This is a genomic window from Paenibacillus sp. Y301 (genome assembly GCF_059445505.1).
The window spans coordinates 115,344-173,014 of the sequence record NZ_JCAIUL010000008.1 but is presented as its reverse complement, the minus strand read 5'-3'; the positions used below and the strand labels follow the sequence as shown (position 1 = coordinate 173,014).

Here is a 57,671-nt window from a genome sequence, read left to right as displayed (position 1 = left end):
AATGACGACCACAATAACTCCGTATTGCACCTTGCTCAGTCTTTCTTTGAGGAATATTCGCGAGAGTATGATGGAGAATATGCTATATGAAGCAATGAGAGGTGCTGCTATAATAGCGTTACTAGACATAGCGAACACATAGAAGAACTGTCCGGTTGTCTCCAAAATAGCCGCGCAACCTTTGTCTCTTTCTTTGAATACGTTGAACGGCTCTTTCTTGATGAACTTGAGGTATATAAATGTAAATACGGCACAGATAAAAAAGGTAAATTCATAAGCCAGTAAGGCCGAGTCTTCGCTGATCAGACTAAGTTCATCTAAATAGATCGCGTCAGCGAAAGTTCCAAGTCCATCGATTATACAATATAGAATTGGGAACATTATGGCCATGAAGCCAATCTGATATTTCTTATCGATTTGTGTGGAGCTATCTCGGAGGGCAGCATGTTCTGCACGCTTCTCTAATACAGCAATTCCGACAACGCCCAGGGTGATAATAGCCACACCTAATAGTTCAACAATACCCAACTCATGCGTGAAAAAGATGAACAATAGTACAGTTGTTACAGCTCCAGAAGAATTCTGTACGGGAGATGCAATGGAGAGGTCAATATATCGGAGACCAATATAGCCTATTGCCATGGATATGATATACAGTGCAGATACAGGGAAGTATCGGATTAAGTCTATGGGATCGAAGGTAATTCCCTGGATAAACATATATGCTGTGCCATGAATACCCATGACCAGACCAACGATGATGACGATTTTAATATGGCTGAATCTATCGTTGCTATCAGTCCCTTTCTTATAAAAAAGGTCAGCACCTCCCCAAGCAAGAGCAGTTATTAAAGCAAATATAAACCACATGATCATAACTCCTTGTTATCAATTATCTTTAATTTAAAATGTTGTATGATTGTTCACAAAGCTTCACTATTATAATCAATGTACGAGGGATGTCAAGCGGGTGTCAGGTTTGAGAATGATTTTATAGAAATGACGGTGTACTTATGAAAATTGAAATTGGAAAAAATATAATAGAATATCAGGTTCAATATGGTCTTAGAACTAAAATATCTTTGCATATCGATTCGTTAGGACTCATAACGGTTAAAGTTCCAAGAGATACAAATGAAGAGACGATTATAAGAGCGATCAAACAGCAAAGTAAGTGGATCCAAGAGAGATTACATCTTATAGCAGCGGTTCAAGAAACCCATAAGCCCAAAGAATATCAGGATGAGGGTAAGTTTCTATATCTGGGTAAAGAATGTCTTCTTCATGAATTGATAGATACGAATGGTTTAGGGGAAGAGGAACTCAAGAAGAATCTCAAGAAATTTTATTTCTCTAGTTGTAAGAAAATTGTAGGGGAAAGAATAAAAAGCTACCAAAATCAACTAGGAGTTAAGCCCAAAACGATTGAAATTGTAGAGTCTTTAACGAAATGGGGAAGTTGTAGTTCAGACAAGAAATTGACTTTTAATTATCTTCTAGCCATGGCTCCACTTGAAGTGATCGATTATGTGATTATCCATGAACTATGTCATCTGACGCATATGAACCACGATCGGTCATTCTGGAGACGACTTGGTAGTGTGATGTCCGATTATAAGGAAAAGGAACAATATTTAGCAAAACATGGACGATCGATGACACTTTAAACATAACGGGGAACGGGTGCATTTTAAATTAAATGTGTTCTTTTTTGTTATTCACTGTACACTTCGGTTAAGAGTGATATAATGAGCGGTGGTTTGATAAACCATGTGTAGCACACAATTCTGACAAAGAAGTGATAAAAGTGAATAAAATGAACCAAAGTATGAACCAAAAGGTAGTTTTTTTACTAAATAAGTATTTTACAGGCGACTCCATTGATTACAAGCAAATTATCGCGATCATCATTCCGATATTTGTGGACCAAGCATTTATCATTCTAATGAGCTTACTGAATACGGCGATGATCAGCTCCTCAGGGGTTGCTGCTGTTAGTGCAGTGAGTATGGTGGATTCGCTGAATATTTTCTTAATTAATGTGTTTGTCGCTGTCGCAACTGGGGGTACCGTCATTGTTGCGCAATATAAAGGCAGTGGGAATCAGAAAATGGTATCCAAGGCGGCTTCGCAAGCTATAACCGCTGTTGCGATGTTATCTGTTCTAATCAGTACTTTCGTTATTGTTTTTCATACACCGACCTTAAACTTGCTATTTGGTAATGCTGATGCTGACGTATTTCACAATGCAAAGATCTTCCTGATCGGTAGTTGTATCTCATATCCCTTCATTGCCATTTTTCAAGCTGTGAGTGGTGTTCTTAGAGGGGTTGCGGAGACGAAAGCCTGTTTGGGATTATCGTTAATTATGAATATTACTTATCTGTGTTTAAATATCCTATTAATTACGGTATTCGACATGGGTGTCATGGGACTAGTGATTTCTATGATTCTGGCAAGAGTATTAGGAATGGTTACATCGTTAATCTATTTAACGAAGTATAATCAGACGTTACAATTTAAATTAAGAAATGCACTGCGTATTGATTTTTCCATTTTTAAAAAAATAATGTTTATTGGGGTTCCATTTGCTGCAGAACAGATGTTTTTTAATGGGGGTAAACTATTAACCCAGACGTTTATTGTGCAGTTGGGAACGATCGCGATGACGGTGAATGCCATTAGTGGTTCCATATCGCTACTGTTTCAAATCGGAGGAAATGCACTTAGCATTTCCATTGTAACGGTCGTTGGTCAATGTATAGGCCGAAGAAATATTCAGGATGCAAGGAAATTCATTAAATCTTTTATTGGACTTTCAACAGCATTTTTCTTGGTCGCAACAGCCATAATACTGCCGCTATTCCCGCTGATTGTAGGAATGTTCTCTCCACCAGCCGATATTATTCCGTCCATCTTTGCACTGACGTTATTAATATCGATTGCTCAACCTTTATTGTGGTCATTTAGCTTTATTATGCCTTCGGCATTACGTGCAGCTGGGGACTCCAAATTCACATCGATCTCTTCTTTACTATCTATGTGGTTGTTCCGCGTCATTCTAGGTTATATTTTAGGAATTACGTTTCATATGGGTATTATGGGTGTATGGGTTGCTATGGTTGCTGAATGGGCTATTCGTGGATTCGTCTTTGCATGGCGATTCAAAGGTGATAAATGGTATGCTCACAAGTTGATCTAGAATAGAAGTAAATAATCTCAATTATTGTAAGATGAATTGCACCCCCATAGAACAGACATTGGAGACCCGTAAGGTGTAGCTGATTGTTCTAGGGGGTGTATTTTTATGGGAAAAGGTTCTTTAATAAGATACATGGATGCTTCAATATATAGTGTAATATGTGTGACGAAAATAAATGGGAAGGAGTTATACATACATGACAAAGGTACTCGTAGTAGATGATGAAGTTAGTATTTCCAGTGCCGTGGCATATGCTCTTCGAAGAGAAGGTTATACGGTGGAAACAGCTGGAGATGGTCAGGAAGCACTGGATTGTGTAGATACATTCAAGCCGGATGTCATGGTGCTTGATGTGATGATGCCACGGCTAAGTGGATATGATGTCTGTCGGAAGTTAGATGACCGACACCGTCCGGCCATTCTTTTGTTAACTGTAAAGAACGATATTGTAGATAAGGTGCTAGGGCTGGAGCTCGGTGCTGATGATTATATGACTAAACCTTTCGATATGCGAGAAATCATCGCCCGAGTAAAGGCGTTATCACGTAGACGTGTGAATCAATCTGTTGAGCATTCCCCACAAGGGCAGTACCAGTTGGCAGGGCTTACGATAGAAATGTTCAGTCGTACCGTTCGTATGGAAGGGCAAGTACTCGACTTAACACCCAAGGAATTTGATCTGCTTGTGTTGTTGGCGCGTAATCCTGAGCGCGTATATTCTAGAGAAGCACTACTAGACCAAGTATGGGATATGGATTTCGCTGGCGGAACCCGAACGGTGGATATTCACGTGCAGCGATTACGCAAGAAGTTAGGGAAGCTCCAAGGTGTGATCCAGACGGTATACGGCATTGGATATAAGAGCACGGAGTCTCCCTATTGATGAAGAGAAAAATACGTATTGGATTGAAGGGAAAGGTAGCTTTACTACTAGCTTTACTCTTAGCGTCCGTTCTAATTGTGCTGAGCACGCTCGTTCTTGCAGGAATACGTGAGGATCAGCGTAGTCGCCTTGAACAATCATTTGCTCATGAAGCAGCAACGGCAAACTTGAGAGTACGACAAGAATTTTTGACAGGAACCCGAGTAACACCAGAATTATTCATGCAACAGAGCGGTCAACGTCTTGCGGTTGATCTGGGTGCGCAGAGCGGCATGGCGATCACTCTCTATCAAGCAAATGGTTCATTCGCGGGCACCTCACTTCCAGTTCAACCTAGAACAGATGTTAGCGATGCCCTGGCATATACGGCGAGAGGACAATCGGCCTACATAACAGAAGGAGATCAAATCCTGTATTTAGCCCCATTATACCAAGCGAATGAGCGACTTGGGACGATACAATTCCATGCTTCACTTGCAGAACAGAATGCCTTTTATTTGCGGATACAGAATCTATTTATCGTAGCGGGGGTAGCCGTTCTCGGAGTTGGATTTCTCATTGGGTACATCTATGTATGGCGTCAGGTGAACGTTATCGCAAGATTAAATCTAGCGGCTAAGCAGATAGGCGAAGGGAAGTATCTCGATACACTCCCAGTTCGTAGGAGGGATGAGCTTGGGGAGCTTGCGGAAGGGATATATGAGATGAGCGGAAGCATCTCTTCTTCTGTTAACCAGCTTACGGAAGAAAGGCTGAAGCTACTGGATGCTATCGCACGGTTGCAGGAGCTGGAACAGCAGCAGAAGCAGTTTATCGGTAATATTAGCCATGAGTTAAAGACACCACTCACTTCGATACTGGCTTACGCTGACCTTCTAGAGATGTACCACGATGATCCGTCTTTATTGGAAGAGGCTAGGATTCAGATCGGAAGAGAGGCGGAACGGCTGTATGAACTTATAGAGAAGGCGCTTCAGTTATCTTCGATGGACATTTATGATTTCGAGACAAAGGTGGATCATGTTCAAATGCGTCCCCTTCTTCAAGAAGCGGCTGACCGTATGCAGGCGAAGGCAGGGAGAAATCAAGTGGCCATAGAGACTCATGTAACAGAAGGAACAGCGTGGGTGGATCCAGAGAATGTGATGCATATGGTGCTTAATTTATTGGATAATGCTATAAAATATAATAAGCCTGGAGGAACGGTGACGCTCTCAAACCATTCGGTGAAGAATGTCAACGGTGACGATCATATGGTCATTGAAGTACTAGATACCGGCATTGGTATTCCAGACGATGTGCAGAGTCGCATATTCGATCCTTTCTATACGGTCAGTGGTGACCGATCTAGAGCGCATGGTGGAACAGGACTGGGATTATCTCTCGTACGCAGTCTGGCAGAGAAGCAACATGGCTCGGTCAGACTCGTTAATTCCAGTATCCATGGCTCGAAGTTTGAGATTACTGTACCCATGAATCCTCTGATAGCTGAACAGCATTTAAAAGAAAGCTCAGACGCTCATTAGTCTGGGCTTCGTTTGTATTATCATGCATGTTAGAACTTAAGATGAATACTCCCGCCACTTACCAACGCTATCGCTTTGGCTGAAGTGGGGGTTTCTGATGTATCATCCAACTTAATTCAGGATGCTTAACACCAGTGGAGTTGACACGTTGATGGTCTGGTTACCATCCAACCCCTCTATCCCATTTGCTACTTTGGCGGATACGTTTGGGAATACTTTTCGCATAATATTGGCTGCGCCGTTTACATCGGCATGTACTAAGCCCTTACAATTCTTATACAGACCGCGATACATCCGTTTGCCTGAGAAGGTCCATGTTCCCTTTTCGCCATAAGTCGGCAATGGGTCTAGATCTTGGAAGCTAGCTTTCGAGGTATACGCCTCTTCGGTCAGGATAACGACTATTCCCTGTTCTTCTGCCTTATACTTGATCATCTTGATGAGCATCTGATGGGGAATATGACTGAAGGACTGATTGTTTCGCCGTCCGATCCCGGGCGCTTGCTTCCATCCATCGTTATGTCCGATGACGATCGTACCGATGTTATGCTCCACTGCCAACGTAACGATATGATGACTCACCTTGTGGAAGATGTCTTTGATCCTACGGTGGCGCTTCAAATGGAGTTGTTCTAATCGTCTGGACGTGTACGCTCCTTCGCGTAGTTCCTTGCCCTGACGAAGAATGCGGGTATAGTACGCCTTCATCTTGTTGTAATACTGATTGATAGCTTTAACGATCTTGCCCTTCACGATGAGCGGTTTCGCTCCGGTCGTCGTGACGATGGTTGCAAGATTGTCGACGCCAAGATCAATGGCTAGCACGTGTTCTTGTACCGCTTCCTTCTTTTCCATAGGATAAGCGAAGATCATTTCAACCACGTATTGTCCATGGCTTGGGACAACACGCACTTGCATCAGTTGTCCGTCAGTATAGCCCAGTTTGCCGATGTTCAGTTGTAGCTTGGTCTTTGGAAACTTGAGACATTTCCGTTCTTTGATCATACAATCCTGATTGGAGAATATGACTTCCTTCACCCTGTTCCGAGCGTACCCTGGAATATGTGGCTTGCCGTTGTACTTCTCAGGATGCTGGCGGTAGTCCTTGATACTGGCAAAGAAGGCATTCCAATTGTGGAACACCACCTTCATGATTCCCTGACTGCACTGCGTTGGGAGCGCCCGATAATCGATTTGATTCATCACTTTGAACAAAGCATCCAAGAAGTTATAGTGAACAAAAGGACTCTCTTGCGAGGGTAGCTTGAACGGATGGGAACGGTTGTTATCTCTTCTTCGTTCGTTCATGACGTCAATATGGGATGCCAGCGTGTCCAGAACTTCCTATTGCAACGGCTGAAGAGGCTCATTCTTCCCAAAAGCGGTAACGATCTGTCGGATGTAAAAGTTGGTTGTGTTATACAGGTTCTTGGCATCCTGACATGCTTGATCGAGGTACGCAAACATGCGATGACCTGGTTTAATCCACACTTGATAGGTTCTGTACATTGACTTTGAATCTGACAAAGCTTCACCCCCTTACAGATACATGATACGAACATATGTTCTAAACCTATTGTACCTCTTAAGATATAAGAAGGGAAGAACATCTTGTGGAATTATTCAGGAGGTCGCCGATTCACCTCACCACTTATAGAAGTGGGAGTCCTCTCGGCGAAAAATGATAGATGATTGATATAAGGGAGATATTGTTTACAAGTTCGTTACAAGACAGATATCTTTTCGAGATATCCAGAAATTATACTGTAGTCAACAGGGATACATGGAGCAAGGAAAACATGATGACTACGGCCTCTAAGTTACATGCTCCCCGAACAAATTCATCATTTAGGAGGCTCTATATGAGACGTAATCACAAGAAACATATCGTAAACTTGATGTCAGTTGTCACGCTTGTGCTTACCTTAGTTGCCTGTCAGTCATCCCCTGAGAAACTTACTCCTGTGTCGCCGGATAGTAGTCAGTCTGGGTCAGATACGCAGACTAGTTCAGGTGGTAGTCCAACAGATGAAAGCGATCGAACGCTTACCGTTGTGAAGGGATCTGGACAGCAAGATAATCAGGAACTGACTATAGAGCGGATTCATCGGTTGGAAGGCTCTAATATTGAAGCTTGGTTATCGGACAATGAGGTTAGAATTAATACAACGAAGATATTGAAAGCTGGAACTAACACAGAAGAACCGAAGTATTCGTACACAACATCCATTGTTGACTTGAGTACTGAGGAGCAGCGAGAAGTTACGGACAATCAGTCAGACCCATTTACGGTTAAGGAGGATATCTCACCGGACGGTTCCTTCATCTTCATCCAGGAGTGGAAGGATAAGTACACAGCAGATAATTTCATTACGAATGTGAGCACAGGTAAACGTATTGCTGTAAAAGGAGATAACTATATGGAAATGGGCGGATGGTTGGATAACGATACGTACATTCTCGCGGCTGGTTCTACGGAAGGACGGGGGGATATCCGCCAGATTGCCACGGATGGTTCTTTTACAGAAATGACACTTGAGGATGATGCTGTTGAACAATTTATTCGATTTCAAGTGGGTAGTGGGCATATATACTATACAGATTCAAAAAATAACTTAAAAAGGGTTGTATCGGGGAAGAGTCAACCTACCTTACTTGCAAAAGGTGTTTGGGATTTCGAAATATCCCCGGATGGTCATCATATCGCAGTCACAACGGCAAGTGAACAAGGGAAGATGGGAACAAAGTTACTCATTTACGATACGACAACAACGGATTCACAAGAATTATTGATTGCGAATGGGGATATGATGTCTTACCTAGCTTGGGCACCCGATTCATCTAAATTAGCTTTTGACGTGTATACGACAGATAAGAAGGGAATGAACGGTGTGTATATCTTCGATTCTACTTCAGGAAAGGTATCGCCCATGGGTCCATCCTACTCACCAATGGGTCTATCTTATAACCCGCAGTACCCATTGACCTGGAGCCCTTCTGGTAAACGGCTTGGCATTACTATTGAAGACAAAGAATCGCTCATTGTCACACAGGTTATTGATTTTAAATAAGAATAGGGGATGAAGAATATGAGTAAAATGAAAAAATCTATCGTGTCGTTAGTTGTGTTAGGAATGACCTTATCTGGTGCTGTAGGTGTCTATGCAGGAACCAATATGCAGAAGATCACAGCCTATCTTAATCATAGTATCGGGTTTAAAGTGAATGGCGTTGCGTATCATCCAACAGATCTTAATGGAAAACCAATAGCTCCAATCACGTATCAAAATACGACCTATCTTCCCGTGCGGGCAGTGGCAGATGCGTTAAATGTTCCTGTGGAATATAACACGAAGAGTGGACAGGTGCTGATCGGAACCAGTCCATCGACATCAGGGATAGAGGTATCAGAGGTCAAGTATAGCGACGCACAGGTTAAAGAGATTACGAAGGCTTATGCTAATTTTGAATCCTTTGAGACCGTGTATGTTCCCAAACAAATGACTAAGGGAGATGCTTTCCAGAAGGTTAGTGGTGCAGGGGATGGCGTAGTTTTCTTATTTAACCACATGAAGGTTAATGTTTCACCACGTGATTACTCTGATGGTTACGATAGCAAATCAGTTAAGCTCGCTAATGGCATCGAAGCGCAATGGTATACACCTGATGATACGTCAATGTTAGGCTTCAAGCTGGATGATCGAATCGTGACGATCAGCTCACCAGATGATACCTTGAATCAGGCACAAATCGAGAAGGTTGCGGTAAGCGTAGCGAAGCTGAAATAATAACATATTATAAAAGTACCCATTATAGCCAATTAACAGTAATATACCGAAAATCAATAGTGAAATAATAATTAGGAGACATTTATGGAAATGAAATCACGGAAACTCATCTTTACAGGAACCATCTTATACACAATTGTTGTCTTATATTTTATTTTCTTTGCTTTTAATAGAGTGGATCATACAGCCGGAGTAAATGGATACACATTTATGCTTGTCCCAGAGAGAGTTCCGCTTCAATTCCCAGAACTAACCTCCTCATGGATATTTGACCTTGGAAATATTGTTGCTTTTATTCCTTTTGGTGTACTCATTCCCCTATTGTATCGAATCCGCTTTGGGAAGTTTATAACCTTCTTTATCTTGGCGATTCTCGTTCTGGAAACGCTGCAGGCTTTAACTTATCTTGGCAGCTTTGATGTAGTTGATGTGATATCCAATACTCTAGGTGCAGCAATAGGATATATCGCCTATAGAGTCGGATTTTCTTCAAACATTTCTTATAAAAAGCTTATTGCTTCGGTCCTATCTATTGGTGTTCTTCTAGTTGGAATAATCGTGATTTCGGAAACCATTAATTATGTTGTAGCCAAAAGAGAAGGCCCGATTCAATCATTACACGAGGTGAAAGAAATAAATGGATCTATGCCTATGACTGAAGATCTTCCTAGTTTGACCATATCAGGCAAGAAAATAGAACCCAAAATGAACGTGTATAACAGTGATGGTGCTAAAAGCAAGTCATACACCTACATTTTAGGGAATAAGACAGATGTGAAGTTTTATTCATATTATGGCATTCCAGACAAGGGAGATCTCAAGGGAGAAGTCACTGTACTTGCGGATGGAGGAAACTTTGGAACCTTAAAAGTTCAGTACAATCAAAAAGGTGCAGAACCTTTAAACATACCCTTGGACAAGGTAAACGAACTTACGATTATCGTATCCGGGAATGCTAAACTATGGGACGTTGGATTCAGTGAAATGAAGCATTGGTGGGAGTGAAGAACAAACACGCAATAAATTGAAACCGCGATAATCGCAGCATGCCTGCTGAGAAAGTCTCGATAGCCTTCTTTTTATAAATAGAATGTAGATATGAAAAGCTTCAAAGCAGCCCGGCAGACCCTCAGGTCATGACCGGGTTGTTATGCGTGGCGGTCTTTTTATGGAATGTATGCTCCTTAACAATGAATTACAATCTTAAGCAAAACTTGAAAGATTGACGGCAGGTAATTGGTTAAGGATAATAGACCTATGCTATATACAGCACAAAGGAGATCGAAAATGCCTACCATTACTACAAAGCCATTTGATCAAGAAATGCAAACGATACTAGGTGACTTAACATCTGGATATCATTCCGGGGAATTGAGTAAGAAGAATATCACGGAACTACCTGAGGAGCTATACATCATTGAAGATGGTAATCATATGGTTGGGTATGCCGCGATTTGGGAATATATAAGTGGCAAACAGTTAGTTAACAAGGCCGAACAGAATTATTTCAGTGATGATGAGAGATATCTGCAAAAAGATTTCTATATAGATATAAAAAACAAGACAGATATTATCTTCATAGAAGCATTGGATGTGTTGAAAGATTATGAAGGTAAGGGTTATGCGGCGTTCTTTATGGATTGGCTAAAAGTGAAATATCCTAATAAGAAATTGTACGTATATCCTATAACGACTTCACGTAATTTTTGGTATAAGCAGGATTTCCAGGTCGTCGGGGATACCCTTTGGATGTCCTATAATTAAGTATGTGAGTGTTAAATAAGTGGATGATGAGAGAAAGACAGATCGAAGGATACTCGATCTGTCTTTTTCTTGTCGTTTTATTCATATCTCTTTGTTACTTGGTAGACCACCTAGATATAATTGGTCATTCCTTTTTCCTTCAGCAGTTCAACGATTTCTTTGACAGATTGTGCTTTCTCCTTGGGACAGATTAATAGTGCATCCGGGGTATCAGCAACAATGAAGCCGTCCATACCTATAGTCGTGATGAGTCTACCGTTTCCATAGATGATCGAATTACGTGTATCTATGCCTATATGATTCGCTTTTATAATGTTGCCCGATTCATCAGGAGGAAAGATTGCACCAAGAGCATCCCAGCTGCCGATATCGTTCCAACCAAACTGACCAGACAGAACAACAACTTCATCGGAGCGTTCAAGGATGCCATAATCAATCGAAATATTCTGAAGTGTCGGATAAACCATATTAATGATGTCTTCTTCTTGTTCCGTACCCAATCCTTCGCTGATGGGGAGCATCGACTTATATAGTCGAGGGAGGTAACGCTTGAAGTTATCAATAATAACAGATGTTTTCCAAATGAATATCCCACTATTCCATAAATAGTTACCTGATGATAGATACCCTTGTGCTTTCTGGAAATTGGGTTTCTCCACAAATTCTGCTACCTCGTAAATTGCCACAGGACTAGTAGCAATAGGATCTTTATCAAAAGCAATATAGCCGTAGCCAGTAGAAGGGAAAGTCGGCTTAATACCGATCGTTACGATCTTGTCCGCTTCTATCGCGACAGTACAGGCTTCATCTAATGTAAGCCGGAATTGATCTTCATCCGTTATATAATGATCGGAAGGCAAGACGACCATTAAAGAATCACCGTGGGATTTCTCTATAGATAATGCGGCGAATAGTATACTCGCTGCCGTGTTTCGAGCAACAGGTTCTATCAAGATGTTATGTTTCAATACACTACTATGCATAATGCTTTCCAGCAATACAGCTTGAGTTCGATTCGTAACGATGACTGTATTTTCCTGAGGGATAATACCTTTGAATCGTTCGATCGTATCGTTTAACATAATATCGTTTCCACTAATATTGAGAAGTTGTTTGGGAATTTCTTGTCTAGAGAGTGGCCAGAATCGGGTTCCGCCCCCGCCTGCAAGGATTGTAGCAAATTTATTCATGATTCATTACCAAATGAGCAATAGAGAAGGATATGATACTTTCCGACCCTTGATTAAGGTTCAACCCAGTCGAATGGATACCATCATAACAAGCCCCTGTTTGAGGATCTATTAGAGACTTTTGTAAGGAATTATGTCCCAGATACCATTCATAACATAAGGATGCTTGTTTCAGATAGATAGGATCTTGAAGCACTATAGTTGCTTCCTTGCACGCAAGGAGCATTTCACATGCTTCAATGGGTTGTTCGTCGTACGGAGCGGATGTTCCATCACGCATTAACCAGCCATGGCTACCAATAGGCTTATAATATCCTTCTTTAGAAAAGGTCTTGGATGCTAGAAAGTCCAGACTTTCCTTAGCTGTTTCCTTTAAAAGAATGTTATCTGAAATGCTGAATGCTTTTAATAGTGCCCATGGTAGCATCGAGTTTCCGTAGGTAAGGCTGTCTTCGAACCAATTCCAATCGGTACCCTTATTGCGAATATATTGATTGTGTAATCGGGTTGCCATATTTTCGATCAGATCGACGATGAATGCTTTAGGTAGAAAAGCCTTTTCTTCGATAGTACTTGGTGTATGGGGATATGGAAAAGAATAAGTTAAAGCATCAGGTGTTTCTATTAAGTAACTTAGACCGATGATGGCATAGGCATTAGCACGGGGAGAACCCAGTGCATTGAGATGCGGTAATGCCTGATTAATTAAATAACGACAGGTATTCAGTAGATTATCTGGCAGAGAGGCAGAATGAGAAAGAGCAAATCCAAGTGCCCATATCGTGCGTCCTTGGCAGTCCTCTGAGCCACTCTCCTCAACGAATGAACGGTTATAATCCATGAAATTTCTGAAGTTACCATCCGCATTCTGTGAGTGATGAATGAATGAAATATAGGTATGAATGAGGTTGAGTGTGTCTGAATCTTGATTATTTGTGTACAATAATACAGCTGCAATTAATGCCCGTGCATTATCATCTGTCGTATAACCTTTAGAACGATCAGGAACTCCGAACTTGGTATGTTGAAAAATACCTGTATCATCGGTTATTCTGCTTATATAGTCGGACTTGAACTGTAATAAGGTGGGTATTGGCATTAAATCACTCCTTAAGTTTTGCTTAAGCAAAACTGGCATCGTAAGCATAGACTTAGTTTTGTTTTAGCAAAACTTTTACTTAGGCAAATTTGGCATCGAAAGCATTTATTTTGGTTAGCTCTGAAATGATAATTTTTTCTTGAAAGATGGTGGCATAGGTTTTGGCGATTTCGCTCCACATCATGGTCTTTCCAAGTTCATGTGTGCGATGTTCCATTTCTTGTATAGTAGTAGGATTATTCAATAATTGGAGGATACAAGCTTCTAATGAGGCAGAATTGCGGAAGTCTGCTAGCATCCCTCGTCCTTCAGCTAGCATTTCTTCGGCATATCGATAAGGAGTAGATACTATAACTCTTCCGTATCCGACGCCGTACGCCAAAGTGCCACTTACGGCCTGATCCTTACCTAAGTAAGGAGTCATGTAGATGTCCGTCATGACAAGTGATTGAATGACTTCTTTCTGTGTTAGAAGCTTGTCGACGAAGTGAACGTTTGACTTTAGGTCATATTCGTCCACAAGATCGGACAACTTTTGTCTATATACCTCACCTGTTTCTTGTTTGACGACAGGATGTGTTTTCCCCCAGATGATATATAGAGAATCCGGATGCTGTTTAACAACGCCACGCATGGCTTCTATACCATATTCAATTCCTTTACCAGGACTGAGGAATCCAAATGTGGATATAATTTTGCGATCAGCATAGCCATATTGTTCTTTAAGTGTTGATCTGGATTCAGTCTTGACATAAGGTACGCCATGGTGAATAAAAGTGACCTTTGCAGCTTCGATTCCATAAATGGAGGTTAAATCCTGCACTGTGGATTGAGCCATCGTTACGACTTGAGCACTTAGTTCAGCGACTCGGTTCATAATCTGTCTCTGCTTGGCAGAAGGTTTAGTTAATACGGTATGAAATATAACGATATATGGAATAGTAAGTCTCTCAACGAAAGGAATTAGATACTCCCCGCTTTCCCCGCCATAAATACCGAATTCATGCTGGATAACGAGAAGATCAACATTAGACAAGTTGAGATAATCAGCTGTATCTGTATAGTCAGACAAATTGTGTTGATCAATCTCTTTTATAACTTGATCCTGATAATGGTAAGTTTCATTGTTGTTGATGGCAATAATACGAGGTTTGTTGAAGCCTTGAATGTGTTCGAGTTGGTCTAGTAAATCTTGTGTAAATGTAGCAATACCGCATTCTCTAGGTAAACTTGTTCCTAGAAAAACGATGTTCCGATTGCTGGTTTTATCGTTCATAATAAGAGCCTCCATATTGGTTCATGATTTTTGGATAAAAAAAAGAAAATAAAGAGGTCTTTATTTCTGAAAGGAAATACTTTATATTTATTTACAAAAAATAGTAATTATGGCCTAGACACACTATAACATGACCATTTTTTCTTGTCAATTTATTGACTACCCATCATTTTCCATATATATTAATGCAGGAGGTGGATGTATGTCAGTCATACGAAGTCATTTGAAAGAGGTTATGGAGAATCATGATCCTAAGTTGTCTATACGTAAACTTGCAAAGGATGTTAATTATCACTTTGATTCTATACGTCGTATGTATAAAGATGAGATGGTACAGTATCCTAGGGATTTGTTGTTAAAGCTTTGTCTATATTTCAATGTCCAGCCTGGACAACTTATTAGGATCGATGATCACAAGGAATGTGTTCTGACGATAGATGAATCAATCGATCATAAGGAGGACGGCAATGACAATGAAACCAATACTACCGGAAACATGTAAGCAACTTCTGGAGACATTTTATGCGTTGCCACGCAAGACGACAGTGGAGAAGCTAGTGTTCGCCGGTGTTGGAAATCGAGATGTATATAATATAACGGCCCCGTTTCGGTATGGTGGGGAGGAAGTGATCTTAGGAAGAGTTGAGGAACGGGATAGTGAGTTCTCTCAAGTCTTCTTTTTTACATGTGATCATCAAGTGTGGAGTCCTCGTAAACACACCCATACCTATAATTTGCAGGACCCTTGTACAACAATCATTAAGGGTGAATTAATTGTCGGTGGAGTTGAAGTAATCACTTCTGCCAAAAATCCAGGTAAAATTATATCATGGGTTACGCAATTCTATCGTGGGTTTCAAATTGATTCTTTATGCCACTTCTCATCTGGACCCGGTACGATGAAGGATATTCGCCTAATTGAGCTTACCGATGGTAGGGTAGGTGTATTTACAAGACCTCAAGGATTAAAAGGTGGAAGAGGACAAATTGGATTTACAATAATCGACTCACTTGATGAGCTCAATGAGCAGACTTTTATTAAGGCAGAAGTGCTTCACAATCAATTTGTTCCTGAAGAATGGGGCGGTGCGAACGAAGCACATTTATTGAGTAATGGTCATGTGGGGGTTCTGGGGCATATAGCTTGTTTTGATAGATTAGATAACAAACACTATTATGCGATGGTTTTCACGATTAACCCTGCTACCTGTGAGACGACACCTATTAAGATTATTGCTACAAGAAGTGATTTTCCAAAAGGTCCTGGGAAGCGATTAGATCTACAAGATGTTATTTTTAGCGGCGGAATTATACGATTATACAATGGTATGGCTGCTCTTTCCGTTGGGGTTAGTGATGCGGAGGCTTATCAGATTGAAATTCCTGATCCTTTTATAGAGTATGAATAAGGAGTAAGAAACAGCTTTTCTTATCTAATATCCATAAAGACAGTGGTGTGAAAGTTCATGTTTATGAACCTAGACATTGCTGTTTTTTAGTTTGCAGGGATGAGTACGTAAGACGACTTCCTATAGTGTTATACTGTGCTATTTTTCTTAAAAGAAATGATTGGATAAATTGACGTAATGAAATTATGTGATTAGAGGAACATGCATTTTGTTTAATTAAGAGTAATTAGACAAATATTAAATTGGGTTGATTAAATAATGTATGGGTACATTGAATAGGTTTATAAAGGAGTTCATATAGATGAAATTATCAAAGAAGAAGAAGGTTAACGTTGGTGTTGGTTTCGTAACAGGACGAAAAAATTTTAAAAATGTTGTGAAAGCATATATTGATGATTGGAACGAATCCAAAATAGTCGATCATAAGAAGAATGCCCTTCACTTGTTTGTTGCTTACGATTTAAAATACAAAGGCACAAAAGTTAGTGATTACAAGATTATAGACGAAGACATGTTGGATATGGTCGATTCGGCACATTACTTAGGGAATTCCTCGATAGCAAACGAAGTGCAATATCTTCTTGATAAAAAAGTAATTCATTTAAAAGAGGCTAAATTGATATTCGGTGAAGGGTACGCGATGAAAAGAAATGCGGTTCTGTACTTCGCAGTGAAAAACAAAATGGATTATCTTATTTTCCTTGATGATGACGAATACCCTGTAGCTAATTTAAATATTAATGATAACCTCGTTTGGAAAGGGCAAGAGGTTCTATCCACACATATTAGCAATATTAATAATGCGGATATGACACATGGGCATCATTGTGGTTACATATCTCCAATACCCTATTTGGATTTCAATGATAAGCTCTCTGAAGACGAGTTTAGAATCTTCATAGAATCGATAAGCAACGATATTATTAACTGGGATTCAGTAAAACAAATCATGAATAATGGTGGAGTGACCTATGCTGATCTAGATACAATGAATAGTAAACGCAAGAAAGTTGTTAAGGAAATCGATGGAATGAAATTTATATCGGGTGCTAATTTGGGTTTTAATCTGAAGACAATTGATACATTATTTCCATTCTATAACCCACCTGGAGCAAGAGGTGAAGACACTTTTTTAAGTACATGCATTACGGAGTGTAATATAAGAAAAGTTCCCTGTTATACCTTCCATGATGGATTCTCCTCTTATCAGCATTTGCTATCTGGTGTACTTCCAAACCAATTAAAAGCGATGAGGGTTGATTCAAGCGGGATTACTAAAAGATTCTTAAGAGCGGCGATCGGTTGGATAAGGTATAAACCGCTTTTGCTGTATATCACTCAAAGAGATACTTACGAAACAGAAATGTTGAAAATGAAAGAAGACTTATCCGTTGTCCTACCGAAAATAAGCGATTATTTTGGGAATAAGGAATTTGAAAGCATATTGGATGAACTTGAATTTTATCATCAACATGTGGAGGAACATTTTATAGCTTTTGAAAATACAAAATCAGCATGGGCGAAAATAATGACCTTTTTAAAAAATCATTGAAAGACTACATACGTCTCACCGTATACGTAGGATCTAATATGGGGAACGATATTTAAATGATGTGAATTGCTCTAAACTAAATACAAGAGGTGTTCCTAATGTGGTTCTCAAAGTCAAAAGAAGATGTGCTGCAAGAGCTTCAAGTAAACGTAGCAACGGGGCTGACAACGTCTGAGGCCCAATCTAGACTTGAGCAATATGGACCTAATGAGCTAAAAGGTAAACCCAAAAAGAGCATGATAGCTCTATTCTTTGCGCAAATGAAAGATATGTTGATTTATGTTCTTCTAGCTGCAGCGGTTGTAACATTAGTGATTGGAGAATTTGTAGATGCCATTATCATTTTTGCCGTAGTCATTCTAAATGCGGTAATCGGTGTGATTCAAGAAAGCAAAGCGGAAAAAGCGATTGAGGCACTGCAACAAATGACGACCCCTAAAGCACTTGTCAGACGTGACGGAGAAGTGAGAGAAATACCATCCGAGGACATTGTTCCAGGTGATATCGTTATTCTGGATGCGGGAAGATTTATCTCTGCTGACTTGCGGTTACTAGAAAGTGCCAACCTGCAAATTGAGGAATCTGCGTTAACCGGCGAATCCGTGCCATCAGACAAAGACGCGAATGCGTTACTTACAAATTCCAAAATTCCTATAGGTGATAAGTCTAATATGGCATTTATGTCTACTCTGGTTACCTATGGGCGAGGCGAAGGCATTGCTGTAGCAACGGCTATGAATACAGAAATGGGAAGAATAGCGAGAATTCTAGATGAAGATCACAAGGAGTTAACCCCGCTTCAGAAAAAGTTAGAGGAACTAGGAAAGACTTTAGGATATATTGCGATTGGTATCTGTGTATTCATTCTTATTGTTGCTCTGATCCAAAAAAGAGACTTATTCGAAATGTTATTGACGGCAATTAGTCTAGCGGTTGCGGCTATTCCCGAAGGTCTTGCTGCGATCGTGGCGATTGTGCTAGCGCTTGGTGTTACAAGAATGTCGAAGATTAATGCCATCGTGAAAAAGTTACCGGCCGTTGAAACGTTAGGTTCAGTGAATATCATTTGCTCTGATAAAACAGGTACACTTACTCAAAATAAAATGTCTGTCGTAAAGCATTACACATCTCCACATGAAGTTCAGAGTGAAGAGCCTCCTGTTGAGTTGATTAAAGCTCTTGTATTATGTTCAGATGCTACCTTCGAACATGGAAAGAGTACCGGAGATCCAACGGAAGTAGCTTTAGTCATATTCGGTGATCAGAATCATTTATCTAAACGATCTTTAGATGCAGAATTCAAAAGAGTTTCCGAAAAGCCTTTTGATTCTGATCGAAAGCTAATGTCTACGTTAAATGCAACCTCAACGGGGGGCTATCGCGTTCATACGAAGGGGGCTATTGATCAGCTATTACAAATATCAACCACAGCATTAGTGAATGGTGAAGTGGTGTCCCTGACACAAGAAATGAAGTCTCAATATCTTGCTGCTGCAGAAGGTATGTCCAACGATGCCTTAAGAGTGCTTGCTACCGCTTATAAGAATACTGATCAAGTCATTGATCCTAATGCAATGGAACAAGATCTTACCTTTCTTGGATTCGTTGGTATGATTGATCCGCCTAGACTTGAAGTGAAGGATTCAATAAGAGAAGCGAAAGTTGCCGGAATTACTTCGGTGATGATCACTGGAGATCATAAGAATACTGCATTTGCTATTGCGAAAGAACTTGGCATTGCAAATACCATCACGCAAAGTATGACAGGTGCGGAAATTGATGAACTGTCAGACGAAGCATTTGCGAAACAAATCAATGACTATAGAGTTTTTGCCAGAGTGTCACCTGAGCACAAAGTAAAAATTATTAAAGCCTTTAAGGCACAAGGGAACATCGTCTCCATGACGGGGGACGGAGTTAATGATGCATCATCCCTAAAATATGCTGATATTGGGGTAGCTATGGGGATTACCGGGACCGATGTATCCAAAAGTGCAAGCGATATGATATTAACAGATGATAACTTCACGACCATCGTACAGGCGATTAGGGAAGGTAGGAATATATACTTAAATATTCGAAAGGCAGTTATTTTCCTACTATCCTGTAACCTTGGAGAAGTTATTGCTATTCTGGCCTCGATCCTATTCTTTTGGCCTATACCGCTGCTACCTACCCAGATTCTATGGGTTAACCTTGTAACGGATACATTACCTGCCATTGCCCTAGGAGTTGATCCTGGTGATAAAGATGTGATGAAGAAGAAACCAAGGGATCCTAAAGAAGGATTCTTTGCAAAAGGTGCAGGTCTGCAAGCCGTGATCGGTGGTGTACTGATCGGAATATTAACCATATTGGCCTTTTACCTAGGATTGTATGAATATGGATATAACCTCGGCTCAAGTTCCATTTCTGAGGACGCCATGACTTATGCGAGAACGATGGCCTTTGTTGTACTTGCAACGTCACAATTGTTCTATTCATTATCGATGAGAAGCGAAACAAAGAATATATTTCAAGTCGGATTGTTTACAAATAAGTACTTGGTAGGGGCAATAATCATTGGATTACTTCTACAGTTTGCGGTGATTTCGATACCCGTATTTGCTTCAGCATTTAAGGTGCAATTCCTTTCATTCGGGGATTGGTTATTGGTTATTGGATTAGGATTAGTCCCACTCATTGTAAATGAATGCATTAAATTGTTCCGGAGGAGCACCAAACAGTGATGCATCTCTCGTGAAGAATCACAAAAAATACGACACAAAGAAAATCGCACTTTAAAATGGCGTACCATCCACCATTTCAAGTGCGATTTCTTGTACATGCAATATATCTCAAAGGACAGCATTGCCGTTTTTACTTGTTTGGAGGGAGTTGCTGATTGAGTTTTTCACTTTTAATTGCCAACTGTTTAGATAATTCAGCTTGTAAAGAATTGCTTTGTTTGATATCTTCCTTTAGTTTACTTATCCGACTCATTTTACTGCTTAAGTCGTGAGCTGAAGTACTTAGTTTCATATCTCTTTCTAATTGATTTATTTTGGAAAGTGCCTTTTCTGCCCTTTTCTTTTCATTATTTTGTTTGGTGTGAATGTCAGCTATTTCTTTATTTAAGTTACTTACAACCGTTTTAGTGAAACTAATAGGCATGTAGACAGCTCCTAATCGTAGTATAGAATCACACCATTTTACTATAAATAGCAGCGATTCACCAATTGAGAAGAACCCGGAAGACCTTTGGGTCATATCCGGGTTGTTCCCATTTCTAGTGTGATTAAGAAGTAAGGATCTATATTACTTAATTGAATAGGGTAATTTGAATGTCCATAATTCCGTACCATTGTCTGTAGATGTACTATCCACGCCGAAATCATTGTCATTGATAATGACAAGCGTGTTGCCATTAATAAGTGAGATCCCCTCGATTTTCTCATAGGGATATTGATACTCAACAGAATCCAGTACAGTTCGTTTAGTTGGGGGGAGGATCCCGTTGATTTTTAGATCAGTGGTTGTCATCTGTTCAAGCGTCTTACCAGCAGTAGAAGCATCGTCATACTTACTGAGGATATTCGTAGCGGTAGAAAGATCGATGGCGTAGATGCGTTTCAATTGTGCTTTGTCACCTGTAAATTTATCACGTTCATCGATGAGCAGTGTGTTCTCATTGATGGCCATCATGTCGGAGATGACGATATCAGCTTGAACTAAATTATTGAATTTCGTAGCATCTTCTAAGACATAGGCATATTCAGCTACGGGTTTAAGTGATGCTAACTCGAATTTGATGATCCGGACTTGGCGTGAGTTATCCATGTCTTTATCGGGGTTACGTAGAGCATTCTGCATCGCCATGAACATGTATTTGCCATCAGGCGTAATGCCGACGGATTCTGCACCACGATTTTGACGTAGCTTATTATACACGGATGGTAGTACTTCCCGTACTGGAACTAGTGGTGTTGATACTTGCTCCGCCCAGCCTTTAGGTACAATACGTTCAATAATCGTACCATCCCGTTGGACATGTACAATGGATGGACCGTACTCATCTGATATCCAGAACGTGTCGTCTTGTGCGTTATAGGCAATACCTTCAATATCGAGACCATATGGATCATAGGATAGTGCTTTCTCTCCTTTAGCGTCATAAGGTGACTCATCACGACCCTTGATATTGGGTAACCCTGTAACATGGGTTGTACCTGTTGTTGGATTGATACCCTTCAATATCAAAGGAATTTGTTCTAGGATCATAATTTTCCCGTCGTTGAGCTGAATTTTATAGATTGTTGGCGTGTAATCAGCTAGTGGAAACGTACGAAGCGTCTTACCATTGACGTCAACTTGCCCATTGGGTCCACGGTCTGCTGTTGAGTAGAATACATTGTCTGGGTCACCTGGTACATGTGTTAATGAGGAGCCAACACCCATTTTGATTCCATCTGCCAAGTCTGGAGCATTTAGCGTATATTTTCCGGTCAATAGAGGTTTGTCTGTCAAAGCAACACTGCCGCGGAACTCGTCCCAATCCACATATTTACCAAGTGTATCGCTGAGTGATCGAATAGGTAAGAATAGACTGCCGTCAATATTGATCGCTGAAGTCGAAGGTTTAACCTCAAGTCCATTATTGGAGTATGTAATCTTCTCTGCTGTTGTTCCAGTTACATTCGCTGCAGATGCCAGATTTGTCCCGAGAGTAAGGGTAAGTGCTGTCGTTGCTGTGATCAGAAGTTTCTTATTCAATTTATTAATCTCCCTTCGAACTGTTATATCATGACTATGTAATATGTTATCAATAGATTGTTAACGCTAAATCATTATAGATGCTTCATTATGTAAAAATTATGGCCGTGATATATTTAATTAAGAGGATAGAAGTGGAAGAGATATAAATCATTGACAAATGTCTCCATGAAGGAAAATAGAACAATGTGTCGAATAAGCTAAAAAGTTCAAATTATCCACCTTCATTAGGAGAAGCGAGACAGACGAAGCCTATAATAGTATTTAATGTAGTATTAAATATGACAATGAATTATAAAAATGCATTGAAGGAAACCATTTTGGGGGAATAATGAATGATTCAAGTAACAGAATCACGTAGTAAACAACTGAATTATACGGGGATTACAGAGGAAGATCTCACTTATTTAAGTGAACAACGAGAACATTTTAAAGCGATTACAAACATCGTCGTCGATCATTTATATGATCATATCTATGAGCAACCTGAACTCGTGGAAATTATCAGTAAGAATAGCACCATAGAGCGATTGAAGGAAATGCAAAGATGGTACTTCATGACGATGGTAGAAGGCCATATCGATATGGAGTTCATCGAGAAAAGGCTAATCATCGGGAAGGTACATTCACGAATTGGGCTCACAACGAATTGGTACTTGGGCACATATATGATCTATTTAGATGTAGCTGTTCAGCACCTTCAGAAGATTGTTCCTGACCAATGGATGAAGGTTACGCTTAGTCTATCTAAGATATTTAACTTTGATTCTCAGTTAGTATTAGAAGCTTATGAAAATGATGAGAAGAAGAAGATTCAAGATCTGTCGGATGAACGAGATGTAACGCTAACGAAGGTGAATAAAGCAGTGCAGGATCTTGTACTGATGATAGTAGAGTTAAGTGGCAGTAGTCAGACCATTGCAGATACGGCAACACATACCGCAGATCTTCAAGACCAAGCATATCATAAAGTAGACTTACTTCGTTCAAGATTGAGAGAAATAACGGCAGTTGGTGATTTATTACAACAAGTATCAGATCAGACTCATTTACTTGGACTGAATGCAGCAATAGAAGCAGCACATGCTGGAGAATTTGGCAGGGGTTTCGGTGTGGTAGCAGATGAAATTCGTAAATTAGCCTCACATTCTAAAGATTCACTTAAGGATATAAAATCCAAAATAAATGAAATCGCTTTCGTCCTTCATGAAGTCATGCAGGATTCGGAAAGAACAACCTTGCTTGCAAGGGAGCAAGCGGCAAGCTCACAAGAATTAACTGCTTTTGTTAATATGATAGAATCGGTTACGGAGCAATTAGAAAATATAAAATAATATACGTATCGTCCACGTTAGGCCAGGAAATACTGATGAAGAAGTTCATATATTTCCATATAAACAGATGCCGTCTTTGAAAAAGGACGGCATTGTTGGTTCTATTTGGATGTTCATGATGAAATAGTGACGATGAATATGGATTTGTTACCATAAGTGCGCTCTTTTGTGGTATCCTTATTTGTTATGACGTAAATGATGATATCCTTGAAGATGCTGTCAAGGGATGTCGAATGTTACGTGATCTAGAATACATGTATTGAAAATTAAGGAGATAAAATGACATTTAATGATTTAAAAATTATACCTGAGATACTTAAGGCTTTAGCTAAAGAGAATTATACTACGCCTACACCCATACAAGAACAATCGATTCCATCTGTATTAGCAGGTAAAGATTTACTTGGTTGCGCGCAGACCGGAACGGGAAAGACGGCTGCTTTTGCAATACCGATTATTCAGCGGTTATGTGAACAACAGATTAAACCGACTACACTACGCCGTATTCGCTCACTAATTCTTACACCAACAAGAGAACTTGCGCTTCAGATTTCAGAGAACATTGATGCGTATAGTCAATTCACAAATTTACGTTGTACGGCTATCGTAGGTGGAGTTTCTCAAAAGGTACAGGAGCGGGCGCTTAATCAAGGTGCGGACATTATTATTGCCACACCGGGCAGACTTATCGATTTAATAAATCAAAAACGTATTGATCTACAATACGTCCAAATATTGGTTCTTGATGAAGCAGATCGTATGTTAGATATGGGCTTCATTCATGATGTGAAGCGAATCATTACGAAGATGCCAAGTAAGAAACAAACCTTGTTCTTCTCAGCAACAATGCCTCCAGAAATAACAAAAATGGTCAAAACGTTGTTAGTGAATCCTGTGAAAGTAGAAATCACTCCGGTATCTTCAACAGTGGATAGAATTACGCAGTCTTTATATATGGTAGACAAAGCCAACAAACAGAAGCAATTGAATCACATCCTACAAGATAAGTCGATTGTTTCAGCATTGGTGTTTACGCGTACGAAACACGGAGCAGATCGAGTTGTCCGTGAATTGGATAAAGTGAAAATTTCTGCTCAGGCTATTCATGGTAACAAATCTCAAAATGCCCGCCAATCGGCATTGAGCAATTTCAAAAGTGGTGTAACACGTGTGTTAGTAGCTACAGATATTGCAGCAAGAGGAATAGATATTGATGAGCTCTCTCATGTGATTAACTTCAACCTTCCTAATATTCCAGAAACTTATGTTCACCGCATCGGTCGTACAGGTAGAGCTGGATTAAGTGGAAGTGCGATCTCATTCTGTGAAGTAGAAGAAATTCCATATCTGAAGGATATAGAGAAATTGATCGGAAAGACGATTCCTCTAGTGGAGGATAATCCCTATCCAATGCTAATTACAACACCACCTGCAAAGGTGTCAGGATCATCATCTAAATCTGGAGGTTCACCTAAATCTGCAGGTTCGTCGAATCGTGGAGGGTCATCGAAAACTTCTGCTACGAAACCTGACAAGTTCAAGTCGAACCCGAAGAAACCTAAGTCCGAATGGTTCAAAAAGGGAAGCAAAACAACGAGATAGTTTATAGATATTAGGTTTGTTTACTTTTAAGAGTCAAGAGCAATAATAGACCTAGATAAGGTATAATAAACACTGAGGCATGACAAATATTGTTTCTAATACGTTGTTAATGATTTCATATAGAAGGGAATTGAATGGTTTGAATAATGAAGAAGTAATGAATGAAGAATTGAATAATGAAGAAATCGTGGAGAATATTCCAACAATAGAAGAGATGAAAAAGGCTGCGAATGGTACATCCAATTGGAGAGCACGGGTTCAAGCGGTTGAAGCTCTAGGTGAGTTGGGCGACCAACAAGCGATCGGTATCCTTTCACGCATTATGGCGAATGACTCTGTCTATAAAGTTCAAGAAGCGGCTTTCCATGCACTTAAAGAATGTGGCGAAGATGTTGAGTTACCACCAAGAAAAACAGGTGAGTTGTTTAAAGGGGTAACTAAAATCTTATTAAGAGTTAAGAAGAGTCTACCTGCAGGTCATACTTTTGAAGAGTTCAAAGAGAAACTTCATAAGATGAGAATTGATATTTATGATACGTACGAAGGTGATAAGGGCGAGGATTTCGACAAATGGCTTGAGAGCGTCTGGTCTTATACACCGAAGAAATAGAGAGTGAACGATTAGCACGGAAATGTGAAAAGACAGAGGGAGATAACTCACTCTGTTTTTTTTGTTCTTTTTAAAAATATAAGAATTTATAAGTATTTTTGCTTATAAATAGGCTTATATTTCAACGCTAAACGTTTCTTCGCCGCTAAAGGACGGCGAGGCCGTTTATGCTTGTTAATAGAGATAATTTCTCTGCTAAAGTAGGATTCGATAAATACATGTAAGATGTCATTAGGTGCTGTCATATTGTGTATTATCTTAAAGGTACTGCATAAACGATATGTAGAAGCTCATTGATTTGATGATGCTTGGTTACATATCCCATGGTGTCAAACAAATGTAGTAAATCGGTAAGAGATGTGTAATATTTATTTTCTTCCGTTGGTAAATCTGTATCATGGTTAGCAACCATTAGATCGGTAATGCAGATCCGTCCATGTGGTTTCAAGACTCTGCGCATTTCATGTATCGCTAATATCTTCTGTTGATCTGTTAGATGATGAAAGGCAAAACTAGAGACAATAAAATCAAATTGACCATCCAAATAGGGTATGGCAAGGAAATTTCCGAGTTTAGTCTCCATGTCCGGGAATTTCTTGTTACATTGTTTTAACATTTCCTTCGATTGATCCACGCCAGACATACGCACACCTTGATGCATTAGCTTTCCCGCAAGATTTCCAGTCCCAGTTCCTATATCTAATCCCACTTCATCAGGTATGGGCGAAATCCATCGGAGTGTGAGATTCAAAGCCTCCTCGTAGTCCTTATAGGTTAGAGAGTCATTGATGACAAGCTGGTCGTGGCTACTTGCTAAATAATCATAGTTCCATTGATCCTGCCAACTGTTTCTTTGTTCTCGTAATCTTTTAGAACCTTCTGCTAATTCATATATGTCGTCAAGCGGTAGAAATTGTTGGCTTCTCACGATATGGATCATGTGGTCCGTCGTTTCGATGATTTGTTTGATCTCTAGCCATTTCGAGAACATAACGGATCGCTGTAATTCTAAATAATATTGAAGTTCTTCATGATCTTTTCCTTCGATTTCTTCAAGAGCTTTTGCAATGTGCGTAACACTCATGCCTGCTTCTCTTAATGAAATGATGGTTTGCAACCGCCAAATATCCTTCTCATTGAATTCCCTATATTGATTGTTGTCTTGTTTGGTAGGCGCGATTAACCCTTTTTCTTCATAAAAACGTATAGCTCTTGTAGAAATATTGAGTTTGTCCGCAACCTCTTTAATTTTCAACGAAATCACCTTCTCTATCTTTACATTAAACCTTGACGTTAGGTGAAAGTAAATAACTATTCATCGCTCTATCGCATGTTTACGTATCGGATAATAGATTTTCTATAGCATCATGAAGCATATTTCACGCCATTTTATTGACAAAATGCAACGAATACCGTATTGACTTTCTCCTTACGGAAAGGTTTAACCTTCTATGTATCCCATGAAATGAATAGGAGGATTTGCATGAGAACACTTATTAAAGAGGTAACGATTGTATCCATGAAAGATGAAGTAGAAGCACCTTTTGTCGGAGATGTTGTCATAGAGGGAGATATCATTTCAGACATTCAATCCAGTGTTCATATTCAGGCAGATGAGATCATACAGGGAAAAGGTATGGTGGCGATGCCGGGGTTGGTCAATGCCCATCAACATACACCTATGAGCTTACTAAGAGGATTCTCTGATGATCTGAAACTGATGGATTGGTTAGAGAAGAAAATGCTACCCGCAGAAGACCGTATGACCCCTGAGGATATATATTGGGGAGCGAAACTTTCAATGGCTGAAATGATTAAGTCGGGAACGACTGCTTTTGCAGACATGTACATTCATATGAACGAAATTGCTGTAGCTGTAGAGGAAGTGGGCATGCGTGCGTCTTTGACAAGAGGATTGGTGTTCGGTATAGATGATGGGGGGAGGAGGATGGCGGAAGCACTAGATCTAATTGATCGCTGGTCTGGGAAGGCAGAGGGTAGAATCACAACGATGTTTGGCCCACATTCTCCTTATATGTGTCCACCCGAACATTTGAAAGAAGTCATCCTGCTTGCAGAGCAGAGAAACATACCTATACACATCCACCTAGCAGAGACGATAGAAGAAGTAGTAAAGATTAGGGACAAGTATAATCAAACGCCTACGCAATTTTTGTATGATGTTGGTTTATTTGAAAAAGCACATGTTCTTCTAGCACACAGTGTCCATTTGAATCGGAGGGATATTGGATTGTTAAGGGGAATGCGTGGAGGCGTGTCCCATAATCCTCTAAGTAATTTAAAGCTGGGTTGTGGCATCGCTCCTGTACTTGATCTGATTGCCCAAGGCATCACTGTAGGACTTGGAACAGATGGAGCAGGAAGCGCAACAACATTGGATATGTTTGAAGAGATAAAGGCTGCGTCATGGTTACAAAAATGTGATTATGGTGACCCTTCGTGGCTCCCAGCTAGTCAGATCCTTCGTATGGCAACCCAAGAAAGTGCAAAGTTACTGAACATCGATCAAGAGGTGGGTACACTTGAGGTTGGTAAGAAAGCCGATCTTATTCTAATCGATATGAACAAGCCACATTTACAGCCGATCCATAACGTTAAGTCACTATTAGCCTATAGCGTTAATGGAGCAGATGTGGACACGACGATTGTAAATGGTAAAGTGCTAATGAAACATCGCCAACTCCTTACAATAGATGAGGATGAGCTACTTCAGCAAGTTTCTATGCGTGCAAGACGTATTGTGGAAGGGATATAGTTGGTAATCAATAACTTATATTTCGGCTGTTGCTAATATAAATATAGGTACGGTAGGACCTCGAAATTAGTACTTGATGGTACGAAGGACGAGTCTGGTGAAGTGGAAGATGAGCTTGATGTAAAATAAGTTAAACTTGATGTCTACGGATGACGAACAGTGAATTCCTCAATTAATGTGACTAATGTAGCCTCAGGGAGATAATTTAGATGTAGCTACTCCAGTTAATGTGACTAATTTACCCTCTGGAATTATTTTAGATGGCATTTTGGACCACCGTTAATTGAAGTAAGACCCGATGAAGCCCTCCCCTCTCGCTAACTGAATCTATTGATGGAAGTCTGAAAGAACCGCAAAGAACCGCCAAAAGGCGGTTCTTTGTTCAAATATAAGAAACAAACATGGCTTTATCGCCATACCCCAAAATTAAGTTGGGTTTTGTACAAAAAAGAATTTTTACAGAAAAAAGATAAGTTTCACTTGAATCAAATTCAAATCGCATATGCATCTAAATCGATTTGTGTAATGATTCTGGATACTCGATTCCTGACTAGGTCTGCCTTATTTCTATATCATAATGTGGCATATATTTCCGCTAGTTACAACTACAATTCAGCACTGGCTTCCGTGCTGCTGTTGTCTCATCTAGACGTCGTACGACCGTGTCGTATGGGGCATTAGTGACGAGTTCTGGTGTTGTTCTTGCTTCTTCCGCGATCTGAATCATCGTATCGATAAAGCTATCGAGCGTTTCTTTACTCTCTGTCTCTGTGGGTTCAATCATGATGCATTCTTCGACATTAAGTGGGAAGTAGATGGTTGGTGGGTGGTACCCGAAGTCAAGCAGCCGCTTAGCCACATCGAGCGTCCGTACGCCATACTGCTTAAGACCGCTACCCGACATAACGAACTCATGCTTACAGACGCCGGGATATGGAATCTCGAAGTGAGGAGCAAGTCGGTGCATCATGTAATTGGCATTTAGAACCGCGCATTCGGATACGTGCCGTAGACCCTCTGGACCATAAGTTCGAATATACGTATATGCTCGAACGAGAATGCCGAAGTTACCGTAAAATGCCTTCACCCGACCGATCGACTCGGGACGATCATAATCGAAGAAGTATGTTCCATCCTCACGTTGCTCAACGATTGGTTTCGGTAAATACGGAATCAGGATACTTTTCACACCGACAGGTCCGGATCCAGGTCCGCCACCGCCGTGCGGAGTACTCATTGTCTTGTGTAAATTGAGATGAACGACATCAAAGCCCATGTCGCCAGGTCGAGTAATACCCATAATCGCGTTAGAGTTAGCTCCATCGTAATAGAGTAGTCCACCTGCATCATGGATGATCTCTGCAATCTCAACGATCTGCTCTTCGAACAGACCAAGTGTACTAGGGTTGGTGAGCATAAGTGCTGCTGTATCACTACTTACTGCTGCACGTAAGGCATCAAGGTCGACCATTCCCCGTTCATTCGATTTGATGGTGATCGTCTCGAAACCAGCGACTGTCGCACTGGCTGGATTCGTACCGTGCGAGGAGTCAGGAACGATAACCTTGGTACGTTTCTCTCCACGGCTCTCGTGGTATGCACGGATCATCATGAGTCCTGTCCATTCGCCGTGCGCCCCAGCTGCTGGTTGGAGTGTTACTTGATCCATTCCAGTGAGAGCAGCAAGATCGTTCTGAAGAGTGTACAGCAATTCAAGAGCGCCTTGGATGCTCTCTTCTGGCTGATAAGGATGGATCTTGGCAAAGCCAGCGAAACGTGCGGTGTCCTCATTGATCTTCGGATTATACTTCATCGTGCAGGATCCTAGTGGATAGAAGCCGTTGTCGATTCCGAAGTTACGTCGAGATAGTTCTGTATAGTGACGAATCACGTCTACTTCGTATACTTCGGGTAGCTGAGCGGGTGTTTCTCTTAGCATCGCTGCTGGAATATATTCTGAGGGTGCTGATTCTGGAACATCACAGGGTGGAAGCGAGTAAGCCACACGTCCTGGCTTGCTTAATTCGAAGATAAGTGCTTTTTCTGGTTTCATATTCGTAGTCATGCTAATTCCCCCAGTCTGCTTGCGAAGCTATCGATCTCCGTGCGGGTACGTTTCTCAGTGACAGCGACCAACATATGACCTTTGAGTTCTGGATAAGCCATGCCGAGGTCGTAACCACCAAGGATGCCAGACTCTAACAGCTTCAAGTTCAACTCTTTCACGGATGTCCCCTCAGGAAGTTCTATGACAAATTCATTGAAGAAGGGAGATGAGAATGGAAGCTTGATCCCACGCTGATTGTTCATTTCACGGGATGCATAGTGAGCTTTCTGTAGATTCAGATTGGCTGCTTCACGAAGCCCTTCCTTACCCATGGTGGACAAGTAGATGGATGCGCACAGGGCTAGTAATGCTTGATTAGAACAGATGTTAGACGTCGCCTTCTCACGTCGAATATGTTGCTCCCGGGCTTGTAGTGTCAAGACGAACCCACGCTTACCATCCAGGTCAGTCGTCTGTCCGACGATACGGCCTGGCATACGTCGCATAAGCGGTTCAGCCACAGCGAAGAAACCGCAAGTGGGTCCACCAAGCGATTGCGAGATACCGAGTGGTTGCGCATCGCCTACGACAATATCAGCACCGAGCTTGCCTGGCGCTTCGAGTAGACCAAGCGACATCGGATTCGTACTAACAACGAGCAGTCCTTTGACGTCGTGAATAATGGGCTCAATGGCTGCGATATCCTCAATACAGCCAAAGAAATTTGGTGACTGAATGAGCACAGCTGCTGTTTCTCCCGTTACGGCTTCCTTTAATGCACTTAGGTCTGTTACACCATTGGAATAGCCAACCTCAACGACTTCCAGATTTAAGCCATGAGCCATGGTGTTGACCATTTCACGCGCTTCGGGATGAACGGTACGTGAGATGATAAGTTGTTTACGTTTGGTTGCTCCAGTTGCAAGAGCGCCAGCTTCGGATAATGCGGTCACTCCGTCGTACATACTTGCATTGGCAACGGCCATGCCAGTCAGTTCACAGATATAGGATTGGAATTCAAAGATCGCCTGAAGTTCTCCTTGGCTGATCTCTGGTTGATAAGGTGTATAAGCGGTATAAAATTCGGAGCGAGAGATCATATGATTAATAACAACGGGAACATGATGGTCATAAATACCAGCGCCCAGAAAGCTAGTGTAACGGTCAGTATCTGCATTACGTCCAGCCAATGTCTTCATATGTTCAAGCAATGAGAATTCATCAAGTGCAGAAGACATCGGCAGGGTGCCACGATAGCGTATTTCCTCAGGAATGTCGCGGAACAGAGCTTCCGTTGATTCTACACCGATCGTTTCTAACATGTCGGCTTGGTCTTGTTCAGTCATCGGGATGTAGCGGTGTTGGTTGGTCACGTTGTTCACTCCTTAGGAATTCTTTTGTAAAATGGTGTTTTCACAACTTCGGCTTTCAACTGCTTACCACGAATTTCTACCCACACTTCAGTTCCTAGTTCAGTGTAGTTGGCGTCGATTAGTGCGAGTCCAAGGTTACGTTTGAGTGACGGTGATTGCGTTCCGGTTGTCACTTCACCTATACATTTGCCATATGCATATATAGGATAATGCGTACGAGGAATACCACGGTCTATCATCTCAATACCAACCATCTTACGTGTTAACCCATTAGCCTTTTGTTGTACTAACGCTTCGCGGCCAATGAATTCGCCTTTGTTCAACTTGACGAAGAAACCAACACCAGCTTCGAGAGGAGAAATGGTGTTCGATAATTCCTGTCCGTATAGTGGTAGACGGGCTTCAAAACGTAGCGTGTCACGTGCGCCCAGACCAGCTGGGATCAGACCGTGTGGCTCACCCTTAGCCATTAGAGTATTCCATACGTTTGCGGCATGATTGACGGAGACATATATTTCAAAACCATCTTCACCCGTATAACCCGTTCGAGAGACCATTGCCTTGACTCCGCCTATAGATACGTCTTTGGCGAAATGGAAGGAAGCTAATTGATCACAATCATATTCTGTAACCAAAGCCATGATGGCAGCTGCGTTAGGGCCTTGGAGAGCAAGTAGTGCAAGCTCAGAGGATATATTCTCAAGCGTAACGCCTTCGATTAAATGCTCACGCATCCATTCGAAATCTTTGTCAATATTGGAAGCATTCACAACGACAAAGTATTGATTGGCACTGAATCGGTACACGAGTATATCGTCAACTACACCTCCGTCTGGATAACACATGAGTGTATATTGAGCTTGACCGTCGGAGAGTTTGGATACATCGTTGGTTGTTAGTTGTTGCAGGAATGCTTCTGCGAAGGTTCCTGTTACCATGAATTCACCCATGTGGGATACGTCGAACAGCCCTGCTTGTTTACGAACTGCATCGTGTTCTTTTTGAATGCCGGAGAATTGAACGGGAAGATCCCATCCGCCGAAATCTATACAGCGGGCACCAGGATAGTTAACATAGAGTGGGTATAGCGGTGTTCTCTTAAGTTCTGTCATCCTTCATATCTCCTCCTTAGATTTCATATATAGTGGAAACGAAAATAAGAACAGCAGCAAAAAGGGGCGCATCCGTAGCATTGTGCTACAATTACGTTTCCTCTTCGCTCTGTCCTTTGTACCTGAGAGTTACCCCGAACATCGAACTTAAGTCCAAGTTTCCCCTTGGGTGACGTAAGGGACGATATTATCGTTCCATACATTCTCTCCAGAGTTACGTCCGATAAAGGTCCTTTTGCCTGAGAGATTCACCTTTGTTAGGTTTACTCCTTCGGCGCCGCCAAAGACTATTGTAGGCGGTCTCTCCCTATACCATCATCCGCATATTCGGTTGTCATAGTCTACTTATACACGACCAAATAACTGGATGTCAACGATAACTTCATTTGATGCAAATAATTTGTTAGGTATCTTGACATGGGCTTGTATTGTGCATTAATCTAGATATATAAATTTATAGTAAGTGGATGACAATGGTAGGGAGAGACTCGAGCGGATGAGACATTCGCTGGGCACCGAAGGAGCAAGTCAATGGCTAGCCAGCTGATTGATTAATCTCTCAGGTAAAAGAACCGCCATTCGACGCAACTCTGGAGAGAGCGAATAAGCCACCAAAGGGGTAACAGCAGTCTAAGACTGCTTAAACTCTCAGGTACCCAGGACAGAGAACATGGCATTTAGCCAGTTCTCTGTCCTTTTTTGCTGTCTGAACTAGCGTATGCGACTCTTTCTTCTAAAGGATATGCTTAAAGGATGAGTAATAACGCTAGATACTCGCGGATTGATGCAAATCGTACGAAATCAAATCATCTAATTATACCAATGAGAGGTTGTTAACTATGAGCGAAGTTAAAGTTGGATTGGGATATACAGAGGAACATGAGTGGGCAGAAGCTAAAGGGAATGTGGTTCGAATTGGAATTACAGATTTCGCTCAAACTCAGCTAGGTGATATCGTATTCGTAGAATTCCCAGCAGTAGGAACAACGCTTGAAGCAGAAGCAGCCATGGGGACGATTGAGTCCGTCAAAACCGTATCTGATCTCTTCAGTCCGGTTAATGGAACGGTAACGAAGGTGAACGAGGTCCTACTGGATTCCCCTGAACTTGTGAACTCGGATTCATATGGCGAAGGCTGGTTGATTGAGGTTGAAGTGGATGGGGATGCAACAACTGCCATAGCAGGACTGCTGAATGCTGAACAATATGAGAAATTAATTAATTAATTCAGGCTAAAATAGTGAGGAATAAAATGGTGCATATTACGTAATGGATGAGGACGGATCTCTGATGTGTTTGGTAAGGGGAAGGGGAATTTTTTGCTATGCGGTTTAAGAATGTTTTTTCAATTATTGGTCCAGTGATGGTCGGACCATCCAGCTCTCATACCGCAGGTGCGGTGCGCATCGGCCGTGTAGCCCAACAACTATTAGGATGTACGCCTGAACTCGCTATCATTACACTGTATGGTTCCTTTGCAGAGACGTACGCTGGTCATGGAACGGACCTAGCTCTTATTGGGGGATTACTCAATTTCGATACAGACGATGAGAGAATTCCAGATGCCTTCGTGGAAGCGGAAAAGGTTGGGATGCGATATAAATTTCGGCGGGGCACAGTCATGAGTCCTCATCCCAATTTTGCTGAGATTACAGCAAGCGTAAGTGGCCGAGAGATTACAGTAAGCGGCTCCTCCATTGGTGGAGGTAATATTGAGATTCATTCGATGAATGGTTTCGCTGCAGGATGTTCAGGTTATTACCCTACATTGGTCATCACTCATGATGATCATGTAGGTATTCTCGCTTCTATTACTAGTGCGATCAGTGAAGCAGGGTTAAATATTGGATTTATGAACGTAGATCGCAAAGAAAGAAGCGGTGCTGCGATGACGGTACTTGAGTGTGACCGGAGACCTGAGAATACAGTACTCGAATTGGTTTCTCAGATACCTCATATTAGTACAGTATCCGTTATCGATCTGAACTAGAGGAGTCGTTAACATGCGTTTTCGTAGTCTGAAGGATATTTCTGAAATATGCCACAGGGAGTCGCTGACGATTGCCGAGCTTATGATTGCTGAGCAGGCGAAAGAAACCGATGAGACACCCGACAAAATTGTACAACAGATGACAGAATATTATCGAGTCATGAAAGATGCAGTTCGTAAGGGGATTGATACCGAGATTACTTCAAGGAGTGGTCTGGTGGGAGGTGACGGGCGCAAGATGAATGAGTACGTTCAGCGTAACGAACCTTCCGTGGGAGAATGGTCAGGTAAAGCGATGGCTTACTCCTTATCCGTATCTGAGGTGAATGCTTCAATGGGACGTATCGTAGCGACGCCAACGGCGGGGTCCTGTGGTGTCATTCCAGGCGTATTTGTTAGTTCGCAGGAGCGGTTTGGTTGGGATGATGAAGTACTCGTGAATGGTCTCTTCTGCGCCGGAGCGATCGGCTATGTTATTGCGAATAACTCGTTTATCTCCGGGGCAGAAGGTGGGTGTCAAGCAGAGATCGGCTCTGCTATCGGCATGGCGGCAGGTGCGATGGTCGAGTTACGTGGTGGTAGTCCTGAACAGGTGGTTCATGCAGTGGGTCTCGCTTTAAAAAATACACTAGGGTTAATCTGTGACCCTGTTGCAGGGTTAGTTGAAATACCTTGTATTGTGCGTAACGGTCTTGGAGCTGTGAATGCATTGGCGGCAGCGGACATGGCCCTTGCGGGTGTCCAAAGCGTCATCCCTTCGGACGAAGTGATTGGTGTTATGTTAGAGATAGGTACAAATATGCCAAGTGAACATCGCGAAACCGCGCTTGGGGGCCTTGCTCAGACACCAACAGGACGGAAAATAACGGAGCAAATCATGACAGCCAAATCGTCATCTGTTAGATTTCAAGGAGAGTAATTCATGACTGACACTGCGTAGTTTCTAGTAAGCATTCTATTCTATTTAAAATATAAATGATAACTCAAGCGAAAGAATGGCTTGAGTTTTTTTGCGTCTGGAATCCAATGGTTCTATCACTACTAGTTATGGCAATATATTGTCTATAAGTTGGAAAGGGGGCGGGCGATGAGTGACATTGTTGTGAAGATGGAAGGAATTAAGAAGCATTTCGCCGGTGTTCAAGCATTAAAGCAATGTGAGTTCGAATTACGAGCTGGGGAAGTGCATGCCCTTGTCGGTGAGAATGGCGCAGGGAAATCAACGATGATGAAAGTGTTGACGGGCGTTTATCAGAAAGATGAGGGAAGCATTACTTATAAAGGTAAAGAAGTAGATATCCTGGATACGCGTACAGCTCAGAAATTGGGGATCAGTATGATTCACCAAGAGTTGAATTTGGCTCCTGATCTGACGGTAGCTCAGAACATCTTTATCGGCAAAGAGCCCCGCAAAGCATTCCGATGGTTTCTAGATGATAAAGAAATGAATCGACAAACGGCCATTTTATTAAAGCAGATGAATTTAGATATTGACCCGACTACGCTCGTATCGAAGCTGACAGTGGCCAAGCAACAGATGGTGGAGATTATTAAAGCTATTTCTTATGACTCTCAGGTAATGATCATGGATGAGCCGACAGCAGCTCTAAGTGATGCAGAGATTGAAGAATTGTTCAAAATGATCCATCATCTTCGTGCAAAAGGAGTTGGAATCGTTTACATTTCCCATCGGATGGCGGAATTGAAGCGGATTACTGATCGCATTACCGTTATGCGCGATGGGTGCTATATAGACACTGTAGCTACGGAAGAGGTCAGTATTGACCGAATTATAGCGATGATGGTAGGTAGGGAGATATATCAGCCTCTGAAACCCGATCTAGTCAATATCATTAGTAGCGAAAGGGTACTTGAGGTACATAATATCAATCGTAAAAATGTACTACACGACGTAAGTTTAACCCTCCATAAAGGAGAGATCCTTGGTGTAGCAGGTCTTATTGGGGCTGGAAGAACGGAGGTTGCCCGGGCGATTTTTGGAGCGGATCCGATGGATTCTGGGGAGGTCTATATCCATGGTCGTAAAGTCAGTATCACGGGTCCTCATCAGGCTGTAAGTCATGGTATTGGATATTTATCTGAGGATCGAAAACACTTTGGTTGTTTACTGGAAAAGGATATCACAATGAATATTGCGCTAGCGACGTTAAGTCGCTTCACAAAGAAGGGTGGATGGATAAATGACAATCGGATGACGGATGTATCCAACAAGGTCATTCAAGAATTGAAAGTAAAGACACCTAGCGTTAAGCAAAAGCTTAAAAATTTGTCAGGTGGGAATCAGCAAAAGGTCATTATCGGCAAATGGTTAACACGGGACTGTGACATTCTTATTTTCGACGAACCGACACGCGGGATTGATGTTGGGTCTAAGAGTGAGATATACAAGCTACTAGAGAGTTTGGCAGCATCAGGGAAGTCGATCATCATGATTAGCTCAGAGCTACCTGAAATTTTAAGGCTAAGCCATCGAATCATCGTCATGTGTGAAGGGAGAATTACAGGAGAGTTGATGAACGATGATAGCGTGACACAAGAACAGGTTATGGCATACGCGACAGACCGATCTAGCAAAGGATGAAGGATGATTTTAGGAAGAGAGGGAGTCAAATGAAGGGAGCAACGGAATCATCTCAGAAACAGCGTATGAAGGTGAACGCAGGAGTACAACAATTTTTGGCCTTCGGGAGTTTGATCTTTCTCATCATTTTTTTCTCTGTAGCATCAAGCAATTTTTTCAATTTCTCTAATATCGTGGGTATATTGCTGTCTACAGCGGTTATCGGTGTGCTGGCGCTTGGCGCCACATTCGTTATTGTTACTGGCGGGATTGATTTATCAGTAGGAACGGTGATGACGCTTAGTGCAGTAATGACTGGTGTATTCATTACGATGTGGGGACTCCCGGTGTGGGTCGGAATTATAGGGGGGCTGATGACAGGTGCTATATGTGGATTTATCTCTGGTTTTGTTATCGCTAGACTAGGGATTCCACCGTTTATCGCTACACTAGCTATGATGATGATTGCGAAAGGACTTGCACTCGTGATCTCGGGTACGAAGCCGATTTATTTTACAGATAACGAAGTGTTCTCGAAAATTTCATTAGGGACAGAATTAGGGGATCTCATTCCAGGGTTCAATATCCCGAACGCCGTGCTTATTTTCTTTCTCGCAGCAATCATCGGCAGTCTATTGTTATCCCGTACCATTGTAGGGAGGTATAACTTTGCGATCGGGAGTAATGAGGAGGCAACACGTCTATCCGGAGTTAACGTTCAGAAATGGAAGATTATTATTTATATGATCGCTGGTTTATTTACGGGTCTTGCAGGTATTCTCATGGCATCCCGTCTTAATTCCGCCCAACCGGCACTAGGTATGGGTTACGAATTAGAGGCTATTGCTGCTGTCGTCATTGGAGGTACATCGCTTAGCGGGGGGAAAGGGACGATCGTCGGTACGGTTATTGGTGCATTAATCATGAGCGTACTCACGAATGGTCTTCGCATCTTGTCCGTGCCGCAGGAGTGGCAGACGATTGTTGTCGGATTCGTTATTCTGCTTGCTGTATATGCGGATATTCTACGTCGGCGTAAATCATAACGTGGAGCGTCATGTAGTTATTATTTTATTAAAAAAGGGGATATGAATATGAAAAAGGGTTGGTTAATAACGGTATTGTCACTTGTATTCGTCATTAGTGCGTGCGGTTCGAATAACAGTAACAATAAGAATGCATCGAAGAACCCAGAGCCTACCAAAGAAGTGGTAGCGTCAACGGATGGAGATAAAATGTACATCCCGATTATATCGAAAGGTTTCCAACATCAATTCTGGCAAGCGGTTAAGGTTGGCGCAGAGAAAGCGGCGAAGGAGCTCAATGTAGAGATTACTTTCGAAGGACCTGAGACAGAAGCACAGGTGGATAAGCAGCTCGAGATGCTCCAAGTTGCCCTAGACAAGAAACCAAGCGCAATCGGATTTGCGGCACTGGATAGCCAAGCATCGATTCCACTTTTGAAAAAAGCACAAGAAGGCGGCATCCCAATTGTTGCATTCGACTCTGGCGTTGAGAGTGATATCCCCGTCTCCACGGTAGCGACGAACAACGGCGTAGCAGCAGGTGTCGCAGCGGATAAAATGGCTGAGCTCATCGGCAGTCAGGGCGAAGTTGCAGTGATCGCGCATGACCAGACGAGTCGCACAGGCATTGATCGTCGGGATGGATTCGTAAATCGCATGAAGGAACAATATCCCAATATCAAAATTGTTGATGTTCAATATGGCGGTGGGGATCATCTGAAATCAACCGACTTAGCTAAAGCCATTATGCAAGCGCATCCAAATTTGAAAGGATTCTTCGGTACAAACGAAGGATCAGCCATCGGTGTTATTAATGCTGTAGCCGAAATGAAAATGCAAGGTAAAATCATCGTTGTCGGCTATGATTCCGGTAAAGCGCAAATCGATGCGGTCAACAATGGGCTCATGGCTGGTGCCGTTTCCCAGAATCCAGTTGGGATCGGTTATGAAACGGTAAAAGCCGCGGTTGCGGCAGCAAAAGGTGAAAAGGTTGAACCAGCCATAGACAGTGGCTTCGTATGGTACGACAAAACAAATATTAATAATGAAGATGTGAAGGCAGTACTTTACGAATAATTGAAGAATGATGGGCTGGCCTATAAGCTTTCCAAAGGAAAGCTACTTCGAAAGCATACACTGTGTCTGGATTTTTACCGCTAAGGGAAATTCCAAAAAAATCAGGACACAACAGCGATTGGAACAACGGTCCGTTCGCGGAGCGCCCTCACGAGTTTGTATCTATTCATCATTTAAGTTTCTCTGTCGTAATTCCGATAAATAAGGTAGGTGGTTTATGAATGGAATATTCAAAATCATGACTAGTAGCTAGGAGGAAATGATATGCAAATTTCTAATTTATCAAACAGTGCAGCTCGGAGCCAACATGTTGGACTAAAGGTATCGGTATCTGGTGAACACACAATGACTCATAAAAAAGAAAAAGAGAATAAAGATTCGTTATTCATCAGTGATCAAGCGCGAAATATTTTCAAAAGTAAAGGGCAGTCGTCAGGTGTTAGCAAGTCCATTGAATTGTTAATGAAACAAAAGGACAATATTATGGATAGTAAAAATAAATTAATCGATAAAACATTGGAAAGTGGTGCCCAATTAGATTCGATTAAGGATCGCTTGAAAGAGATGGATGAACAAATGTCGTTGTTGGACGAACAGATGAGTAAACTGCTATTAGACGAACAACAAAAAGCTTTAGGACTTGATGAGGATAGCAAGAAAAGTGCTGAAGTAGATCGTGAACCGAAAACAGAGCAAGAAGTAGAAGCGGGTAAGCAACAGAACATGCTTCAGTTGGCTGGAAGCATCGACCAAGTAGAACAATTGTCTTCACAAAGAAGTAAAATGGAGGGTGAAGTGAGAGTGCTCAAAAGCGAAATAGCTTTAGATGAGACTCGTTCTTCTCATCCGTCAACGGCTAAGCGTGAGAGAGTACTTGAATTGAATAAGAAGATGGAACAAATCGGGGAACAAATCGGCGAGATTGGACAGTCTATCACAGAGAAATTAAAAAATGAGCTGGATCAACCGGTGGAACGCATAGAAGAAGAGAGTGATTCTTTATTTGTTAATGAAGAAAGCGATGAGAATCAATTAGAGTCAACTGAATCGTAAGGTTAATAAATAGAAGCTACAAGTAGACGTTGGGAAATAACAACCTCAGCGTTTTTTTTTATTTATGTGTAGGATAACATATAAATTTAGTTGCACCTTATGGATGGGCGAATAATACGATGTAACATATGCGTGATATGAGCTGAGAAAGGTGTGGTCATCATGACTGGAAGTATTAAGAATTTTTATGTGGGTGGAAATACGGCCCATGGATTTGTGAGCTTAATGGAATCGTCTTTACAAGGGTTGGAAAGACTCTTTATTCTGGAAGGGACGCCGCGTTCGGGAAAGTCAGAATTGATTCGGACCATAGGGGATCAGTTGGTGTCTGCAGGCTATGATATTTGGAATATGCATTGCGCTTCAGATAATTCAGCACTGGATGGTATGGTAGTTCCTCTGTTAAAAGTCGGAATCATCGTAGGAACAGACAGATATGTCATCGAACCTTTGCTACCAGAAGTTGAAGTTCAATACGTGAACGTAGGAGAAGCTTGTCATCTGGATCAACTGATCACCCAACAGGGTAGCATCAACCAATTGAACGAACAAATATCTCAAACATATCAACATGCGTATGCTGGTTTTGCAGAGGCGCTTCGTATTCATGATGAGTGGGAAGACTTATATATTGCGAACATGGATTTTCAAGAGGCTAATGTGCTGACGACAGAAATGATTCATGTGCTCTATGGTGATCGGAAGCTAGAGAAAGAGAGTAGGGTAGATCATCGATTCTTAGGTGCTGCCACACCACAAGGTGCTAAAGATTGCGTTCCTAATCTAACCGAAGGATTAAAAAGGTACCTTATTAAAGGCAGACCTGGATCCGGTAAATCAACTATGCTCAAAAAAATAGCTGCTGCAGGAACTGAGCGTGGGTATGATGTTGAGATTTACCATTGTGGATTCGATCCTAACAGTCTAGATATGGTTATTGTACGTGATCTCAACTTTGCTATATTTGATAGCACTGCACCACATGAGTATTTCCCTGAGGGTGGCACCGATGAGATTGTGGATATGTATCGTCGTTGTATCCAACCGGATACGGATGAAAAACTTGCAGAGGCCATTAATCCGATAAAAGAACGCTATGCTGCGCAAATGAAACGATCGATACAGTTCCTTACCGATGCTAAGTCTCTTCAAGATCAATTAGATGAAATCTACGCTCGATCCATTGATTTCTCTCTTATAGATTCTCTGAAGGATGAGATTCTACGGGAAATCATAGACATAGCAGCTGTTTGTGACTAGGTGGGTATCGAATAATTTATAGAGGGTTAGCTACTAATAAATGACTTCTGACATTAGGGAGTCATTTTTTTGTGTTTTTTATATAGGCATAAGTTGACAACAAAAATTGTTATGTGTAAAAATAAGAATTAGCACTCTAGTCCTTAAAGTGCTAATTGGTTTAATGAGCGATATTGATCATAAATTTACAGCAAGTAATTCTAACTAGATGAACATTTTACTTTTTGCATATCGAAGGGAGATTAACTATTCATGGCTAAAAAAGAGTTTAGAGCAGAATCGAAAAGAATGTTGGAGATGATGATTAACTCCATTTATACACAGAAGGAAATATTTTTAAGAGAGCTTGTTTCAAATGCTAGTGATGCTATCGATAAAATGTATTACAAAGCACTAGTTGATGAGTCATTGGTATTTAATAAACAAGATTACTTCATTAAAGTGACAGCAGATAAGGAACATAGAACATTAACGATCACGGATACAGGTATGGGAATGACGCAAGAAGAGCTTGAGAACAACTTGGGTGTTATCGCGAAGAGTGGTTCATTAGCATTCAAGAAAGATAACGAAGCAAAAGATGGTCACAATATTATTGGTCAATTTGGTGTTGGATTCTATTCCGCATTTATGGTGGCGGACGTCGTTACAGTGATCAGTAAAGCGTTGGGTAGCGAAGAAGCATTCAAGTGGGAATCAGAAGGTGCTGAAGGATACACGATTGTACCATGTGAGAAGGATACCGTAGGTACTCAGATTATCCTGACGATCAAAGAGAATACCGAAGATGACCAGTATGATGAGTATCTGGAAGAATATCGTTTGAAGTCTATTATCAAGAAGTACTCTGATTTCATTAGATACCCAATTAAGATGGATGTGAAGGAACAACGTCCAAAAGAAGGTACTGAAGATGAGTTTGAGGAAGTTAGCGCAGAACAAACAGTGAATAGCATGGTTCCGATCTGGCGCAAAAATAAAAATGAGCTTACAGAAGATGATTATAACAATTTCTATGCTGAGAAACGTTATGGGTTCGACAAACCTCTGAAGCATATCCATATTAGTGCGGATGGTGCTGTAGTCTATAATGCGATTCTATTTATCCCAGAGAATACGCCATTTGACTATTATACAAAAGAGTTTGAGAAGGGATTAGAGCTATACTCCAATGGTGTATTGATCATGGACAAGTGTTCTGATTTATTACCGGACTTCTTCAGCTTTGTCAAAGGTATGGTGGATTCTGAAGATCTATCGCTTAACATTTCTCGAGAAATGCTACAACATGATCGCCAATTAACGTTAATCGCGAAAAATATTAAGAATAAGATTAAGAGTCAGCTACAAAGCTTACTGAAGGATGAGCGTGAGAAATATGAGCTATTCTTCAAATCTTTTGGCAGACAGTTGAAATTCGGAGTCTACAATGATTACGGTATGCATAAAGAATTGCTACAAGACTTATTGATGTTCTACTCATCCAAAGATAAGAAATTGGTTACCTTGGATGAATACGTAGCAAGAATGCCTGAAGATCAGAAATACATCTATTATGCTTCTGGCGAATCTATGGAAAGAATTGATAAGCTTCCACAAACAGAGATGGTATCTGATAAGGGATATGAAATTCTGTACTTTACGGATGATATCGATGAATTCGCAATTAAGATGATTATGAATTATAAAGAGAAGGAATTCAGATCCGTATCGAGCGGTGATTTGGGGATCGAGGCTGATGAGAAAGATAAGCCTACGGATGCAGAAGAGAACGAGAATAAGGAACTCTTTGAAGCGATGGCAAGCATCCTTACAGATAAAGTGACGAATGTAAAAGCGTCTAAGAGACTGAAATCTCATCCTGTATGTTTGTCTTCTGAGGGCGAACTAACGATTGAAATGGAAAAAATATTAAAAGGGATGTCCAATGGTCAGGAAGTTAAAGCTGACAAAGTATTGGAAATCAACGTCAATCATGAAGTATATCAATCCTTAAAGGATGCATACGCTAATGATAAAGACAAACTAAGCTTGTATACCAACCTCTTGTACAATCAAGCGTTGTTGATCGAAGGACTACAGGTCATTGACCCTGTACAATTCACGAATGACATTTGTAAAATAATGATCTAATTAAGCAACTTACATCAATGAATTTAGATAAGTTATCAGACAAATACCCTGTTCCTGGCATGAGCCAAAACAGGGTATTTGTCATTGTCTTCTGATATATTTAGAATGGTGAATCTTCACTGACGTTAGATGTCAGTGAAGATCAATTATAGTGAATATAGGTTCACTATATTGAAATATTGGAGGCTATGGAGACACAATGGACCAATGACACACTTACAGAAATGACGGATATGGGTGGAGAGAAATGGACAAATGGTGCATCACTCCGGTTTGTACTTATGCACCAAGCCCATCATAGAGGACAGATGACCGTTCTAATGCGACAAGCTGGGTTGCGTGTACCTGATGTATACGGTCCGACAAGAGAAGATTGGATTGACAAAGGAATGGAACCTTTTAAATAGAGGAACGTTTATTAAAATTGGATTACACCATATAATGGGTATTAATTCATCCATTTCACGAGAGAAGGCAGGTGCCGGTAACGTTATGTCCAAAGCAGATAATATATTATCAATTCTATGGTTGTTGAAATCAGGTCAGCGAAAGACTGCTCAACAGCTTGCGGACGAATTGGAAGTACATATTCGAACAGTATACCGTTGCATCGATTCTCTTTGTGCGAGTGGGGTGCCTATTATTGCGGATTCAGGGCATTATGGTGGATACCGGATATTGGAGAACTTCTCAGAGGCTCCATTAATGTTTGACATGGACGAGCAAAAGGCGCTCATTCACGCATCTACTTTTGCTAGAGAAGCGGGTTATCCATTTGCAGATGCATTGAACCGAGCCATCGATAAATTAAAGTTGTATACCAATGAGGAACAGTTGGCCCATATGGAGCGGCATTCAGACGGGTTGTCTGTCATTCATCCTCCTGTCGATCGGAGCCAACAATCGCTTCTTCAAGAATTAGAGGTAGCTGTTGCCAATGGTCGTACATTAGAAATGCAATACACAAGTGGGAATGAAGCTACTTCATTGGTACGTTGTTGGCTATTGTCATAAACGCCAAGAACCACGGAGCTTTCGTGTAGATCGTGAATTCCAATTAGGCTTAGAATCTTTGCTGACCTATGTCCCGTATTTCCTTCTCTCATATGGGAAGTCAATTACGATAACCGAGCCTGATGTTCTTATCGAGAAGATGGTGAGTGTTACCTCTGAGCTAGGAGATTACTATCGAGATATGGTTATGGATGAGAAGAGAATTTGATTAATTACAAAGGGTCAACAAATGAAAAGGGTACCGTCTTTGAAAAAAAGGACGGCACCCTTTTCTGCTTGTGCCGATATATTGCATCTCCACGCCACATCTGGGACTCATTTTTTAAAATAGGGCGTAATCCCTCTTGAATAAAGGTTCTCTACTAATTTGAAAAATTCTTCTGACGATAAATCCTTTTGACGTTGGAGCCAAAGACGAAATAAAGAAAGGGCAGTTGTTAAGTAAAACTCAATGAAGTATGGCGTTAAGGAATGGTTTTGCGGAATGTTTAATTCTATTTGACCCAAAGTGATTTCTTTTTTTAAGCGATTTAAAAAACGGGCACTTCCATAATCGCCCAAAATGGCGTTAAGAGCCAGGAGATGTTCTCTTTTGTCCAGACAATAGAGCGTTTCTTGAACCGTATGCATCGATAGCTCTTTATTCGCCAATTCTTTTTTTATGTCATTTAATAAGTCATTTTCAACAGAGTCTAACAATTCGTAAATGTCAGTAAAGTATTGATAAAAGGTGCTGCGGTTATATCCAGACTTATTCGCAATTTCCTGAACCGAAATTTTCTCAATCGGCTTTTGGCTATATAACTCACAAAAAACTTCTACTAATTTTTGTCTTGTTTTCTCCGTTATTTGGGGTTGTTTTTGCATGTTTTCCTCCTACTGGCGAATAAGAATATCATCCGACAAATCATAAAAAACTGATGGTTGATCAAGGAATGATAAAGATTTACAATCACATCATACAACATGCTGTCGGATGATCAAAAGGAAATGTTAATAAGTAGGGGTGGTATAAATGTCAGCAAAACAAGATAGAATTTTAATTTTTGGTGCAGGTGTCATTGGGAGCATGTACGCCATTAAGCTTATTGAAGCAGGGTTTGACGTTAGCCTGTTTGCACATTCGAATAGATTTAAATCATTAAGAGAAAGTGGCCTGCAATATATAGAAAAAGGTACAGTTAGAGCGATACAAGTGAATGTCATTGATACGCTCGAAAATGACGATGTATACGATTTTATTCTCGTTACTGTTCGTTATGATCGGTCCGAATCAGCGTTGTTAGCGCTACAAGATAATCAAAGCAAAAATATAGTTACGATGATTAGTAATTCAATTGGATTTTCTTCGTGGTTGGATATCGTAGGGGATAGGCTGATACCAGCTTTTCCCGGATTCGGCGGACAGATTAAAGATGGAGTATTGCATGCTCGATTTCTACCAAAGTTTATAGCGGCAACTGCATTTGGAGAAATTAATGGTGTAGTGACAGAACGCATAGAAAACCTCGCAAAATTATTTAAAACAGCGAAGCTTCCCTACGTTATTAAAAAGGATATGCAAGCATATTTAATCACACATGCCGTATCAGACATTGCCATGTTGAGCGTTCTGCATTCTGAGAATAAGATCATTGACCAAAAAACAGCCAGAACCAGAAAGACGGCACGCAAAATAACAGTCACTTTAAAAGCGTATCTAAGGGCCATACAAAAAGCTGGCGTTTCAATTGATCCACCCATGCTTAAAATAGTGCTTAAATTTCCAAACTTATTTTTGGATCTTTTCTTTATGACATGGCTACGCACTAAAATGGTTAGGGATATGAGGTTGCCGGATTATGCGAATAATGCTAACAATGAGATTGTGCAGCTAAGTAATGATTTAATGAAATTCTTAAGTCAAAATGATACCAAATCGGAAATACATGTTCATACAGAACAATGTTGACTGAGATAATTCGGATCCGCAAGAAGTCTATTTCTCAATAATTCATATAAATGATACTATTCCTGGCTCAATAGTCTACACAGAAGATAATGACACAGCCGGGCGTTCGGGTGGAACATTGCAGAGAGTTAATATCGCGCAACATGACACATATATTACTGTTACATTTAGTGGAACTATTTATAAGGATGTTAAGTAGTAGGGCAAAATAAAAAGATCGAGCATTTTGCTCGGTCTTTTATTTCGTCTTAGCATACCTGCTAATAAATTCAAAGTATCTTAATTGTCATGAATTTGTTTTGCAATCTCCAGCAATTTATTAAGATGAGCCGGCTGGATACCACGTTAAAAGACCTTGCTCGCTCTATGGGGCATGTCCGGAGCGCAGCTTGTTTTATGTGTATAGAGTTCAGGGCCCCATATTTTATGTGTTTCTCAGCTCGGCCAGATTGGTTCCTATATGGACGCCAACCGTTCCAGACATGTTGTGTCCCGAGGAAATGGTGATGTAGAAAAAGCCCGAAGACCATACGGATGTAGAGAAATAATTGTGTGGTAGTCTATCATCTGGGACCGTGTAATACATCTTTTCCATACCTGACGGGCTGCCTTGGTTAAATGTAAACGTGATAGGAGTAGATCCAGTATTCTTAATGCCCACTTTTACATAACCATATCCTGGTTAAACTTATTAGCTTAATTTTTTTGCAAATATTGTATTTACATAAAATGGGTCGTGTGATAATATGCTTATGTATATACGATCTAAATTTTTAGAACGACTAAACATTCTAGATCAGTATAATTAAAACTAATTCTCTTAGGGGTGATGTTATGGATTCGAATTCAATTCCATTAGTCAATATTTCAGTTGAGCAGTCCAAATTACTGAGTAGCGCTAAGCGTATTCAGATTATTAGTTGTCTTCAGAATACGGCGAAGACAGCCAAACAGGTGGCTGTAGAGTTAGGCCAATCTCCAGGAAGTACGCACTACCATATCATCAAATTATATGAAGGGGGACTTGTGGATCTGGTGGAGACACGTTCGGAGGGTGGAATCATCGAGAAATATTATCTAGCCAAATCGAAATGGTATACCACGAATTCAAAAAGCGGACAATTCAGTGATCCGCTATTGGCAGATGATATCGATGTGTCATCCAGAACAATGCTAAGTCTCCGATTATTTCTTACAACAGCTCAGACGGAGGAATTCAATTCGGATGTCAAAAAATTGCTAGAAAAGTGGGTTGACATTACTTCGGAAACTGAAGGTGAAGACGTTAAGGAGTTCGCAGTTGGGGTCAAGATTGTGGCCGCGGATTAACGTGTTGAAAAACAAGCAGAATAGGAGGGCTAACCGTGGATATTTTTAAAAACAGAAACTTTTCACTCATGTTTATAGGTAGAATATTAACCAATATAGGGGATAGCTTATACGCTGTCGCAGCCATGTGGCTAGTGTATGATCTGGGCGGTTCTACTTTATATACGGGATTAGCAGGTTTTTTATCGATTATACCCAAGATTATTCAGCTTCTCTCAGGACCGATCATAGATCGTATTCCCATTCGTGGTGTACTTGTGTACAGTCAACTCATTCAAGGTACCTTGTTACTTATTGTGCCTATTGCATCCTATTTCGGGTTCTTATCTGTAGGGTTAGTGTTGATCATTACACCTATACTAACGACGTGTAATACGTGGGTATATCCTGCACAGATGTCGGCTCTCCCTAAGATTTTGGAAAAGAAGCAGTTAACGCAAGGGAACTCCCTTTTTTCAGTAGCTTATCAAGGGATTGATGTCGGTTGTAATGCCGTATCTGGCATCCTTATTGGTGTGCTTGGTGCGGTGTCGTTATATTTATGGAATTCAATAGGGTTCTTTATTGGGGCGTTACTTTTCTCTCAAATCCGTATAAAGAGTGCGGGAGCGAGACCAGAAGCTAGTTCGGAAGGCCATTCAGAGATCAGTTCAGAAGTCGAATCAGAAACGAAGAAGAATTCTTCTGTTAGAAAGAACAATTACTTCTCGGATTTGATGGATGGTATACGATTGCTTGTGAAGACGCCGCTTGCCAAACTATTGTTTGGGATTATCATTATTAATGCTGCCGGAGGAGCGACATTTAGTGTCCTTCCGATGTATAGTGATCACTTGGGTGGGGCTGATATTTATGGCATATTGTTGATGGCACAAGCGCTTGGAAGTCTGCTTGGCGCACTGATCGTACCTTATTTCAGATTCGACCGAATACGGTTAGGACGGATATATTCCTTCGCCTTTATCCTTTCAGGATTAGCTTGGAGTCTGAGCACTTACAGCCCTTGGGTATGGATAACGGTTCTTATCTACGGGTTAGCATGGTTTCCTGGAGGAGCAGTTAACGTAATTATAAACACTGTTGTTCAAAAAGGGGTACCTCCGCAATATTTAGGCCTTATTTTCTCAGCAACTATGGCTTTGAGTGGCATGGCATTACCTCTAGGCAGTCTTATTGGTGGTAGTCTGGGTGTATGGTTAAATAGTTCTACCATTATTTCATTGTGTGGAGTCATAGTCATGTTAGTAGGCGTGTATTGGTCAATAGATAAGAGTTCTCGCAACCTACCTGGACCCGAACATATTCATGAAGGATTTTTCGATTTCTCTCGGGGGAATGATGTAGCCAATCTTCCGAAGGACATGAGAGCTTAATGGTTATGATCTTGTTAACAACTCATTGTAGTAATATTGTAGTAATATTAGAGTAATATGCAACGGCACGTAACTAATCTTCCTGGTTATCCACATCGTATAACAACAGAGGATCATCACAATGGACGAAATCCCAACTTCGAACAATATGCAACGCGGCATTGTCGACTAAGTCACCTGGGAACCAGTCAAGTGGATCTTCAGGTCGTACGACAATATAAATATCTGTGATTCCGCTAGATAAGAGAACACGAAGTGCCATACTGCCCAGCGTTATTCCGGGGAATAACGCCAAGGATTGTTTCGCTGTTCCCATTCGGGAACTCTGACCTGCCGCCATATAGATCGCGGGTATCTTCATATGCTCTGATCCCTCCGTCTAGTTGTTCTTTGCCACTTCGTAATGCAATTAACTGTGCCACAATACTAACGGCAATCTCAAAGGGACCTTGAGCTCCGATGCTCAGTCCAATCGGAGCATATACATTGAACGGAATGGGGCTATTTTCAAATAGTAATGCGATTCGCTTCCTTGACCCAATAATGCCAACATAACGAGGCTTACATGGAAGCGCATATTGTAGCAACAGCTGTTCATGACGGAGATGATGGCTACAAGCCACAATATAATCGGTGGATGATATCTTGAGTGGTGTCATAATTCTTCTGGGGTTCCTACCCATAGTTCCGCATGTGGAAATCGCTCAGCACTACATAGTGACGATCTCCAATCCGCAATCACGATGCGAAATCCCGCTTGTCTAGCAAGCTCATAGATCGGTTCCGCGTCAGCTCCAGCTCCAAATAAGACTAGACGTGGGCATGGAGTCCACAAGGAAGTAAGGGTGTTAGCATTAGAGAATTCGAGCCTATCTTCAGGAAGAGCAGGATACATAGCTTCTTCTGGCTTATAGCTGTACACCCAATGACTACCCTCCCAGAATCGATTAACTTGAACAGTGGAACCTTCTTGAAGAATGACCCGCGCTGCATCAAGGGTCTGACGAAACGATCCGGTTACGGGTTCTAGAAGCACCTCGATGACACCACCGCACCCTGTCATTTCACCCCACATCAGATCTTCTTCGGGCTCCATATTATAGATGACCAGTTCAGAATAATCTTTCTCAAGAAGGAGAGATACCCGCTGTTGCAGATCTGATTCCAGACATCCGGGACTAATACTTCTAAATTTACGACCATCTGACGTGAATAACATGGCGGCACCTACCTTTCGGTAAGCGTGGCCTCTCGTTCGAATGACGGTTGCCAGAACACAGGGCTGCTTCTCATGTTCAAGGACGAGCAACAATTCATGCATATCCATTACGTTACTCTCCCTTCGTGATCTGGTCGTAAGGTCATGCTACAGTCGTTCCAACAGATTACGTAGTGCGATATCAGATTGCTTTAATACATGAGTTTTGTCAATCGTCTTCATGATGCGATTCTCCATCACAATCTCCCCGTCAATCATCACGGTATCTACGTCTCCGCGTGTAGCTGCATAGACGACCCGAGAGAACCAATCTGCGCCGAAGAAAGGATAGACGTGGAAATCCTCCAAATCAAGCAGTTGTATATCAGCCAGTTTACCAACCTCAATACTTCCGATTGTCTTCTCCATTCCAAGCACTTCTGCGCCACCCATCGTCGCCATACGAAGCACCGTTCGTGCATCCATGACCGTCGGACCATGCTTCACCTTTTGCATTAAAGCCGCCAATCGCATCTCCTGAAACATATCCAGATTGTTATTGCACGCAGCACCGTCGGCTCCGAGTGCGATAGGTATTCCCTCTTTCATAAGTTCTGGTACCTGGGCAATTCCTGAAGCTAACTTCATATTAGAGCCTGGGCAATGGGTCACCTTCACTCCTCGTTCACGGATGATCTGCTTCTCCTCCTCATCCAACTAAATACTATGTGCTAGAACGAGGTTTGGTCGAGCAAGTCCGATATGATCAAGGTAAACAATATTTCGCATACCTCGCTCTGCCTCAACAATAGAGATTTCCGTCTGATTCTCGGAAGCATGTGTATGAACTAACACACCGTATTCCGCCGATAAGTCTCTTACTCCCATCAAGAGTTCTTCCGTACAAGAGACAACGAACCGTGGACAGAATGCATACTGAATTCGGCCATTTCCTTTTCCATTCCATTTCTGTAGTAAATCTAAGCTTTCTTGGAGAGAATGCTCGGTCTTCTCTTGAAGGGCAAGCGGTACCACTGTTCCATGATCCATCATCACTTTCCCAGAGATGGCGCGTATTCCACTCTCTAGAATGGCTTGAAAAGCGGATTCTGTATGATGAACCGTCTCCATGTCTAGAATCGTGGTTGTTCCACTTCGGATCAATTCACCAATGCCAAGTAAGGCAGAATAATAAACAGATTCTTCATTATGTGCCGCTTCAAGTGGCCAGATTCGTGTGCGTAACCAATCGATTAATTCCAAATCATCTGCTCTGCCCCGAAACAAGGTCTGACACAGATGAATATGTGTCTGAACAAATCCCGGTAGAAGGACTTTTCCTCCCGCTTCTATAATACGATCAGCCACTTCCGTGATCGGTTGTTCACTAACGTTCACAATGCGATTGTCACGAAAAAGGACATCACCTTGAAACACATCATTCTCTGCATTTAATGCTGATCAGTTGTAGTATTTATGGTGATTAGTTACTAGTATTAACGGGGCCGGGCTAGTATTAACGGCGATTGATTGCTAGATTAACGGTTATTGGACCAGTGTTAACGGTTATTGGGCTAGTATTAATGGTGATCAGGATAGTGTTAATATAGACACGACCTCGAATTAGTACTTGATGATACGAAGGACGAGTTTGTTGTAGTGAAAGGTGAACTTGAGGCAATATAAGGTGGACCTGATGGATATGGATTACAAATAACTGGAAATATTCCTGTTAATTTGCTCATTGTATGCTTGGCAGATAACTTAGATGGTATTTCTCCATCTAAAAGGGTCTTTACTAGGAAATTCATGGTTAATGGATTGAATTAAATGGATATTTTCCTGTTAAAAAGGGAAACAATGGGCTTTACCAGCCCTGATGAGACCTCTGTTAACTGAACTCAAGTTGAAACGGGTGCCGTCTTCTGAAAAAGTATGGAACTCCCGTTTCTACTTGCGTGTTATGATAATATAAATAGCAAGAATTAAAATAAGAATAGATTGAGGTAGTTAAATCAAATGGATAACCAGTCTGCCCAACAGTTATGGGAACGATATGTGACATTAAATCCTAATGCTTCAGACAAGTATGAAGCATGGAGATTTGGATATACGAAAGAATTAGCGGATCGGCTATCGGATTTAGTTCTATCAGGGACTAAAACAGCGACAGCTTCGAATTATGCGCTCTATGAAATAGAGAATGAGCCTCTACCATTCGTAGGAAAATACAATATTGTCCTTGATGGGGATGACATAGCGAAATCCATTGTCGTTACGACATCGGTGGAAGTCATTCCTTTTGATGAAGTGAGTGCAGAACATGCTTTCCTCGAAGGTGAGGGAGATCGTTCATTGGCTTACTGGCGTGAAGTTCATGAAGCGTTTTTCACGGAAGAAATTCAGAAGTATCAAGGTAGATTTGATCCGAAAATGCTTGTCGTATGTGAACGATTCGAATTAGTGTATCGGTCTGATCTATCGTGAGAATCAATAAATATATGAGTGAGACAGGGTATTGCTCAAGACGGGAAACGGATAGATTAATTGGTTCCGGTAGAATTACGATAAATGGTGTGACATGTGAGCCAGGAGACGAAGTAATTGCGGGTGATACGGTACTTATTGATGGGCAGCCTATACCTAGTAGAGATGAACCCGTATACATCGCATTAAATAAGCCAATAGGAATTACTTGTACTGCGGCGCCACATGTTAAAGATAACATTATTGAATTCGTGAATCATCCTTCTCGGATATTCGCTATTGGCAGATTAGATAAAGCATCCGAGGGATTAATTTTGCTTACGAACGACGGCGATATTGTCAATAAAATGATGCGTTCAGAGAATGACCATGAGAAAGAATATGTCGTGAATGTAGATAAGCCCCTGACAGAACAATTTATCGAGGAAATGTCTAAGGGTGTAGTTATTCTTGATCATGTGAGAACAAAACCGTGTGACGTATTTCAGATAAATGAGCAGGAATTTCGAATCATTCTAACCCAGGGTCTCAACCTTCAGATTCGTAGAATGTGCAAAGCTCTTGGTTATAGAGTATTAAGACTTGAACGGATTAGGATTATGAACATTTCAATCGAGGGTATAGAGCAAGGGCAGTGGAGAGATCTAACGGAGGAAGAATTACAGAAACTACACGAGCGGTTGAATGGAGTATAGTAGTTAAGTGGTGGATCATCTATAACAATTTAAAAGGGGTGTCCTTATTAAAAAGACTAGGGACACCCGATTTTTTTGTGTATGCAATTATATGATCCTTAGTCTTAATGATTATTAAATAATTCAGTTAATAGCTGTAAAATTCATAAGCCTTTCCACCAGAAATAGCAAACGGCAAGACTTCCTACATGAGGTAGGTAGTCTTGCCGTTTAAGTTATGAATGTTAGTCTACTTCATTGTAATCGAAATCTTATCGTCCTTTTGAACCCAATCAACGGTTGCTCCAAGCGTTTCGCTAATGAAACGAATCGGGAGGTAAGAAGTTCCATTTACGCTGAAAGGAGTATTTTGAAGTGTCATAACTTTGTTATTAACCGTTACAACTCCTGATTTGTAATTGATACTTATTGTAAGAGGCGGCATCCCCGCGTCAGATCGTTTAATGGTTACGATTTTAGTCAGGTTATCAAATGTAATCGTAGCCCCTAGTTTTTCAAATACGGAACGAAGCGGAATGAAGGCTTGAGAATTCTGAATCATGACACCATTATTCAAAGCTACCGATGTACCATTTAAATGAACTGAAATTGGTTTTTGCATGGGAACAGCAGTGCTATGCATAAATTCATAGTCTCCGTATCCTAACTGTGCGTCCTTATTGACACCCCAACCCCAAAGCGTTTTATCGCTTTTTTGCATGATGACAGAGCGGTAGCCTTGCTTGATTAGATCAACGCCAGATGTAAGTAACGTAAATTTCGCATTTCCAGATAATGATGTACCTTCGATAGACGTTTCATAGACATTACCCGATTGGGTAAGCACGACTAGGGAGCGTTCCACGACGAAAGCATCTTTGACATTTTTTACATTGGTTAATAAGACAGGAACCTTCTCCTCATGATATGTTGTTCCATCAGACCAGCCAGTTATCGTTGCTCCCCAGAACCACAGACGGGATTGGTCATCAATAGCTAGATTAGTGTTACCATTGGATTTGAACGCTTTAATGTTGCGTAATCCACTTATGATGGCAGGGGTTGTGTCGACGGAAGTTACCTCTCCGCTAATTTCATTCGGCCATGTCCAGATGGTCCCGTCCTTCTTTAGTGCGAAGTTTTTGTCAATGGCGGTAATATCGTTTAAAGAGGGTAGGGGTTCGAAAGATTGTAATGATTCATTACCTTTCCAGACAGTACCGTCCTTCTTCAGAAATATCAAACACCATTCTCCGCCGTGCTGGTTGTACTCATAGTAACTACTTATGCTAGTTACATTATCTATTCCCGTTAGCTGAACAAATTGGGTAGGATCCAGATTATCAGCTGTATGGACTGCAGTGTAGACTTTCCCATTGGGGTCCAAGGCCAATAACTCATTCCAGATGGAATAATAAATGGTGCTAATATTACTACTTAAGCCCTTAACTTCATGTATTGAAGTACTAGATAACGATTGATTTCTTTCAAAAGTCCAGATGGATCCATCTTTCTTCATAACAAAATCATTGCCAAGAGAAGTCTCTACATCTGTTATCCCGTGAACCTGCGTAGGAGCAGATTGATCTCCACCCCATACCCAATAGGTGCCATCGTTTTTAACGAGTGAAGTAGGTTCGAAGGATCGAATGTTGGAAGTTGTGTCTGCTGCAGCTGCAGAGACAGGTAGGCTCGATGATAGTAAAGTAAGACCTACGATGAAGCTAAGGAAAACATGCCATTTTTTCATTTCATACTCCTCATTTCTTATGTTCGTCTAATCTTCCCCTAATGAATGGGTACTAGAAGATTAAACGTATGAACCTGGGAAAATGTTGCCAACTACCAAATTTTATGAAAAATAAAAGGGCTGTCTATCATCTAATTAAATGATAAGTAGCCCTATAGCAAAGTAGAAGTTGCTACTTGATTCTACACTTCGATATGTTCTTCGAACCAGCGCACAATATGTGTCAGACGATTCACACGAAGATGTGGATGTCCTGATCGAGAGAGGTTATGGTCTGATCCAGGGAAACGAATAAATTGCGCTTCTTTACCCAGTGCGATGCTCAGAACCATCTAATGCGAACTGACCAATACTCACATTACCATCCTTACTAATTGGATATTTACGGATTGTCCATCAAGGACTAAACGTTGGCGCAGTTCCAGCACTAGAACGCATATCACTGACACAGCTATGTCCAAGTTGAACATCTAACTCATCATGGATGATTCGAGAGACTCCACCATCTATTGGGAAGAGGTAGATTCGAGTAAGGGTAGCGAATCCACAAGACAGATCATCTGCTAAAGCTAGAATAGATTGTCCATCAGGTGTATAGGTTATTGCGCCAATCGTTAATTTCCCGGTAGATAATTGACGACGATGATCCCCGTTACGGTTAACTACAAATAAGTCGTTAGTTAATAATAGATCAGGATCGGGATAATCGTCAGCATGAGGGGTCGCAGTGTAAGTTACATATTCACCGTTGGGAAACCATGCGAAGGCTGAAACATCGAATTCGCCAGAAGTAATCTGTACGGATTTCTTAGTGTTCAGTGAGAAGACAGATAGATGAGGTCTTCGCCCATCGCACAAGCCACCACCATCTGCTTTATATTTCATACGGTCGATAACTACTGCCTCTCAGGGAGCGGAGATTTCTCGGATTGATCTTGTGTAGCCTTTAAGTCTTTTTCGTTAGATACGGTGGCTTTAATTAATAGAGATTGCCCATCGGGTGACCATTTGAATGAACCAATACCATGTTTGAAATCTGTGATTGAAGAGGTTTCACCACCATGTGCAGGTATAATCCACACTTGACGGTGATCACCTTTTTTACGAAGGAACGCGAGTTTAGATCCATCGGGTGACCAGGCAGGACTTGAATCTTCTTCGCCTGTAGTGAATGGAATATTAGTTCCATCTGGATGAATTGCACGAATATGTGAGCGATAACCATCATGTTTCTCAGCAACGGATTTAAGGATATAGGCAATGGTACCGTCGGAAGAAGAAATAACGGGATCACTTACCCAATGTATGCGATGTAAATCTTCAGCTGTTAATGTTCTTTTGCTGCTTAATGTAAAACCTCCTATGAATAAATAAATGAATACCTAATTATCCCAAAGTGAAGAAGAAAAATCTATTCAATACGGCTTGGATTTAAGATAAATGGTTATTTTATCATGGGAATATAAAGTGAGGGGTCAGAT

49 protein-coding genes, 4 pseudogenes and 4 riboswitches (1 of these 57 only partly in view) are annotated in these 57,671 nt (G+C 41.2%); of the genes and pseudogenes, 33 read left to right on the top strand and 20 right to left on the bottom strand.

Features of this window, described 5'->3' with window-relative positions; translation table 11 throughout:
• On the bottom strand, positions 1 to 870 hold the 5' portion of the coding sequence (locus AC1D69_RS15490) for an EamA family transporter (protein WP_495457042.1). It extends 39 nt beyond the left edge of the window; the window shows 870 of its 909 coding nt (coding positions 1-870); its start codon is at positions 868 to 870; its stop codon lies beyond the left edge, outside the window.
• 143 nt (positions 871 to 1,013) lie between these two features.
• On the opposite strand from AC1D69_RS15490, the gene AC1D69_RS15485 reads away from it, so the two are divergent.
• From AC1D69_RS15485 to AC1D69_RS15470, 4 genes are all read left to right on the top strand, one after another.
• The gene (locus AC1D69_RS15485; RefSeq protein ID WP_495457041.1) at positions 1,014 to 1,667 is read left to right on the top strand and encodes a M48 family metallopeptidase; all 654 of its coding nucleotides are present in this window, start codon (positions 1,014 to 1,016) and stop codon (positions 1,665 to 1,667) included.
• A gap of 161 nt (positions 1,668 to 1,828) precedes the next feature.
• Positions 1,829 to 3,202 carry an MATE family efflux transporter gene (locus AC1D69_RS15480; RefSeq protein ID WP_495457040.1) on the top strand — a complete coding sequence of 458 codons (1,374 nt, stop codon included), beginning with the start codon at positions 1,829 to 1,831 and terminating at the stop codon, positions 3,200 to 3,202.
• A gap of 196 nt (positions 3,203 to 3,398) precedes the next feature.
• Positions 3,399 to 4,085 carry a response regulator transcription factor gene (locus AC1D69_RS15475; protein WP_495457039.1) on the top strand — a complete coding sequence of 229 codons (687 nt, stop codon included), beginning with the start codon at positions 3,399 to 3,401 and terminating at the stop codon, positions 4,083 to 4,085.
• Entirely contained in the window at positions 4,085 to 5,611 is a 1,527-nt protein-coding gene (locus AC1D69_RS15470) for a sensor histidine kinase (RefSeq protein ID WP_495457038.1), read from the top strand. The genes AC1D69_RS15475 and AC1D69_RS15470 overlap by 1 nt, the downstream gene beginning before the upstream one ends.
• A gap of 111 nt (positions 5,612 to 5,722) precedes the next feature.
• On the opposite strand, the pseudogene AC1D69_RS15465 reads toward AC1D69_RS15470, so the two are convergent.
• Positions 5,723 to 7,120 (bottom strand): annotated as a pseudogene (locus AC1D69_RS15465) (RNA-guided endonuclease InsQ/TnpB family protein).
• A 353-nt stretch (positions 7,121 to 7,473) separates the two neighbouring features.
• Here AC1D69_RS15465 and AC1D69_RS15460 point away from each other — a divergent pair.
• The 4 genes from AC1D69_RS15460 (at position 7,474) to AC1D69_RS15445 (ending at position 11,163) form a co-directional block, all read left to right on the top strand.
• Entirely contained in the window at positions 7,474 to 8,682 is a 1,209-nt protein-coding gene (locus AC1D69_RS15460) for a WD40 repeat domain-containing protein (protein WP_495457037.1), read from the top strand.
• Positions 8,683 to 8,700: 18 nt separating this feature from the next.
• On the top strand, positions 8,701 to 9,399 hold the full coding sequence (locus AC1D69_RS15455) for a stalk domain-containing protein (protein WP_495457036.1): 699 nt from the start codon (positions 8,701 to 8,703) through the stop codon (positions 9,397 to 9,399).
• A gap of 90 nt (positions 9,400 to 9,489) precedes the next feature.
• Entirely contained in the window at positions 9,490 to 10,404 is a 915-nt protein-coding gene (locus tag AC1D69_RS15450; protein WP_495457035.1) for a VanZ family protein, read from the top strand.
• Between the two features lie 282 nt (positions 10,405 to 10,686).
• Complete coding sequence (locus AC1D69_RS15445) at positions 10,687 to 11,163, top strand: GNAT family protein (RefSeq protein WP_495457034.1); 477 nt, start codon at positions 10,687 to 10,689, stop codon at positions 11,161 to 11,163.
• A gap of 110 nt (positions 11,164 to 11,273) precedes the next feature.
• Here AC1D69_RS15445 and AC1D69_RS15440 read toward each other — a convergent pair whose 3' ends face one another.
• The 3 genes from AC1D69_RS15440 to AC1D69_RS15430 form a co-directional block, all read right to left on the bottom strand.
• The gene (locus AC1D69_RS15440) at positions 11,274 to 12,353 is read right to left on the bottom strand and encodes a mannose-1-phosphate guanylyltransferase (protein ID WP_495457033.1); all 1,080 of its coding nucleotides are present in this window, start codon (positions 12,351 to 12,353) and stop codon (positions 11,274 to 11,276) included.
• Positions 12,346 to 13,452 carry a glycosyltransferase gene (locus AC1D69_RS15435; RefSeq protein WP_495457032.1) on the bottom strand — a complete coding sequence of 369 codons (1,107 nt, stop codon included), beginning with the start codon at positions 13,450 to 13,452 and terminating at the stop codon, positions 12,346 to 12,348. The genes AC1D69_RS15440 and AC1D69_RS15435 overlap by 8 nt, the downstream gene beginning before the upstream one ends.
• 79 nt (positions 13,453 to 13,531) lie before the next feature.
• Entirely contained in the window at positions 13,532 to 14,728 is a 1,197-nt protein-coding gene (locus tag AC1D69_RS15430) for a glycosyltransferase family 4 protein (RefSeq protein WP_495457031.1), read from the bottom strand.
• 202 nt (positions 14,729 to 14,930) lie between these two features.
• On the opposite strand from AC1D69_RS15430, the gene AC1D69_RS15425 reads away from it, so the two are divergent.
• The 4 genes from AC1D69_RS15425 (at position 14,931) to AC1D69_RS15410 (ending at position 20,418) form a co-directional block, all read left to right on the top strand.
• Entirely contained in the window at positions 14,931 to 15,230 is a 300-nt protein-coding gene (locus AC1D69_RS15425; RefSeq protein ID WP_495457030.1) for a helix-turn-helix domain-containing protein, read from the top strand.
• Complete coding sequence (locus AC1D69_RS15420) at positions 15,196 to 16,137, top strand: DUF1861 family protein (protein WP_495457029.1); 942 nt, start codon at positions 15,196 to 15,198, stop codon at positions 16,135 to 16,137. The genes AC1D69_RS15425 and AC1D69_RS15420 overlap by 35 nt, the downstream gene beginning before the upstream one ends.
• Positions 16,138 to 16,438: 301 nt before the next feature.
• Entirely contained in the window at positions 16,439 to 17,689 is a 1,251-nt protein-coding gene (locus tag AC1D69_RS15415; RefSeq protein WP_495457028.1) for a hypothetical protein, read from the top strand.
• A gap of 98 nt (positions 17,690 to 17,787) precedes the next feature.
• Entirely contained in the window at positions 17,788 to 20,418 is a 2,631-nt protein-coding gene (locus AC1D69_RS15410) for a cation-translocating P-type ATPase (protein ID WP_495457027.1), read from the top strand.
• Positions 20,419 to 20,548: 130 nt separating this feature from the next.
• On the opposite strand, the gene AC1D69_RS15405 is transcribed toward AC1D69_RS15410, so the two are convergent.
• The gene (locus AC1D69_RS15405; protein WP_495457026.1) at positions 20,549 to 20,842 is read right to left on the bottom strand and encodes a hypothetical protein; all 294 of its coding nucleotides are present in this window, start codon (positions 20,840 to 20,842) and stop codon (positions 20,549 to 20,551) included.
• 144 nt (positions 20,843 to 20,986) lie between these two features.
• The gene (locus AC1D69_RS15400) at positions 20,987 to 22,441 is read right to left on the bottom strand and encodes an esterase-like activity of phytase family protein (protein ID WP_495457025.1); all 1,455 of its coding nucleotides are present in this window, start codon (positions 22,439 to 22,441) and stop codon (positions 20,987 to 20,989) included.
• Positions 22,442 to 22,776: 335 nt separating this feature from the next.
• On the opposite strand from AC1D69_RS15400, the pseudogene AC1D69_RS15395 reads away from it, so the two are divergent.
• The 4 genes and pseudogenes from AC1D69_RS15395 to AC1D69_RS15380 all read left to right on the top strand — a co-directional run.
• Positions 22,777 to 23,235, top strand: a pseudogene (locus AC1D69_RS15395) (protoglobin domain-containing protein); the annotation flags it as partial.
• A 90-nt stretch (positions 23,236 to 23,325) separates the two neighbouring features.
• On the top strand, positions 23,326 to 23,775 hold the full coding sequence (locus AC1D69_RS15390) for a methyl-accepting chemotaxis protein (RefSeq protein ID WP_495457129.1): 450 nt from the start codon (positions 23,326 to 23,328) through the stop codon (positions 23,773 to 23,775).
• A gap of 279 nt (positions 23,776 to 24,054) precedes the next feature.
• The gene (locus tag AC1D69_RS15385; protein ID WP_495457024.1) at positions 24,055 to 25,377 is read left to right on the top strand and encodes a DEAD/DEAH box helicase; all 1,323 of its coding nucleotides are present in this window, start codon (positions 24,055 to 24,057) and stop codon (positions 25,375 to 25,377) included.
• 169 nt (positions 25,378 to 25,546) lie between these two features.
• On the top strand, positions 25,547 to 25,987 hold the full coding sequence (locus AC1D69_RS15380) for a HEAT repeat domain-containing protein (protein WP_495457128.1): 441 nt from the start codon (positions 25,547 to 25,549) through the stop codon (positions 25,985 to 25,987).
• Positions 25,988 to 26,240: 253 nt separating this feature from the next.
• On the opposite strand, the gene AC1D69_RS15375 is transcribed toward AC1D69_RS15380, so the two are convergent.
• A complete protein-coding gene (locus AC1D69_RS15375; protein ID WP_495457023.1) occupies positions 26,241 to 27,242 on the bottom strand; it encodes a MerR family transcriptional regulator in 1,002 nt (333 codons plus the stop codon).
• A gap of 228 nt (positions 27,243 to 27,470) precedes the next feature.
• Here AC1D69_RS15375 and AC1D69_RS15370 point away from each other — a divergent pair, with 228 nt between their 5' ends.
• On the top strand, positions 27,471 to 28,763 hold the full coding sequence (locus AC1D69_RS15370) for an amidohydrolase (RefSeq protein WP_495457022.1): 1,293 nt from the start codon (positions 27,471 to 27,473) through the stop codon (positions 28,761 to 28,763).
• Between the two features lie 595 nt (positions 28,764 to 29,358).
• On the opposite strand, the gene gcvPB is transcribed toward AC1D69_RS15370, so the two are convergent.
• Genes gcvPB through gcvT form a run of 3 tightly spaced genes read right to left on the bottom strand, consistent with a single transcriptional unit; the run spans position 29,359 to position 33,295 of the window.
• Complete coding sequence (gene gcvPB / locus AC1D69_RS15365) at positions 29,359 to 30,816, bottom strand: aminomethyl-transferring glycine dehydrogenase subunit GcvPB (RefSeq protein ID WP_495457127.1); 1,458 nt, start codon at positions 30,814 to 30,816, stop codon at positions 29,359 to 29,361.
• Between the two features lie 8 nt (positions 30,817 to 30,824).
• A complete protein-coding gene (gene gcvPA, locus AC1D69_RS15360; RefSeq protein ID WP_495457021.1) occupies positions 30,825 to 32,183 on the bottom strand; it encodes an aminomethyl-transferring glycine dehydrogenase subunit GcvPA in 1,359 nt (452 codons plus the stop codon).
• 5 nt (positions 32,184 to 32,188) lie between these two features.
• A complete protein-coding gene (gcvT, locus tag AC1D69_RS15355) occupies positions 32,189 to 33,295 on the bottom strand; it encodes a glycine cleavage system aminomethyltransferase GcvT (RefSeq protein ID WP_495457020.1) in 1,107 nt (368 codons plus the stop codon).
• 99 nt (positions 33,296 to 33,394) lie between these two features.
• Positions 33,395 to 33,512, bottom strand: a riboswitch (glycine riboswitch).
• Positions 33,513 to 33,614: riboswitch (glycine riboswitch) on the bottom strand. It abuts the riboswitch before it with no gap.
• A gap of 149 nt (positions 33,615 to 33,763) precedes the next feature.
• A riboswitch (glycine riboswitch) is annotated at positions 33,764 to 33,879 on the top strand.
• A gap of 4 nt (positions 33,880 to 33,883) precedes the next feature.
• A riboswitch (glycine riboswitch) is annotated at positions 33,884 to 33,962 on the top strand.
• Between the two features lie 172 nt (positions 33,963 to 34,134).
• On the opposite strand from gcvT, the gene gcvH reads away from it, so the two are divergent.
• The 11 genes and pseudogenes from gcvH (at position 34,135) to AC1D69_RS15300 (ending at position 45,636) form a co-directional block, all read left to right on the top strand.
• Positions 34,135 to 34,521: a glycine cleavage system protein GcvH gene (gene gcvH, locus AC1D69_RS15350; RefSeq protein ID WP_495457019.1), complete on the top strand. Its 387-nt coding sequence runs from the start codon at positions 34,135 to 34,137 to the stop codon at positions 34,519 to 34,521.
• Positions 34,522 to 34,619: 98 nt separating this feature from the next.
• Positions 34,620 to 35,285 (top strand): L-serine ammonia-lyase, iron-sulfur-dependent subunit beta, encoded by a 666-nt coding sequence (gene sdaAB / locus AC1D69_RS15345; RefSeq protein WP_495457018.1) that lies wholly within the window; start codon positions 34,620 to 34,622, stop codon positions 35,283 to 35,285.
• A 13-nt stretch (positions 35,286 to 35,298) separates the two neighbouring features.
• The gene (sdaAA, locus tag AC1D69_RS15340; protein WP_495457017.1) at positions 35,299 to 36,204 is read left to right on the top strand and encodes an L-serine ammonia-lyase, iron-sulfur-dependent, subunit alpha; all 906 of its coding nucleotides are present in this window, start codon (positions 35,299 to 35,301) and stop codon (positions 36,202 to 36,204) included.
• A gap of 168 nt (positions 36,205 to 36,372) precedes the next feature.
• On the top strand, positions 36,373 to 37,887 hold the full coding sequence (locus AC1D69_RS15335; RefSeq protein ID WP_495457016.1) for a sugar ABC transporter ATP-binding protein: 1,515 nt from the start codon (positions 36,373 to 36,375) through the stop codon (positions 37,885 to 37,887).
• Between the two features lie 29 nt (positions 37,888 to 37,916).
• Complete coding sequence (locus AC1D69_RS15330) at positions 37,917 to 38,912, top strand: ABC transporter permease (protein WP_495457015.1); 996 nt, start codon at positions 37,917 to 37,919, stop codon at positions 38,910 to 38,912.
• A gap of 48 nt (positions 38,913 to 38,960) precedes the next feature.
• Complete coding sequence (locus tag AC1D69_RS15325) at positions 38,961 to 39,968, top strand: ABC transporter substrate-binding protein (RefSeq protein ID WP_495457014.1); 1,008 nt, start codon at positions 38,961 to 38,963, stop codon at positions 39,966 to 39,968.
• 264 nt (positions 39,969 to 40,232) lie between these two features.
• A complete protein-coding gene (locus AC1D69_RS15320) occupies positions 40,233 to 41,021 on the top strand; it encodes a hypothetical protein (protein ID WP_495457013.1) in 789 nt (262 codons plus the stop codon).
• Positions 41,022 to 41,183: 162 nt separating this feature from the next.
• A complete protein-coding gene (locus AC1D69_RS15315) occupies positions 41,184 to 42,281 on the top strand; it encodes a PRK06851 family protein (RefSeq protein WP_495457012.1) in 1,098 nt (365 codons plus the stop codon).
• A gap of 252 nt (positions 42,282 to 42,533) precedes the next feature.
• Positions 42,534 to 44,414 (top strand): molecular chaperone HtpG, encoded by a 1,881-nt coding sequence (gene htpG, locus AC1D69_RS15310; protein WP_495457011.1) that lies wholly within the window; start codon positions 42,534 to 42,536, stop codon positions 44,412 to 44,414.
• Between the two features lie 188 nt (positions 44,415 to 44,602).
• Complete coding sequence (locus AC1D69_RS15305; protein WP_495457010.1) at positions 44,603 to 44,821, top strand: DinB family protein; 219 nt, start codon at positions 44,603 to 44,605, stop codon at positions 44,819 to 44,821.
• 85 nt (positions 44,822 to 44,906) lie between these two features.
• Positions 44,907 to 45,636, top strand: a pseudogene (locus tag AC1D69_RS15300) (helix-turn-helix transcriptional regulator).
• A 107-nt stretch (positions 45,637 to 45,743) separates the two neighbouring features.
• Here AC1D69_RS15300 and AC1D69_RS15295 read toward each other — a convergent pair.
• Positions 45,744 to 46,295, bottom strand: coding sequence for a TetR/AcrR family transcriptional regulator (locus AC1D69_RS15295; protein WP_495457009.1), 552 nt, complete (start codon positions 46,293 to 46,295; stop codon positions 45,744 to 45,746).
• 148 nt (positions 46,296 to 46,443) lie between these two features.
• Here AC1D69_RS15295 and AC1D69_RS15290 point away from each other — a divergent pair, with 148 nt between their 5' ends.
• The 3 genes from AC1D69_RS15290 (at position 46,444) to AC1D69_RS15280 (ending at position 50,081) form a co-directional block, all read left to right on the top strand.
• Positions 46,444 to 47,379 carry a ketopantoate reductase family protein gene (locus tag AC1D69_RS15290; RefSeq protein ID WP_495457008.1) on the top strand — a complete coding sequence of 312 codons (936 nt, stop codon included), beginning with the start codon at positions 46,444 to 46,446 and terminating at the stop codon, positions 47,377 to 47,379.
• A gap of 834 nt (positions 47,380 to 48,213) precedes the next feature.
• Complete coding sequence (locus AC1D69_RS15285) at positions 48,214 to 48,708, top strand: ArsR/SmtB family transcription factor (RefSeq protein ID WP_495457007.1); 495 nt, start codon at positions 48,214 to 48,216, stop codon at positions 48,706 to 48,708.
• A 35-nt stretch (positions 48,709 to 48,743) separates the two neighbouring features.
• A complete protein-coding gene (locus AC1D69_RS15280; protein ID WP_495457006.1) occupies positions 48,744 to 50,081 on the top strand; it encodes an MFS transporter in 1,338 nt (445 codons plus the stop codon).
• 73 nt (positions 50,082 to 50,154) lie between these two features.
• Here the strand turns inward: AC1D69_RS15280 and AC1D69_RS15275 are convergent, their stop codons facing one another.
• The 4 genes and pseudogenes from AC1D69_RS15275 to AC1D69_RS15260 form a co-directional block, all read right to left on the bottom strand.
• The gene (locus AC1D69_RS15275; RefSeq protein ID WP_495457126.1) at positions 50,155 to 50,436 is read right to left on the bottom strand and encodes an NTP transferase domain-containing protein; all 282 of its coding nucleotides are present in this window, start codon (positions 50,434 to 50,436) and stop codon (positions 50,155 to 50,157) included.
• On the bottom strand, positions 50,318 to 50,740 hold the full coding sequence (locus AC1D69_RS15270) for an XdhC family protein (protein ID WP_495457005.1): 423 nt from the start codon (positions 50,738 to 50,740) through the stop codon (positions 50,318 to 50,320). The genes AC1D69_RS15275 and AC1D69_RS15270 overlap by 119 nt, the downstream gene beginning before the upstream one ends.
• On the bottom strand, positions 50,737 to 51,408 hold the full coding sequence (locus tag AC1D69_RS15265) for an XdhC family protein (RefSeq protein WP_495457004.1): 672 nt from the start codon (positions 51,406 to 51,408) through the stop codon (positions 50,737 to 50,739). The genes AC1D69_RS15270 and AC1D69_RS15265 overlap by 4 nt, the downstream gene beginning before the upstream one ends.
• A 39-nt stretch (positions 51,409 to 51,447) precedes the next feature.
• A pseudogene (locus AC1D69_RS15260) lies at positions 51,448 to 52,716 on the bottom strand (5'-deoxyadenosine deaminase).
• Between the two features lie 582 nt (positions 52,717 to 53,298).
• Between AC1D69_RS15260 and AC1D69_RS15255 the strand changes: the two are divergent.
• Positions 53,299 to 53,766, top strand: a complete 468-nt coding sequence (locus AC1D69_RS15255) for an ASCH domain-containing protein (RefSeq protein WP_495457003.1) — start codon at positions 53,299 to 53,301, stop codon at positions 53,764 to 53,766.
• Positions 53,763 to 54,461, top strand: a complete 699-nt coding sequence (locus tag AC1D69_RS15250; RefSeq protein WP_495457002.1) for a pseudouridine synthase — start codon at positions 53,763 to 53,765, stop codon at positions 54,459 to 54,461. Before AC1D69_RS15255 ends, AC1D69_RS15250 begins: the two co-directional genes overlap by 4 nt.
• Positions 54,462 to 54,690: 229 nt before the next feature.
• On the opposite strand, the gene AC1D69_RS15245 is transcribed toward AC1D69_RS15250, so the two are convergent.
• The 4 genes from AC1D69_RS15245 to AC1D69_RS15230 form a co-directional block, all read right to left on the bottom strand.
• A complete protein-coding gene (locus AC1D69_RS15245) occupies positions 54,691 to 56,190 on the bottom strand; it encodes a stalk domain-containing protein (RefSeq protein ID WP_495457001.1) in 1,500 nt (499 codons plus the stop codon).
• Between the two features lie 182 nt (positions 56,191 to 56,372).
• Positions 56,373 to 56,522: a hypothetical protein gene (locus AC1D69_RS15240; protein WP_495457000.1), complete on the bottom strand. Its 150-nt coding sequence runs from the start codon at positions 56,520 to 56,522 to the stop codon at positions 56,373 to 56,375.
• 64 nt (positions 56,523 to 56,586) lie between these two features.
• Complete coding sequence (locus AC1D69_RS15235; protein ID WP_495456999.1) at positions 56,587 to 57,075, bottom strand: TolB family protein; 489 nt, start codon at positions 57,073 to 57,075, stop codon at positions 56,587 to 56,589.
• Between the two features lie 11 nt (positions 57,076 to 57,086).
• On the bottom strand, positions 57,087 to 57,272 hold the full coding sequence (locus AC1D69_RS15230; protein ID WP_495456998.1) for a hypothetical protein: 186 nt from the start codon (positions 57,270 to 57,272) through the stop codon (positions 57,087 to 57,089).
• Positions 57,273 to 57,671: the final 399 nt, after the last annotated feature.

What these genes read in the sequence shown, in the direction of transcription:
- AC1D69_RS15320 (WP_495457013.1), top strand. Translation starts at nt 40,233, where the DNA reads ATGCAAATTTCTAATTTATCAAACAGTGCAGCTCGGAGCCAACATGTT.
- AC1D69_RS15440 (WP_495457033.1), bottom strand. Translation starts at nt 12,353, where the DNA reads ATGAATAAATTTGCTACAATCCTTGCAGGCGGGGGCGGAACCCGATTC.
- AC1D69_RS15450 (WP_495457035.1), top strand. Translation starts at nt 9,490, where the DNA reads ATGAAATCACGGAAACTCATCTTTACAGGAACCATCTTATACACAATT.
- AC1D69_RS15335 (WP_495457016.1), top strand. Translation starts at nt 36,373, where the DNA reads ATGAGTGACATTGTTGTGAAGATGGAAGGAATTAAGAAGCATTTCGCC.
- AC1D69_RS15485 (WP_495457041.1), top strand. Translation starts at nt 1,014, where the DNA reads ATGAAAATTGAAATTGGAAAAAATATAATAGAATATCAGGTTCAATAT.
- AC1D69_RS15425 (WP_495457030.1), top strand. Translation starts at nt 14,931, where the DNA reads ATGTCAGTCATACGAAGTCATTTGAAAGAGGTTATGGAGAATCATGAT.
- AC1D69_RS15445 (WP_495457034.1), top strand. Translation starts at nt 10,687, where the DNA reads ATGCCTACCATTACTACAAAGCCATTTGATCAAGAAATGCAAACGATA.
- gcvT (WP_495457020.1), bottom strand. Translation starts at nt 33,295, where the DNA reads ATGACAGAACTTAAGAGAACACCGCTATACCCACTCTATGTTAACTAT.
- AC1D69_RS15385 (WP_495457024.1), top strand. Translation starts at nt 24,055, where the DNA reads ATGACATTTAATGATTTAAAAATTATACCTGAGATACTTAAGGCTTTA.
- AC1D69_RS15405 (WP_495457026.1), bottom strand. Translation starts at nt 20,842, where the DNA reads ATGCCTATTAGTTTCACTAAAACGGTTGTAAGTAACTTAAATAAAGAA.
- AC1D69_RS15460 (WP_495457037.1), top strand. Translation starts at nt 7,474, where the DNA reads ATGAGACGTAATCACAAGAAACATATCGTAAACTTGATGTCAGTTGTC.
- AC1D69_RS15265 (WP_495457004.1), bottom strand. Translation starts at nt 51,408, where the DNA reads ATGGATATGCATGAATTGTTGCTCGTCCTTGAACATGAGAAGCAGCCC.
- AC1D69_RS15330 (WP_495457015.1), top strand. Translation starts at nt 37,917, where the DNA reads ATGAAGGGAGCAACGGAATCATCTCAGAAACAGCGTATGAAGGTGAAC.
- AC1D69_RS15415 (WP_495457028.1), top strand. Translation starts at nt 16,439, where the DNA reads ATGAAATTATCAAAGAAGAAGAAGGTTAACGTTGGTGTTGGTTTCGTA.
- sdaAA (WP_495457017.1), top strand. Translation starts at nt 35,299, where the DNA reads ATGCGTTTTCGTAGTCTGAAGGATATTTCTGAAATATGCCACAGGGAG.
- htpG (WP_495457011.1), top strand. Translation starts at nt 42,534, where the DNA reads ATGGCTAAAAAAGAGTTTAGAGCAGAATCGAAAAGAATGTTGGAGATG.
- AC1D69_RS15480 (WP_495457040.1), top strand. Translation starts at nt 1,829, where the DNA reads ATGAACCAAAAGGTAGTTTTTTTACTAAATAAGTATTTTACAGGCGAC.
- AC1D69_RS15235 (WP_495456999.1), bottom strand. Translation starts at nt 57,075, where the DNA reads ATGAAATATAAAGCAGATGGTGGTGGCTTGTGCGATGGGCGAAGACCT.
- AC1D69_RS15285 (WP_495457007.1), top strand. Translation starts at nt 48,214, where the DNA reads ATGGATTCGAATTCAATTCCATTAGTCAATATTTCAGTTGAGCAGTCC.
- gcvPB (WP_495457127.1), bottom strand. Translation starts at nt 30,816, where the DNA reads ATGAAACCAGAAAAAGCACTTATCTTCGAATTAAGCAAGCCAGGACGT.
- AC1D69_RS15255 (WP_495457003.1), top strand. Translation starts at nt 53,299, where the DNA reads ATGGATAACCAGTCTGCCCAACAGTTATGGGAACGATATGTGACATTA.
- AC1D69_RS15435 (WP_495457032.1), bottom strand. Translation starts at nt 13,452, where the DNA reads ATGCCAATACCCACCTTATTACAGTTCAAGTCCGACTATATAAGCAGA.
- AC1D69_RS15430 (WP_495457031.1), bottom strand. Translation starts at nt 14,728, where the DNA reads ATGAACGATAAAACCAGCAATCGGAACATCGTTTTTCTAGGAACAAGT.
- AC1D69_RS15270 (WP_495457005.1), bottom strand. Translation starts at nt 50,740, where the DNA reads ATGACACCACTCAAGATATCATCCACCGATTATATTGTGGCTTGTAGC.
- AC1D69_RS15290 (WP_495457008.1), top strand. Translation starts at nt 46,444, where the DNA reads ATGTCAGCAAAACAAGATAGAATTTTAATTTTTGGTGCAGGTGTCATT.
- AC1D69_RS15245 (WP_495457001.1), bottom strand. Translation starts at nt 56,190, where the DNA reads ATGAAAAAATGGCATGTTTTCCTTAGCTTCATCGTAGGTCTTACTTTA.
- AC1D69_RS15305 (WP_495457010.1), top strand. Translation starts at nt 44,603, where the DNA reads ATGGAGACACAATGGACCAATGACACACTTACAGAAATGACGGATATG.
- AC1D69_RS15455 (WP_495457036.1), top strand. Translation starts at nt 8,701, where the DNA reads ATGAGTAAAATGAAAAAATCTATCGTGTCGTTAGTTGTGTTAGGAATG.
- AC1D69_RS15470 (WP_495457038.1), top strand. Translation starts at nt 4,085, where the DNA reads ATGAAGAGAAAAATACGTATTGGATTGAAGGGAAAGGTAGCTTTACTA.
- AC1D69_RS15315 (WP_495457012.1), top strand. Translation starts at nt 41,184, where the DNA reads ATGACTGGAAGTATTAAGAATTTTTATGTGGGTGGAAATACGGCCCAT.
- AC1D69_RS15390 (WP_495457129.1), top strand. Translation starts at nt 23,326, where the DNA reads ATGATAGTAGAGTTAAGTGGCAGTAGTCAGACCATTGCAGATACGGCA.
- AC1D69_RS15475 (WP_495457039.1), top strand. Translation starts at nt 3,399, where the DNA reads ATGACAAAGGTACTCGTAGTAGATGATGAAGTTAGTATTTCCAGTGCC.
- AC1D69_RS15410 (WP_495457027.1), top strand. Translation starts at nt 17,788, where the DNA reads ATGTGGTTCTCAAAGTCAAAAGAAGATGTGCTGCAAGAGCTTCAAGTA.
- gcvH (WP_495457019.1), top strand. Translation starts at nt 34,135, where the DNA reads ATGAGCGAAGTTAAAGTTGGATTGGGATATACAGAGGAACATGAGTGG.
- AC1D69_RS15420 (WP_495457029.1), top strand. Translation starts at nt 15,196, where the DNA reads ATGACAATGAAACCAATACTACCGGAAACATGTAAGCAACTTCTGGAG.
- sdaAB (WP_495457018.1), top strand. Translation starts at nt 34,620, where the DNA reads ATGCGGTTTAAGAATGTTTTTTCAATTATTGGTCCAGTGATGGTCGGA.
- AC1D69_RS15240 (WP_495457000.1), bottom strand. Translation starts at nt 56,522, where the DNA reads ATGGTTCTGAGCATCGCACTGGGTAAAGAAGCGCAATTTATTCGTTTC.
- AC1D69_RS15325 (WP_495457014.1), top strand. Translation starts at nt 38,961, where the DNA reads ATGAAAAAGGGTTGGTTAATAACGGTATTGTCACTTGTATTCGTCATT.
- AC1D69_RS15295 (WP_495457009.1), bottom strand. Translation starts at nt 46,295, where the DNA reads ATGCAAAAACAACCCCAAATAACGGAGAAAACAAGACAAAAATTAGTA.
- AC1D69_RS15370 (WP_495457022.1), top strand. Translation starts at nt 27,471, where the DNA reads ATGAGAACACTTATTAAAGAGGTAACGATTGTATCCATGAAAGATGAA.